The 56,061-nt window shown below is 62.2% G+C and carries 53 protein-coding genes, 2 tRNA genes and 1 pseudogene (2 of these 56 only partly in view); 31 read left to right on the top strand and 25 right to left on the bottom strand.

Translation table 11 applies throughout. From position 1 onward, the window contains the following. From FFM81_RS18280 to FFM81_RS18270, 3 genes are all read right to left on the bottom strand, one after another. A protein-coding gene (locus FFM81_RS18280; protein ID WP_138386269.1) for an MATE family efflux transporter crosses the window boundary here: on the bottom strand, window positions 1-838 show its 5' portion. Its footprint begins 509 nt before the window's first position; 838 of the gene's 1,347 nt are visible here — the first part of the coding sequence; the start codon lies at window positions 836-838; its stop codon lies off the left edge, out of view. A gap of 82 nt (window positions 839-920) precedes the next feature. Further along, entirely contained in the window at window positions 921-1,418 is a 498-nt protein-coding gene (locus FFM81_RS18275) for a CAP domain-containing protein (protein WP_138386270.1), read from the bottom strand. Between the two features lies 1 nt (window position 1,419). Continuing rightward, a complete protein-coding gene (locus FFM81_RS18270) occupies window positions 1,420-1,686 on the bottom strand; it encodes a DUF6460 domain-containing protein (protein ID WP_138386271.1) in 267 nt (88 codons plus the stop codon). A 142-nt stretch (window positions 1,687-1,828) separates the two neighbouring features. Here FFM81_RS18270 and FFM81_RS18265 point away from each other — a divergent pair, with 142 nt between their 5' ends. Beyond that, window positions 1,829-2,761, top strand: a complete 933-nt coding sequence (locus FFM81_RS18265; RefSeq protein WP_138386307.1) for a class I SAM-dependent DNA methyltransferase — start codon at window positions 1,829-1,831, stop codon at window positions 2,759-2,761. Window positions 2,762-2,965: 204 nt separating this feature from the next. Then, window positions 2,966-3,601 (top strand): DUF6198 family protein, encoded by a 636-nt coding sequence (locus FFM81_RS18260; protein ID WP_138386272.1) that lies wholly within the window; start codon window positions 2,966-2,968, stop codon window positions 3,599-3,601. A gap of 328 nt (window positions 3,602-3,929) precedes the next feature. Here the strand turns inward: FFM81_RS18260 and FFM81_RS18255 are convergent, their stop codons facing one another. Both FFM81_RS18255 and FFM81_RS18250 read right to left on the bottom strand, forming a co-directional pair. Beyond that, window positions 3,930-4,391, bottom strand: a complete 462-nt coding sequence (locus FFM81_RS18255; RefSeq protein WP_138386273.1) for a carboxymuconolactone decarboxylase family protein — start codon at window positions 4,389-4,391, stop codon at window positions 3,930-3,932. Between the two features lie 21 nt (window positions 4,392-4,412). Further along, window positions 4,413-4,913, bottom strand: a complete 501-nt coding sequence (locus tag FFM81_RS18250) for an RrF2 family transcriptional regulator (protein ID WP_025415286.1) — start codon at window positions 4,911-4,913, stop codon at window positions 4,413-4,415. 127 nt (window positions 4,914-5,040) lie between these two features. Here FFM81_RS18250 and FFM81_RS18245 point away from each other — a divergent pair. The 3 genes and pseudogenes from FFM81_RS18245 to pdeM all read left to right on the top strand — a co-directional run bounded on the left by FFM81_RS18245 (window position 5,041) and on the right by pdeM (window position 8,999). Beyond that, window positions 5,041-5,674 (top strand): annotated as a pseudogene (locus tag FFM81_RS18245) (YitT family protein). A gap of 48 nt (window positions 5,675-5,722) precedes the next feature. Beyond that, on the top strand, window positions 5,723-8,248 hold the full coding sequence (locus tag FFM81_RS18240; protein ID WP_025415288.1) for a ligase-associated DNA damage response DEXH box helicase: 2,526 nt from the start codon (window positions 5,723-5,725) through the stop codon (window positions 8,246-8,248). A gap of 25 nt (window positions 8,249-8,273) precedes the next feature. Beyond that, window positions 8,274-8,999 (top strand): ligase-associated DNA damage response endonuclease PdeM, encoded by a 726-nt coding sequence (pdeM, locus tag FFM81_RS18235; protein WP_003570515.1) that lies wholly within the window; start codon window positions 8,274-8,276, stop codon window positions 8,997-8,999. A gap of 228 nt (window positions 9,000-9,227) precedes the next feature. Here the strand turns inward: pdeM and FFM81_RS18230 are convergent, their stop codons facing one another. The 8 genes from FFM81_RS18230 to FFM81_RS18195 form a co-directional block, all read right to left on the bottom strand. Continuing rightward, window positions 9,228-9,809 carry a transglycosylase SLT domain-containing protein gene (locus FFM81_RS18230; protein WP_025415290.1) on the bottom strand — a complete coding sequence of 194 codons (582 nt, stop codon included), beginning with the start codon at window positions 9,807-9,809 and terminating at the stop codon, window positions 9,228-9,230. Between the two features lie 127 nt (window positions 9,810-9,936). Next, complete coding sequence (locus FFM81_RS18225; RefSeq protein WP_003570511.1) at window positions 9,937-10,875, bottom strand: alpha/beta hydrolase family protein; 939 nt, start codon at window positions 10,873-10,875, stop codon at window positions 9,937-9,939. A 106-nt stretch (window positions 10,876-10,981) separates the two neighbouring features. Beyond that, complete coding sequence (locus tag FFM81_RS18220) at window positions 10,982-11,539, bottom strand: dihydrofolate reductase family protein (protein ID WP_003570510.1); 558 nt, start codon at window positions 11,537-11,539, stop codon at window positions 10,982-10,984. Between the two features lie 189 nt (window positions 11,540-11,728). Continuing rightward, the gene (locus FFM81_RS18215; protein WP_003570509.1) at window positions 11,729-12,529 is read right to left on the bottom strand and encodes a TIGR02186 family protein; all 801 of its coding nucleotides are present in this window, start codon (window positions 12,527-12,529) and stop codon (window positions 11,729-11,731) included. After that, window positions 12,529-13,452 carry a sulfite exporter TauE/SafE family protein gene (locus tag FFM81_RS18210; RefSeq protein ID WP_003570507.1) on the bottom strand — a complete coding sequence of 308 codons (924 nt, stop codon included), beginning with the start codon at window positions 13,450-13,452 and terminating at the stop codon, window positions 12,529-12,531. Before FFM81_RS18210 ends, FFM81_RS18215 begins: the two co-directional genes overlap by 1 nt. 462 nt (window positions 13,453-13,914) lie before the next feature. Continuing rightward, window positions 13,915-17,688, bottom strand: a complete 3,774-nt coding sequence (locus FFM81_RS18205; RefSeq protein WP_025415291.1) for a peptidoglycan-binding protein — start codon at window positions 17,686-17,688, stop codon at window positions 13,915-13,917. 328 nt (window positions 17,689-18,016) lie between these two features. Further along, complete coding sequence (locus FFM81_RS18200; protein ID WP_003570505.1) at window positions 18,017-18,382, bottom strand: VOC family protein; 366 nt, start codon at window positions 18,380-18,382, stop codon at window positions 18,017-18,019. Window positions 18,383-18,480: 98 nt separating this feature from the next. After that, a complete protein-coding gene (locus tag FFM81_RS18195; RefSeq protein WP_003570504.1) occupies window positions 18,481-19,170 on the bottom strand; it encodes a DNA-3-methyladenine glycosylase I in 690 nt (229 codons plus the stop codon). A 239-nt stretch (window positions 19,171-19,409) separates the two neighbouring features. Here FFM81_RS18195 and FFM81_RS18190 point away from each other — a divergent pair, with 239 nt between their 5' ends. The 5 genes from FFM81_RS18190 (at window position 19,410) to FFM81_RS18170 (ending at window position 25,815) form a co-directional block, all read left to right on the top strand. After that, window positions 19,410-21,206 (top strand): acyl-CoA dehydrogenase C-terminal domain-containing protein, encoded by a 1,797-nt coding sequence (locus tag FFM81_RS18190; RefSeq protein ID WP_138386274.1) that lies wholly within the window; start codon window positions 19,410-19,412, stop codon window positions 21,204-21,206. Between the two features lie 99 nt (window positions 21,207-21,305). Next, a complete protein-coding gene (locus tag FFM81_RS18185; protein ID WP_128398377.1) occupies window positions 21,306-22,514 on the top strand; it encodes an acetyl-CoA C-acetyltransferase in 1,209 nt (402 codons plus the stop codon). A gap of 2 nt (window positions 22,515-22,516) precedes the next feature. Further along, on the top strand, window positions 22,517-22,900 hold the full coding sequence (locus FFM81_RS18180) for a cupin domain-containing protein (protein WP_025415292.1): 384 nt from the start codon (window positions 22,517-22,519) through the stop codon (window positions 22,898-22,900). 14 nt (window positions 22,901-22,914) lie between these two features. Continuing rightward, complete coding sequence (locus FFM81_RS18175; RefSeq protein WP_003570496.1) at window positions 22,915-25,128, top strand: 3-hydroxyacyl-CoA dehydrogenase NAD-binding domain-containing protein; 2,214 nt, start codon at window positions 22,915-22,917, stop codon at window positions 25,126-25,128. A gap of 477 nt (window positions 25,129-25,605) precedes the next feature. Next, window positions 25,606-25,815: a cold-shock protein gene (locus tag FFM81_RS18170; RefSeq protein WP_003545273.1), complete on the top strand. Its 210-nt coding sequence runs from the start codon at window positions 25,606-25,608 to the stop codon at window positions 25,813-25,815. 252 nt (window positions 25,816-26,067) lie between these two features. Here FFM81_RS18170 and FFM81_RS18165 read toward each other — a convergent pair whose 3' ends face one another. Continuing rightward, window positions 26,068-26,511 carry a MarR family winged helix-turn-helix transcriptional regulator gene (locus FFM81_RS18165; protein WP_003570493.1) on the bottom strand — a complete coding sequence of 148 codons (444 nt, stop codon included), beginning with the start codon at window positions 26,509-26,511 and terminating at the stop codon, window positions 26,068-26,070. A 115-nt stretch (window positions 26,512-26,626) separates the two neighbouring features. Here FFM81_RS18165 and FFM81_RS18160 point away from each other — a divergent pair, with 115 nt between their 5' ends. Together FFM81_RS18160 and FFM81_RS18155 are read left to right on the top strand one after the other, a co-directional pair. Further along, entirely contained in the window at window positions 26,627-27,031 is a 405-nt protein-coding gene (locus FFM81_RS18160) for a GFA family protein (RefSeq protein WP_003570491.1), read from the top strand. Between the two features lie 76 nt (window positions 27,032-27,107). Continuing rightward, window positions 27,108-27,563: a YybH family protein gene (locus FFM81_RS18155; RefSeq protein WP_003570489.1), complete on the top strand. Its 456-nt coding sequence runs from the start codon at window positions 27,108-27,110 to the stop codon at window positions 27,561-27,563. On the opposite strand, the gene FFM81_RS18150 is transcribed toward FFM81_RS18155, so the two are convergent. Then, window positions 27,560-28,762 (bottom strand): MFS transporter, encoded by a 1,203-nt coding sequence (locus FFM81_RS18150; RefSeq protein WP_138386276.1) that lies wholly within the window; start codon window positions 28,760-28,762, stop codon window positions 27,560-27,562. The genes FFM81_RS18155 and FFM81_RS18150 overlap by 4 nt on opposite strands. A 130-nt stretch (window positions 28,763-28,892) precedes the next feature. Between FFM81_RS18150 and FFM81_RS18145 the strand changes: the two genes are divergently transcribed. Next, the gene (locus FFM81_RS18145; protein WP_003570487.1) at window positions 28,893-29,450 is read left to right on the top strand and encodes a TetR/AcrR family transcriptional regulator; all 558 of its coding nucleotides are present in this window, start codon (window positions 28,893-28,895) and stop codon (window positions 29,448-29,450) included. Between the two features lie 9 nt (window positions 29,451-29,459). On the opposite strand, the gene FFM81_RS18140 is transcribed toward FFM81_RS18145, so the two are convergent. Beyond that, window positions 29,460-32,984 (bottom strand): PAS domain-containing hybrid sensor histidine kinase/response regulator, encoded by a 3,525-nt coding sequence (locus FFM81_RS18140; protein WP_138386277.1) that lies wholly within the window; start codon window positions 32,982-32,984, stop codon window positions 29,460-29,462. A 220-nt stretch (window positions 32,985-33,204) separates the two neighbouring features. Here FFM81_RS18140 and mscL point away from each other — a divergent pair, with 220 nt between their 5' ends. From mscL to FFM81_RS18115, 5 genes are all read left to right on the top strand, one after another. Beyond that, on the top strand, window positions 33,205-33,642 hold the full coding sequence (gene mscL, locus FFM81_RS18135; protein WP_003570485.1) for a large conductance mechanosensitive channel protein MscL: 438 nt from the start codon (window positions 33,205-33,207) through the stop codon (window positions 33,640-33,642). A 121-nt stretch (window positions 33,643-33,763) separates the two neighbouring features. Continuing rightward, window positions 33,764-34,930 (top strand): pyridoxal phosphate-dependent aminotransferase, encoded by a 1,167-nt coding sequence (locus FFM81_RS18130; protein WP_003570484.1) that lies wholly within the window; start codon window positions 33,764-33,766, stop codon window positions 34,928-34,930. Window positions 34,931-35,123: 193 nt separating this feature from the next. Continuing rightward, on the top strand, window positions 35,124-36,158 hold the full coding sequence (gene galE, locus FFM81_RS18125; RefSeq protein ID WP_003570481.1) for a UDP-glucose 4-epimerase GalE: 1,035 nt from the start codon (window positions 35,124-35,126) through the stop codon (window positions 36,156-36,158). A 138-nt stretch (window positions 36,159-36,296) separates the two neighbouring features. After that, a complete protein-coding gene (locus FFM81_RS18120; RefSeq protein WP_025415294.1) occupies window positions 36,297-38,255 on the top strand; it encodes a putative bifunctional diguanylate cyclase/phosphodiesterase in 1,959 nt (652 codons plus the stop codon). 69 nt (window positions 38,256-38,324) lie between these two features. Beyond that, window positions 38,325-39,377, top strand: a complete 1,053-nt coding sequence (locus tag FFM81_RS18115; RefSeq protein WP_138386278.1) for an enoyl-CoA hydratase/isomerase family protein — start codon at window positions 38,325-38,327, stop codon at window positions 39,375-39,377. 1 nt (window position 39,378) lies between these two features. Here FFM81_RS18115 and FFM81_RS18110 read toward each other — a convergent pair whose 3' ends face one another. Next, window positions 39,379-41,439 carry an ATP-dependent helicase gene (locus FFM81_RS18110; protein ID WP_097535762.1) on the bottom strand — a complete coding sequence of 687 codons (2,061 nt, stop codon included), beginning with the start codon at window positions 41,437-41,439 and terminating at the stop codon, window positions 39,379-39,381. 104 nt (window positions 41,440-41,543) lie between these two features. Beyond that, window positions 41,544-41,825: a hypothetical protein gene (locus FFM81_RS18105; RefSeq protein WP_003570474.1), complete on the bottom strand. Its 282-nt coding sequence runs from the start codon at window positions 41,823-41,825 to the stop codon at window positions 41,544-41,546. Between the two features lie 120 nt (window positions 41,826-41,945). Here FFM81_RS18105 and FFM81_RS18100 point away from each other — a divergent pair, with 120 nt between their 5' ends. Next, entirely contained in the window at window positions 41,946-42,206 is a 261-nt protein-coding gene (locus tag FFM81_RS18100) for a BON domain-containing protein (protein WP_003570473.1), read from the top strand. Window positions 42,207-42,263: 57 nt separating this feature from the next. Next, window positions 42,264-42,527 carry a hypothetical protein gene (locus FFM81_RS18095; protein ID WP_097535778.1) on the top strand — a complete coding sequence of 88 codons (264 nt, stop codon included), beginning with the start codon at window positions 42,264-42,266 and terminating at the stop codon, window positions 42,525-42,527. Between the two features lie 267 nt (window positions 42,528-42,794). On the opposite strand, the gene FFM81_RS18090 is transcribed toward FFM81_RS18095, so the two are convergent. The 4 genes from FFM81_RS18090 to FFM81_RS18075 all read right to left on the bottom strand — a co-directional run bounded on the left by FFM81_RS18090 (window position 42,795) and on the right by FFM81_RS18075 (window position 44,923). Beyond that, on the bottom strand, window positions 42,795-43,037 hold the full coding sequence (locus tag FFM81_RS18090) for a DUF982 domain-containing protein (RefSeq protein WP_003570471.1): 243 nt from the start codon (window positions 43,035-43,037) through the stop codon (window positions 42,795-42,797). Window positions 43,038-43,668: 631 nt separating this feature from the next. Beyond that, on the bottom strand, window positions 43,669-44,412 hold the full coding sequence (locus FFM81_RS18085) for a metallophosphoesterase family protein (RefSeq protein WP_025415300.1): 744 nt from the start codon (window positions 44,410-44,412) through the stop codon (window positions 43,669-43,671). Further along, a complete protein-coding gene (locus FFM81_RS18080; protein WP_003570465.1) occupies window positions 44,409-44,639 on the bottom strand; it encodes a DUF2842 domain-containing protein in 231 nt (76 codons plus the stop codon). The genes FFM81_RS18085 and FFM81_RS18080 overlap by 4 nt, the downstream gene beginning before the upstream one ends. Before the next feature lie 209 nt (window positions 44,640-44,848). Next, window positions 44,849-44,923: transfer RNA gene (locus tag FFM81_RS18075), tRNA-Thr, on the bottom strand. A 155-nt stretch (window positions 44,924-45,078) separates the two neighbouring features. Here FFM81_RS18075 and FFM81_RS18070 point away from each other — a divergent pair. From FFM81_RS18070 to FFM81_RS18020, 11 genes are all read left to right on the top strand, one after another. Beyond that, complete coding sequence (locus FFM81_RS18070; protein WP_173883826.1) at window positions 45,079-45,291, top strand: hypothetical protein; 213 nt, start codon at window positions 45,079-45,081, stop codon at window positions 45,289-45,291. A gap of 70 nt (window positions 45,292-45,361) precedes the next feature. Next, window positions 45,362-46,654 (top strand): UDP-N-acetylglucosamine 1-carboxyvinyltransferase, encoded by a 1,293-nt coding sequence (gene murA, locus FFM81_RS18065; protein WP_097535758.1) that lies wholly within the window; start codon window positions 45,362-45,364, stop codon window positions 46,652-46,654. Between the two features lie 203 nt (window positions 46,655-46,857). Next, entirely contained in the window at window positions 46,858-47,289 is a 432-nt protein-coding gene (locus FFM81_RS18060; protein ID WP_097535756.1) for a DUF2948 family protein, read from the top strand. A 58-nt stretch (window positions 47,290-47,347) separates the two neighbouring features. Next, entirely contained in the window at window positions 47,348-48,646 is a 1,299-nt protein-coding gene (hisD, locus tag FFM81_RS18055) for a histidinol dehydrogenase (protein WP_138386280.1), read from the top strand. Window positions 48,647-48,650: 4 nt separating this feature from the next. Beyond that, on the top strand, window positions 48,651-49,124 hold the full coding sequence (locus tag FFM81_RS18050) for a UPF0262 family protein (RefSeq protein ID WP_003570455.1): 474 nt from the start codon (window positions 48,651-48,653) through the stop codon (window positions 49,122-49,124). A 5-nt stretch (window positions 49,125-49,129) separates the two neighbouring features. Then, on the top strand, window positions 49,130-49,606 hold the full coding sequence (locus FFM81_RS18045) for an arsenate-mycothiol transferase ArsC (RefSeq protein WP_138386281.1): 477 nt from the start codon (window positions 49,130-49,132) through the stop codon (window positions 49,604-49,606). A gap of 123 nt (window positions 49,607-49,729) precedes the next feature. Then, window positions 49,730-49,948 carry a translation initiation factor IF-1 gene (gene infA, locus FFM81_RS18040; protein WP_003545338.1) on the top strand — a complete coding sequence of 73 codons (219 nt, stop codon included), beginning with the start codon at window positions 49,730-49,732 and terminating at the stop codon, window positions 49,946-49,948. 59 nt (window positions 49,949-50,007) lie between these two features. After that, entirely contained in the window at window positions 50,008-50,628 is a 621-nt protein-coding gene (locus FFM81_RS18035) for a Maf-like protein (protein ID WP_003570453.1), read from the top strand. Between the two features lie 136 nt (window positions 50,629-50,764). Then, window positions 50,765-50,977: a DNA gyrase inhibitor YacG gene (gene yacG, locus FFM81_RS18030; RefSeq protein ID WP_003570452.1), complete on the top strand. Its 213-nt coding sequence runs from the start codon at window positions 50,765-50,767 to the stop codon at window positions 50,975-50,977. 180 nt (window positions 50,978-51,157) lie between these two features. After that, window positions 51,158-51,233, top strand: a tRNA-Phe gene (locus tag FFM81_RS18025). 292 nt (window positions 51,234-51,525) lie between these two features. Continuing rightward, complete coding sequence (locus FFM81_RS18020; RefSeq protein ID WP_138386282.1) at window positions 51,526-52,503, top strand: phosphodiester glycosidase family protein; 978 nt, start codon at window positions 51,526-51,528, stop codon at window positions 52,501-52,503. 420 nt (window positions 52,504-52,923) lie between these two features. Here the strand turns inward: FFM81_RS18020 and FFM81_RS18015 are convergent, their stop codons facing one another. The 3 genes from FFM81_RS18015 to FFM81_RS18005 all read right to left on the bottom strand — a co-directional run. Further along, window positions 52,924-54,183, bottom strand: a complete 1,260-nt coding sequence (locus FFM81_RS18015) for an MgtC/SapB family protein (RefSeq protein WP_097535748.1) — start codon at window positions 54,181-54,183, stop codon at window positions 52,924-52,926. A gap of 238 nt (window positions 54,184-54,421) precedes the next feature. Continuing rightward, window positions 54,422-54,700, bottom strand: coding sequence for a transposase (locus FFM81_RS18010; protein ID WP_003570447.1), 279 nt, complete (start codon window positions 54,698-54,700; stop codon window positions 54,422-54,424). A gap of 7 nt (window positions 54,701-54,707) precedes the next feature. Beyond that, window positions 54,708-56,061: the 3' portion of an HlyD family type I secretion periplasmic adaptor subunit gene (locus FFM81_RS18005; RefSeq protein WP_138386283.1), read on the bottom strand. 86 nt of this gene lie beyond the right edge of the window; only the last 1,354 of its 1,440 coding nucleotides appear in the window; its start codon lies beyond the right edge, outside the window; it ends in the stop codon at window positions 54,708-54,710.

The following is a 56,061-nucleotide window of genomic DNA, read 5'->3' as shown; positions in this document are numbered from 1 at the left end:
GCACGGCATTGGCGGCCAGCATCACCGCGCCGAAGCCGGTGCCGATCCGCGTCATGATGGTGAAGGCGCCGATCAGCACGAAGGTGCGGATCAGGATGTCGCGGTTAAGCGCGAAAAGCTCTGCCATCCGATGCCGGGAAAAGACCTCGGCCGATGCCGGCCGCTCGGCCTTGTGAAAGCCTGTGAGTATGATGATAAGTCCGGCGATCGCCCCGATCGCTTCACCGGCCATGGTTGCCCAGGCGACCCCGGCCACGCCCCAGCCGAGCGACAGGCCGAGATAGATGGAAAGCAGGATGTTGACGCCGTTGATCAGTGCCTGCAGCAGCAATCCGACCTTGCCCTGGCCGCGCCCGAGCACGAAACCGAGGATCGCGTAATTCGCCAACGCCGCAGGTGCCGCCAGCATGCGGATCGAAAAATAGGTGCCGGTCGCCTCGGCGATCGCCCCTTCCGCGGCCATCAGCTTCAATCCCGCCGTCATCAACAGCGGCGAAAGAAGGAGCAGCGCCAGCCCGCAGCCGAGCGCCGAAATCAAAGCCCGCCAGAAAACGGCCTGTTGCTCGTGCTGGTCCCGCCGGCCATAGGCCTGCGCCGTTAGTCCTGTCGTCGAGGCGCGCAGGAAGTTGAAACTGCCGAGGATGAGATCGAAGAGCATGGCGCCGATCGCCAGCCCCGCCAGCGCTTCCGCATCGCCCATCCGGCCGACGACGGCGGTGCTCGTCAGCCCGAGCAGCGGCGTCGTCATGAAGCCGAGCGTCATCGGAATGGCGATCGACAGCACCAGCCGATGCGTCACGTCGAAAGCGAGCGTGTTGGAATTGCTACGCGTATCCATCGGGGCCCCGTCGCTACAGCGCCACGCGTCTTTCGGACACAGGGAGGACGCTGTCACACTTCATGCAGCGGGCCGAATCGCCTCAGCTGGAGAGCACCATGGCCCAATAGGGCAGGTTCCTGGAAGATGTATTATGGGCGACGGCGACGCCGAGGCCGTCATAGCGCCCGAGCATGTTTTCCAGGTGATGCGGCGAGTTGACCCAGGCCGTCACCACCGCATCGACGCTCTGCTGGCCGGAGGCGATGTTTTCGGCCGCCGGCAGCTGCACGCCGCTTGCCTTGACGCGGGCGCCGAAACTGTCGGTCATGCCGATCAGATGCGCCATCTTGCCGACGCTCGCCATGCGTTTGGCCTGGAAGAGGGCGGCCGTCTGCGCCGCCGGATCGAGGCGAAGCGGCGGCAGGCCGTTCTTCGCCCGGAGCTGATTGACGAGCGGCAGCACGCTCGCCGTCTCGTCCTCACCGTTCGAAGGTGTGCCGGCAATGTGCGGCGTGGTGGTGCAGCCGGCAATGCCGGCGGCGAGCGCAAATCCGGAAAGGACGAGCAGGCCGCGCCTGGAAAGATCGATCGATGTCATGTTACCGGCGATAGCTGAAAAGACGAAGGATGACGAAGAGCGGGATGACGATCGTCGCCCCGAGCAGGAGATAATCGCCGACGCGCCCGAGCGCCGAAAAGCCCCGGTGCCAGATTTCCAGGATGAAGTCCCGGAACCCGTAGATGATGTTCCACGGCGTCAGGCCGAACACGGTCATGACGAAACCGACGATCAGCGACACCACGATAAGTTTTATCAAAGTGCGGCCGATTGAATCGCCGAGGAACCTGTTCGCCTGATCGGACATACGCCATCTCCTGTTTGCCCCTGGAATAAGGTTGCGGCGTGCCGCTCGCAAGCCCTTTCCGGAATTGGCGGCTTCGCCTGTGAAATAGGACTTGAGTTTTTTTGTGGCCGCCGCCAAATGCGCCCAAAAGAACGGGTGCATGATGCAATCTCACCAGCTTTCCTCAGGCGATGTCATCGCCGACCGCCGCGCAGATTATGCCAGGATGCTTGAAGAAGGCGGCGAGCCGGAGGCCGCGGCCGAGCTGATGGAGCAGGCGCTGGAGCTGGTGCCCACCTGGGCGGCCGGCTGGTATCGCCTCGCCACCTATCTGGAGAAAGCGGGCAGGGGGGAAGGCGCGATCGAGGCCTATCGCCGGACGCTTGCCCTCGATCCCGATGACATTTTCGGCGCCGCCCTGAAGCTCGCCCTGCTCGGCGATGCAGCGACGCCCGACCGGCCGCCGAGCCGCTATGTCGAGCGCCTGTTCGACGATTACGCCGACCGTTTCGAAACGTCGCTCGTCGAAAAACTCGACTACAGCGTGCCGCAGAAGCTCGCCTCCCTTGTCGCCTCCACCAGCCGGCATTACGCATGCGCCGTCGATCTCGGTTGCGGCACCGGCCTGCTTGGCCCCGAAATCCGCGCTTGCGCCGACCGTCTCGAAGGCTTCGACCTCTCGCAGAACATGCTGGCCAAGGCGGCCGAGAAGCAGGTCTACGATCACCTCGCCCAGGCCGATCTCTCGCTCGCACCCGATCTTTCCGGCCTGTTTGCCGCTGCCGCGCGCCATCGCGCCGATCTGGTGACGGCAGCCGACGTGTTGATGTATCTCGGCAATCTCGAAAGCGTCTTTGCGATCATCGAAGAACTGGCCGCGTCGGGCGCCGATATCGCCTTTTCCGTCGAGGATGCGGGCGACAGCGGGGGCTTCCATCTCGCACCGTCGCTGCGATATGCCCATTCGGAAGCCTATGTCAGACTGCTGCTTGCCCGTCACGGCCTCGAAATACTCGAGATCGTCAAAACGGTCATTCGCAAAGATGGCGGCAAACCGGTCGCCGGCATTCTGTTCCTTACGCGCAAGCCGACATGAGCGAACATTTCTTGCGATTTTATAATAGGTCAGCATCACTTACCTATTACGCTTGATCGAAGCCAGAAAAGACTGATATTGCAGCGGTATTGCCAGAGGGCGCAGCGAAACGGCGGGCGCTTCGGCTCACTCACATTGGAAATCTTTCGCGTCCGGCTCTTCCTCCGGCGTTCCCGAACTCGTCTGCGATTGGAGACCGGCAACATGACACAGCTGATCAATGCCCTTGGCGTCTGGAATACCAGCGCGACGCGTCACACCCCGATCGAAGATGTGCAGGGCATATTCTCCGGCAGCCTGGTTGCCGCACTCGGCCTCTATGTGCTCGCAAGTGCCGGCCTTCTCACCGGCAGCACCGCCGGCGTCGCCTTCCTGCTGCATTATGCCTTTGGCGTCAATTTCGGCCTCGCCTTCTTCCTGCTCAACCTGCCGTTCTTCTATCTCTCCTGGAAGCGTCTCGGCAGGGCCTTCACGATCAAAACCTTCATCGCCATCGGCCTGACCTCGGTGCTATCAGATGTGCAGTCGCGCTTCTTCTCCATTTCAAGCATCCATCCGGCCTGGGCCGCCCTTCTCGGCGGCCTGTTACTCGGCTTTGGCGCGCTGGCGCTCTATCGCCACCGTGCCAGCCTCGGCGGCGTCGGCATTCTGGGCATCTACATACAAGAGCGTTTCGGCATCCGCGCCGGCCTCGTCCAGCTCGCCATCGACATGTGCGTACTCGCCGCCGCCGTCTTCGTCACCACCCCGCCCATCGTCTTCTATTCGGTCCTTGGCGCCGTCGTCCTCAACCTCTTCGTCGCCATCAACCACCGCGCTGACCGTTATATCGCGCTGTGACATTACAAATCGGTAACCCATTCTAAACAGATCGTAACTTGCCTCTGATCGACCCTGGCGCGACACTCCCCTCGCGCCGGATTTGATGAGGTGAACTATGTCAGATTTGGAAAAGCTTGTGAGACGCCGCATGCAGGAAGAATACGCCAGGGGCGCTTCCGCAGAGGAAATTGCGAAGGTCGTCCGCGACATATTCAACGGCACCGACCTCTCTGAGGGCCTTGATGCCGTTGCCGTCCGCACAGCGGATCGTAGGTGACGCAATATTCAACCGACCCGAATGTTTCGGGTCGGTCGCCGGGATGAAATCCCAGTCACCAGATACCGATCAGGCTGCCTTCGTGACCTGGTCGATCGGATGCTGCGAGCGGAAGCCGACGGCAAGGCGGTTCCAGATATTGATCGCGCCGATCGCCACGGTGATCTCAGTCATCTCTTTCTCGGAGAAATGCGCCTTCAGCGCCTCGTAGTCGCCGCCCGGCGCGCCCGTCTTGGCGATATTGGTCACGGCGTCGACCCAGCCGAGCAAGGCGCGTTCGCGGGCGTCATAGACCGGCGATTCCCGCCAGACGCACATCAGGTTGATCCATTGTTCACTGAGCCCATCATGGCGGGCTTCCTTCACATGCATGTCGACGCAATAGGCGCAGCCGTTGATCTGCGAGGCGCGCAGCTTGATCAGGTGGATGAAGCGGCGTTCCAGTCCGGAAGACTGGACATATTGTTCGAGCGCAGCGACTGCCTTGTAGGCATCGGGAGCGGCTTTGGCGAAATTGAAACGCGGTTGCATGGTGATTCTCCTTGTTGGGGCTCAGCGAGCCGTCTTGCGTTCATGAATTTCGAGGAAGGCGCAGCCTCGGGCTGCGATCGATCCGTCGTCGAGGGCATTCAGTTCGATGCCGATATCGGCGATGCTGGTCTTGGCGAGTTCGGCCCGGTAGACCCTTTCGGCCCGAAGCATCGCCGCGCTGATGTTGCAGGGCTTGGCGAAGAAGCTGTCGGAGACCGGGTTCGGTCCGCGCTGGCGGATTTCGGCGCAGCGAAAGGCCGGTGTCGCTCCCTCGACCGCAAGCAGGATGTCGAGCAGCGAAATCTCCGCCGGCGCCTTCGCCAGGCGATAGCCGCCCTTCGGCCCCGGCACGGTATCGAGGATGCCGGCGCCCGACAGCGCCTGCAGATGTTTTAAGAGATAGCTCGTCGACACACCGTGGAATTCCGCCAGGGCCGCCGCCGAAAGAACGCCGCCTGCGGAAAGGCCGGACAGCATGGCGACGCTGTGAATGGCCTGCTCGACACCATCGCTCATCTTCATGCCGACATCTCCTTCATTCGTGGATAAAAAATATCCACGATTAGTGCGGTTGTCAAGAGGCACCCTTGCTGCTTGCCTTTATCCCTGCGGGGGATAGAAGACGGAAAAAGCCGACAGGGGAACATTCATGGCATCCAACGCCTTCGCAGGCCTTCTGAATTCCAGCGCCGACCGCCATTCGCTGTTCGACGACGCCCAAGGCATCGTCGCCGGCAGCATGCTCGCCGTGCTCGGCGTCTCGCTTCTGTCAGGCGCGGGACTGCTTGCCGGGGGCACGGCCGGTCTTTGCCTTCCTCGCCCATTATGCGACGGGCTTCAGCTTCGGCCTCTGTTTCTTTGCCGTGAACCTGCCCTTTTATTATCTCGCCTTTCGCCGATTGGGGCCGGCCTTCACCATCAAGACGTTCGCCGCCATCGCGCTGACCTCGATCCTGTCCGAATTCGTGCCGGGCTTTATCGGTATCACGCATGTCAATCCTATCGCCGGGGCGCTGTTCGGCGGCCTCGTCATCGGCGCCGGCATGCTGGCTCTGTTCCGCCATCGCGCCAGTCTCGGCGGCATCGGCATCCTCGCCCTCTATATCCAGGACCGTCTCGGCTGGCGCGCCGGCCTCGTTCAGCTCGGCTTCGACCTTGTCATCCTGGCGCTCTCCTTCTTCGTCGCCAGCCCCTTCATCATCGCCTGCTCCGTGCTCGGCGCGGTCGTGCTCAACCTCGCGATTGCCATCAATCACCGCAAGGACCGCTATATCGCCGTGTGAGGCGATGGCCGCTCTTCTTTTTCCCCAGGCTTTCACTACCTTCAGGATGTGGACCAGATCGATGCCGAAGCCCGCGCCCTGCTGCCTGCCGCCTTTACCCGCTGGTTTGCGGAGAAGGGCTGGCGTCCGCGCGCCCATCAGCTGGAGCTGCTTGCCCGCGCCGAAGCCGGCGAAAGCACGCTGCTGATTGCGCCGACCGGCGCCGGCAAGACGCTCGCCGGTTTCCTGCCGTCGCTCACCGATCTCACCCGCCGCGGCAAGATCCCGCCCGGCTCCGCCTTCACCGGCATTCATACGCTCTATGTCTCGCCGCTGAAGGCGCTGGCGATCGATATCGAGCGCAACCTGATGAAACCGGTCGAGGAGATAGGCCTGCCGGTCACGATAGAAAACCGCACCGGCGATACGCCGAACGCCAAGCGCCAGCGCCAAAAACTCAATCCGCCGGATATTCTGCTGACGACGCCCGAACAGGTCGCCCTGCTGCTGGCCAACCGCGAGGCCGAACGCTTCTTCAAGGATCTGAAATATGTCGTGCTCGACGAGTTGCATTCGCTCGTCACCTCCAAGCGCGGACATATGCTGTCGCTCGGCCTTGCCCGCCTGCGCCGCCTTGCCCCCAACCTTAAGACCATCGGCCTGTCGGCGACCGTCGCCGAGCCGATGGATCTGCAGAAATGGCTGGTTGCCCAACAGGGCGGCGAGGGGCAGGAGGGCAGGGAATATCATGCCGGCCTCGTCGTCGTCGAAGGCGGCGCCAAGCCCGATATTTCGATCCTGTCGACCGAAGAGCGCATCCCCTGGGCCGGCCATGCCGCCCGCTACGCAATTCCCGATGTCTACAAGCAGCTCCTCGAACATAAGACGACGCTGCTCTTCGTCAATACCCGCAGCCAGGCGGAGATGTTGTTCCAGGAACTCTGGACGATCAACGACGACAATCTGCCGATCGCCCTCCACCACGGTTCGCTCGATGTCGCCCAGCGCCGCAAGGTCGAGGCGGCGATGGCCGAAAACCGGCTGCGCGCCGTCGTCGCCACCTCAACCCTCGATCTCGGCATCGACTGGGGCGATGTCGATCTCGTCATCCATGTCGGCGCGCCGAAGGGCGCCTCGCGTCTTGCCCAGCGTATCGGCCGCGCCAACCACCGCATGGACGAGCCCTCGAAGGCAATCCTCGTGCCCGCCAACCGTTTCGAGGTGATGGAGTGCCAGGCCGCCCTCGACGCCAATTATATCGGCGCCCAGGACACCCCGCCGGTCGGCCGCGGCGCGCTCGACGTGCTTGCCCAACACGTGCTCGGCATGGCCTGCGCCGAACCTTTCGACATGCTGGAGCTCTACGATGAAATCATCAGCGCCTCGCCCTATGCCGATCTCACCTGGGAGACCTTCGAGCGCATCGTCGATTTCGTCGCGACCGGCGGTTATGCGCTCCGAACCTATGAGCGTTACGCTCGCATCCGCAAAACCGCCGAGGGCCGCTGGCGCGTCTCCAATCCTGCCGTTGCCCAGCAATACCGCCTCAATCTCGGCACCATCGTCGAAAGTCCGATGCTGAACATCCGGATGGTCAAGCGCGGCGAGGGCGGCAGGATCGGCCGCGGCGGCGCCACGCTGGGCAAGGTCGAGGAATATTTCCTCGAGCAATTGTCGCCGGGTGATACGTTCGTCTTCTCCGGCAAGGTGCTGCGCTTCGAGGGCATCCGCGAAAATGAATGCTTGGCCTCGCAGGCCTTTTCGCTTGATCCGAAGATCCCCTCCTATAACGGCGGCAAGTTTCCGCTGTCGACCTATCTCGCCGAGCAGGTGCGGTCGATGATCGCCGATCCCGACCGCTGGCGCCACCTGCCGGACCAAGTGCGCGACTGGCTGTCATTGCAGCAGGACAAGTCGATGCTGCCGAAGCGCGACGAGCTGCTGATCGAAACCTTCCCGCGCGGCAGCCGCGGCTATATGGTGGCCTATCCCTTCGAAGGCCGTCTTGCCCACCAGACACTCGGCATGCTGCTCACCCGCCGGCTGGAGCGGGCAGGCGCCAAGCCGCTCGGCTTCGTCGCTACCGATTATTCGCTGGCTGTCTGGGGCCTGGAGGATATGGGGCTGCTGATCGGCAATGGCCGGCTCAGCCTCTCCGATCTCTTCGACGCCGACATGCTCGGCGACGATCTCGAAGCCTGGCTCGACGAATCCTTCCTGCTGAAGCGCACCTTCCGCAATTGCGCCGTGATTGCAGGCTTGATCGAGCGCCGCCATCCAGGCAAGGAAAAGAGCGGCCGCCAGATCACCGTCTCCGCCGATCTGATCTATGACGTGCTGCGCAGCCACGAGCCCGATCACATCCTGCTGCAGGCGACGCGGCAGGATGCGGCAACCGGACTTTTGGATATAAGGCGTCTTGGCGATATGCTGATGCGAATCAGGGGTCACATCACCCATCGCCCGCTCGACCATATTTCCCCGCTCGCCGTGCCGGTGATGCTGGAAATTGGACGCGAGGCGGTGCCGGGCGAGGCTCATGATGCGCTGCTCGCCGAAGCGGCCGACGATCTGATCGCCGAGGCGCTGGCCTGAAACTTGTTTGGGAATAACGACTGTGATGAACCGCCTGGCGCTGGCGCGCGACATTTCCGGACTGGCCGCAATACCGGGCATCGAGACATCGGTGAGCGGTATTGCCGCCGTCTGCGATCCGCTCGGCGCCCTCTATCTGCCGGATGCCGGCCTGCTCGTCGTCTCCGACCTGCATCTGGAAAAGGGTGCCGCCTTCGCCCGCCGCGGCATGATGCTGCCGCCCTATGACACGCTGGCGACGCTCACCGTGCTGGCTGCGGTCATCTCGCGTTACGACCCAAAGCTCGTCGTCTCACTTGGCGACAATTTTCACGATCGCATCGGCTCGAAGCATATGCCGGAGAATTTTCGGGCGCTGATCGTGGCGATGGCGCGCGGCCGCGAATGGATCTGGATCAACGGCAATCATGATCCCGATGGCATCGTCGATCTGCCCGGCGCTTGCGCCGACGAGATGCATTATGCCGGCCTGACCTTCCGCCACGAGCCCAAAAACGGCTTGCAGAGTGGCGAAATCGCCGGCCACCTGCACCCCTCGGCGACTGTCCGCCGCCGCGAAAAATCCGTCCGCCGCCCCTGTTTTGCCACCGACGGCGCCCGCCTGCTGATGCCCGCCTTCGGCGTCATGAGCGGCGGCCTCGATCTCGGTCATCAGGCGATGAAGGGCCTGTTCGACAAAGCTTCGCTGGTGGCGCATCTCTTGGGGCGGGATCGGATCTATTCAGTCCGGTATGGGAACTTGCGGGGTTAGCGTTCGTCCTCGATGGGGGGTGCCATGTGTTACCCCCTCTGCCCTGCCGGGCATCTCCCCCACAGGTGGGGAGATAGGCAAGAGGTTGGACCGTCACTCGCTCTTTACCGTCTCGAAAGCAATAGGGCGGCAGTTGTTTGGGGAAGCCCTTGCGTCTAGCCAATCTCCACCCTTGTGGGGGAGATGCCCGGCAGGGCAGAGGGGGTGCGACACGGCACACTTTTGAACTCAATTACACCCCTGCAACTGCTGCTGATACGTCCCTGCCATCCGCGCGAATTTCTGCGCTGTCTGCTGCAATTGCCCGTTCGAGCGCCAGTCGCCGCGCTTGTATCCCGTCGGGCCGGAATAATAAGCGAGATAGAGATTATAGGCATCGTTCAGCGGAATGCCGGTCTCGGCACTGTTTTGGGCGTGATACCAGCCGATGAAATCGATCGCGTCGGCGAAGTTCGCCCGCCGCGCCGTCCAGTTTCCGGTCTGCGACTGATAGTGATCCCACGTCCCGTCCAGCGCCTGCGAATAGCCGTAGGCGGTCGAAGGCCGGGTCCAGGGAATGAAGCCAAACAGCTTGGTGCGTGGCGGCCGCGCATAGGGCTGGAAGCCGGATTCGGTGTACATCGTCGCCATCAGGATCGGCACCGGCACGCCGTATTTCTTCTCGGTCCGCTCGGCAGCACTCTGCCAGCTGGAGAAAATCCCGTCGCGCTCGTCGAAGACGGCGCAAATGTTCCGCGTCTGCTTCGGCGCCGTCGCGCAGCTGGCAAGCAGCGCGAGACCGACGGCGGTCAGAAGGATACGAGTACGCATAACAAAACCTCTCGTTTCCGAGAGATTACTAACTCGTAAATGTTAAGGACCGGTTTTTAGTCGAATACGAACTTGCCCATGGCGGGTCGCATTCAAGCGCGCCGCGCATTTCGGACGACAACCTGCTTTAGATGCTTGCCTGTGCTGGCCAGGGATGGATGCCGTGGCTTAGCCACGCGACGCTATCGCGCCAGAAACCCTCGGCATGGCGTGCGTGGAAGAGGCCGAAATGGCCGATTGCCTTAAATCCGAGATCGGCGGGCTGCAGCAGCACTTGGCTGATCTTGGCATTGCGGTAATAGGCAAGCGTGCGGCGGATTGCTGGCATGGTGCCAAGTTCGTCGTCGGACATGGCAACGGCAAGGACGGGCGCGGTCACGGCGGCGAAACGCGCTAGCACCTCGTCGCGCTCGGCCGCCGGGTGGCTCATCTCCATGCGCGCCTGACGAAAGCTCCATTCATGGGCGACGCCGGCCGGCAGATCTTCGAGCCAGCCAAGCCGTTTGCCAGGAAAGTAGCCGAATAGCGCCGTCAGCACCGGCATGACGACGTGCCATTTCATCAAGAGCCGCATCCGGTGCTCCGGCGCATAATCGCGCCAATAGGCATATTGGGCCCCCATCGTCAGCATGCGGTCGATGCGGCCGGCATGTTTCGACAAGCCCGGGAGAAAACCGCCGATGCTGTGGCCGACGACGTAAATCGGCTGATCCGACCGTCCGTCCATGAAGCACAGCGCCGCGTCGAAATCTTTTTCGCCCCATTCCCGCCAGCGATAGCCGCAGCCCTTGAGCTGCGCCGGCCGTGAACGCCCGATGCCGCGGTAATCATAGGTCAGGACGTCGAAACCGTGAGCGGCAAGGAAGCGGGCGTAATAGTGATAATAACGCGCAAGCACGCCGGTCGCGGGATTGATGATGACGCTGGCGGAAGCTTTTGCCGCGCTCGAGCCCCAGATATGCCCGCCGAGCACGACGCCGTCAGTGCAGCGGATCTCGACCGGCGCGCCTTCGCTCGGACGGCTATTTCGCTCTTCCGCAAGCGGCAGGTCCATACCCTCTGCCATGCACCGCCTCCCTTGGTCGCGGGCTATGATAGAGGCGGGATTTCGGCAGGAAAAGCCGGATGCGGCCACAGAAGCGGCCGCCGCAATCATCACATAGTCTAACGTACTATGCCTTGGCCGGTTCATAGCGCAGGATCACCGCGCCGCTTGCCGTCGTCGCGGTGTCGATGAGCTTCAGCGGCACCTGATCCTGTGCAGGCTTGAAAAGCGGGTTGCCGCCGCCGAGGATGACGGGCACGACGCAGATCCTGATTTCATCGACAAGGCCGGCTTTCAGCAGGCTGTCGGCAAGCGCCGCACTGCCGAAGAGGAAAATCGTCTTGCCGTCCTCCTGCTTCAGCCGCGTCAATTCCGGGACCGGATCGCTGACGACACGGGCATTGTTCCAGCCGGGCTCAGTCATCGTTCTGGACACGGCGATCTTGGCGATGCCGTTCATATAGGCCTTGATTGTGTCTTCGCTCTCGGCGGTCGGCCAATAGGCAGCCATGCCCTCATAGGTCTTGCGGCCGAAGACCAGCAGGTCGCCTTCCTCGCCGAACTGCTCGGCATAACGCTGCAGCTCCGGTCCCCAGGCGAGATTGTGGAAATCGATGTCCCACGGCTTCGTGCCTTCGAAATAACCGTCGAGGGTCATCAGGTTCCAGACGATAAGCTTTCTCATTTCCATCCTCCTTCAGTTCATCTTCGACCGGTTGCTTTCCGCAACTGGTTGAAAGCTAGATTAACCGATATCAAAATGCAAGCGGTTTTTCCGAGGCAGAACGAGTGGAGGCGGCATCTCCGGAGAGAGCGCATCACACTTTTTTGCAATTGCTCTGGAAATTGCCCGAGTACGGCGCCTTGAGGCAGCTCAATCCTTGCGGAAGATCAGGCTGGCGCCCCAGCCGGTGATGACGGCGAGAGCCACGGATGCAAAGCCGTAGAGGATCGGCTGGCCATGCGCCGCATCGGTGATCGTCTGCTCGATGCCGGTTTTGATGACCCGCAGCGGCAGCGATTCCTGGGTCACCAGATTGCCGCTCTTGAAGAGATAGGCGCGCACGGTGTGGACGCCGTTCGGAATGTTGGCCGGCAGGCGCAGGCTCGCCTTGAAAAGGTTGGAGGAAACGAAGCGCACGCCACTCGGGTTGCGGTCGTAGAAGCCGCCGCCCTGCTGCAGCCGCCGGAAGGCATCGCGGAATTCGCCGAGATTGCTGCCATCGCCGACGAAGCCGACCGGCGTCAACGGAATGTGGTCGATGCCGATCCCCTGATCGGTCAGTTCGAGCGGCGTCGTCAGGTCGTCGATCATCCGCGAACTCGACATCGAATAGGAGTGCGGCACGGATTCGAAGGTCATCGAGCGGGTATTCACCCAGATGCCGAAGACGCGCTCCTTCTTGCGCACCGTCGCATCCTGGCGCGGCCCCTCCAGCACCACCACCACGTCATATTGGCCGATGGCGAGCAGCAGCTGGTCGGTATTCGACAGCGCCCCGAAGATCGTCAGATCAGCGCCGTGGAAATCCGAAGTGATGGCGATTTCGCTCGTCGACGTGCCGATTTCCAAGCCTTCGCGCACCGCCTCGGTCGACTGCCCCGGCAGCCATTGCGCTCCGGCCACCGCCGGCAGCAGGCAAAGGAATGCGATGACGGCGGCAAGCAGGCGCATCAATTGCCGGCTCCTATCACCACCGAATAGACGTCGGCCGGCGTTACCACCAGCGCGATCGCCAGACGCAGGCCGACGGCGAGCACCAGCAGGCCGAGCAGGGCGCGCAGCTGCTCGCCGCGCAGCTTCTGGCCGACGCGCACGCCGTATTGCGCGCCGATGACGCCCGCCACCATCAGGATGAAGGCGAGCACGATATCGACCGAAAAGTTCGTCGCTGCCTGCACGATCGTCGTATAGGCGGTGACGAAGATGATCTGGAACAGCGACGTGCCGACGACGACATTGGTCGGGATGCGCAACAGGTAGATCATCGCCGGCACCATGATGAAGCCGCCGCCGACACCCATGATCGAGGTCAGGATGCCGATCGCAAAGCCGAGCGCGACGATCGGAATGACGCTGAGAAAGATCTTTGATTTCTTGAACCGCACCTTCAGCGGCAGCCTGTGCACCCAGTGCTGGTGGCCGGGTTTGCGTGGCGCCGGCGGCTCGTTGCGCGCCGCCCGCCGCATGGCATTGATGCTCTCGAGCAGCATCAGCCCGCCGACGGTGCCGAGGAAAATGACATACATCAGCGAGATGATCAGATCGAGCTGGCCGATGGCGCGCAGCAGCGAGAAGATCCAGATGCCGACCGTCGCACCCGTGAGGCCGCCGATCAACAGCACCGTGCCGAGTTTGACATCGAGCGTGCCGCGCCGGAAATGGGTGATCGCGCCGGAGATTGACGACGCCACGACCTGGTTGGCGCCGGTCGCGACCGCAACGACCGGGGGAATATTGTAGAAAATCAACAGCGGCGTGATCAGAAAGCCGCCACCGACGCCGAACATTCCAGACAGGAATCCGACGGCCGCCCCCATGCCGAGAATGATGAAAATGTTCACCGACAATTCTGCGATTGGCAGATAGATTGTCACAACCGACCCCGAATGATGACCGCGCCTGGCGGGCGGTTTCCGTCACGTCCCCGTTCGAATGCGCACCATACTGTGAAATCGTTGCCAGAGGCTTTCGATCGGCCCCGATTGGTGATGGAGATCGATGGCAGGAGATTCGGCGATGCGCGGATCGATCTCTCCCGCATAATCCGGCTTTTTTCAGGTTTTGTGACGAGCGGTGGAAAAATTGCGGAAAGCCTTGTGGCAGAACGCCGCAAGGCTGGTGATAGCTGCCCCTCAGCCTAACCCTCTTCCCGGAAAAACGCGGCGAGGGGACGTGCCAAAGCAACGTCGAGATGGAGGAAGCCGGTGCGGCATATCCCCATCGCCCCGCAAGCGGGGTCCGAAGGACGGGTCGAGACACGTGGCTCGACCCCGGTCGGTGCCGGCAGGCGGATGAGGGGTTGACCTCGCCGCTCGCCCGCGTCGAAACAACCCGTCTCAGATCGCCTTGCTGCCCGGCTTGTTGCGTTCGAGCAGCGCCTTCACCGTCGCGTCGGTCACCTTGCCATCCGGCTCCTGGCCGATCGACTTCTGGAAGCTCTTGATCGCGGTCACGGTCTTTGTGCCCATTTCGCCATCCGGTGTTCCAGCGTCGAAGCCGTTATTGTTGAGGATCGCCTGGATGTTGCGGATCGCCTTTTTCATGTCGACGCTTGCCGTCTTCAGGCCCGTTCCCGCCCATTCGTCGGGAATGTCGATGGCATTGGTGCGGTGGTCGAGCGGCTCCGGCTTCCAGAGATCGGCCTTGGCGCGGGCGCGTTCGAGCTGATCGGGCTTCATGGCATTGGCCACTTCGTCGCGCTTCTGCGCCGCATCCTTGTCGCCGGCCTTGGCGGCGATCGCAAACCATTTGTAGGATTCTTCGAGATCCGCCGGAACGCCGTTGCCCCGGGCGCAGAGGATCGCCAGGTTGAACTGGCTGTCGGTAATGCCGAGGTTGGCGGCCTTGGTGAACCACGAGGCCGCCGTCGCATAATCCTGCTGGCCGAGCGCGCCGGAGGCGTAGAGTACGGCGAGATTGTGCATGGCGCTGGCATTGCCCTGGTTTGCCGCCTGTTCGTAGAAGCCCTTGGCCTTGGCGATGTCGCGTTCGACGCCGTTGCCCTTCTCGTACATGCTGCCGAGCCGGTACTCTGCCGGCGCAAAACCCTTGTCGGCCGAAAGTTGGTACCAGCTCGCCGCCTGCTTCTGATCGACGGCGATGCCGTTGCGGCCGTCGGAAAAGCGCGCGCCGATCTCGAACAGCGCTAGCGCATCGCCACCCTGCGCCGCATCGGCGAGTGATTTCGGTTGGATGGTGTCGGGAATGGTAATAGTGGCCTGCGGCGCGCTTGCCGCCGGCGTATTCGCAACGAAGCCCGATGTCTCCGGCACGGCACCCGATGGGGCGGCGGGGGCAAGCGTCGCAGCCCCTTCGCCGTCGAGCGGTGTCGCGTCGGTCAGATGATCGCCCGCAACCGGAGGGATTGCTTCGGCCGGAGTCTGCTCGCCGGCGGGTGGCGTTGCCTCTGCTGTGGCGGCGGCGGTTTCTGCCGCATTGCTGTCCGGCTGGGCAGGCGTCCCTTCAGGCAAGGCCGGCGACGGGTTTTCCGCTGCGCCGGTCAGCGCCGAGACCTCGGCCGGAGGCTGCGGCGCGCGTTCGCCGCTCGTCAGCGTCCGAGCGAGCGGAAAGGCCATGATGGCGAGCAGCACGGCGCCGACCGCCAGCAGGATCGGCCGCCGGTAGCGCGAAAAGGCGCTGGTCTTGCCTGTCTTATCCGTCTTGTCGGAAGTCTTGCCGGCCTTGTCGGCACCCTTCTTCTCGGCCTTGACGGCCGCCGGCTTCGGATTGGCGTCCACTTCCATCGCGGCCGCCTGCGCAGCGCGGCGGGCAGCGGCGATGTAATCGGCGCGGTCGGTCTCAGCGGCAGGTTTGCCGCGGGCAGCACTCTGGCTGGCGCGGACACGCTCAAGGATCTTCTTGACGTCAGGCGTGCCCGAGCCCGGCTCAAGCAGCTCGTTTGCCGCATCCGTCGGCACCACGTCGGTTGGATCGATCGACGGCGCGGGGTCGATCATCGGGCGTTCGGTTGCGCGGGCTTCGGCTTTCTTGCCGGGCAGCAGCCGCTTGCCGAGACTGGCGAGCAGGCTGACCTTTGCCGGCGCCGCTGTCGCAGCCTCCGGCGTCCTGGTCGCAGCCTCGATGGCGATCGCGCTGGTTCCGCTCATGGCGGTGGCTTGTGCCGGAGCGGTAGGTTCGGCCGCGACCTCTGCGGCGTGGATGACAGCAGAGGCCTTCTGCGCCGGGGCGGCTGGCGGCGCCTTGTTCATCTCGGCCTCGGCCACCATTAAGGCGTAGGGATCGATATCGAAATCGACGTCGGCCACCGGCATCTGCGCGACAACTGGCCGTCCGCGCTCTTCCATGCCGTCGAGGCGGTCGGCGATATGCACCAGCGTCTCGTGCAGCGCCTTGAAGGTTTTATGCGTACGCTCCTCGCTGTCGCGGCTGATATCCTCGAGGTGGCGCAGATCCTCGGCCAGCGCCGTCAGTGCCGACATGTCGGCAGCGGGCACGCCACCCTGCGGGCCGCCATGGCGCGAATAGGCCTCGACGACGGCTTCCGCTGCCTGGCGTGCCGCCTCGATGATATATTCGTCGCTGGTTGCCATATAGTCTTCGATCGCGCCCATGCGCCGGTCGAGATCGGCGGGCATCACAGCGCTTTCACGCGGCGCGCTCATCAGGGCCGAAAGATTGGCGATCTGGTCTTCGAGGTTCTTCAGCGCGCGCGGATCGGTCGGCGCTGCCGCCGTGCTCTCTTCCAGCCGGGCGGCGATGTCGCTCAGCCGTCCTTCGAGACGCTGGAAGGCGCTGTCGTCGACTGCGGCAGCCGGCGCCGGCGGCTGATAGGCCATATCGTCGATGCGCCGGGCGAGATAGTCGAGCCGCTGCGCCAGCACGTCGTTGACCGCGCCGTTCTCAAGCGCGTCGATCTTGCGGGAAATGTCGGAAAGCGGTCCGGTTAGGTCGGGTTGCGCCGTCTTGTGCGTGTGCTCCAGCAGATAGGACAGATGTTCCAGCCGCTCGTCGAGCCGCGACGTCGCTTCCGCCTTGGTCAGTTCCTCGACGCGGGATGTCAGCGCCTCCAGCCGCATCGCCAGCTCATCGGCCGGGTTTACGCGGTTGGCCGCATCATGGCTCATCAGGTCGATCTGATCGGCAAGCGCTGCAAGCCGGCCTTCCAGCCGCTGCATCAGCGCCGGATCGTTGGTGGCGGCCGCGCGCCCGCTGGCGGCGATCGCTCGGCTGATCTCGTCGAGCCGCGTGTCCATGGCGGCGAACTGTTCGGACATGACTCGGTCGTGCGGCTGGATCATATTGCCGAACTGCTCCATCGCCGTGGCGATGGCAATGAGCTTGTCCTCCAGCGCCCGGACCGCCGGGCTTTCGCCCATGCCGCCGATATGGCGCTTGATGTCGTCGAGCCGGTAGGCGAGCGACACCAGTTCTTCCTGCAGCCCCTCGGTATCGAGTGCGGCAAGCCGGTTCTCGAAGCCGTCCCAGCGGTTTTCCATGTGGCGCAGCGAATCCTCGCGCGCCAGCCCGTCCATCAGCGAGCGCAGCTCCTCGAAATCCTCGCGCAGGCCGGCAGCCTCCGGGCCGGCCGAGCGGCCGGTGAGCTGAGCAATGCTCTGGGCAAGGCGGCCCATATCGGCGCGCATGTCGTCGGCGAAACCGCCGTCGCCGGCATTGATCTTGATCTCGCGAAGTTCGCTCCGCAGCGCGTTCATCTCGCGGGTGACGCCCTCGGAAATGTCGCGCTTCAGGTCCTGGCGCAGGTTGACGAGCGCCTGGGCGATCTCCGTCATCGTATCGTCGCCGGCGCGGAAGGCGGGTGCTGCCTGCGGTGCGGGGCGCGGTACTGGTTCGCGCAATTGCGGGGCCGGCTCGCGTGTGAAGGGCCGCTCACGGCCGGCTTCAAGGGCGCGCTGGCGCTGGCGGATTTCGGCGAGTGGATCCGGCCGCTGCTCGAGCGGCGGCCTCGCGGGGCGCGGGGCGTTGGAGCCCGCATAGGGATCGCGCTCGGGCGTTGCCGTGCGCGGTCGCGGTTCGCGCCCGCTGCCCATCAGCCCCTCGATGCGTGCCTCCAGCCCTTCGATCGTGCGGTTCAGCGCATCGAGCGAGGTCCTGTCGGACTGTCGGGAAGGATTTGATCGCGATCCGTTCATCTTCTTGCTCGCTTCGACTGCTCGACCTCTCGTCAGAGCTCGATCCTTGGCTTATCCCTCTGCGGCCGCGGCAGTGCCGCACACCGGAGCGCACCCTTCATGAGAAGATAGTCAATTAGACTTTCCTCAAGCTGAACGATGTAGCGGCATCCCCAGGAAACGCGAGACTGACAAAAGGAATGCGGATTGCTACTGCTCAATCCGCACCTTTCACGAAACGTGGTAAACAAGCCGTTAATCTCGATGAGAATTTTTTAACGTTTGTGTTTGAAAGGCCAATTTTAACGGCAATTGCCGTTGAATTCGTCACATCGGGCGATCGCCTGGCTCAGGCCGGCCGGGGATATTGCAGCTCGATCTTCACGCCTTCGGGGCCGTAAACGAAGACCTGGCCGAGATCTGTGTCGGGAATATCGAAATATTCGTAGCGGTAGCCGGTCGCCTTGATGCGCTCCAGCGCCGGACCGAATTCGTAAAGGCTGAAGGCGACATGGTTGAAGATCCCCGGCGGAAAATCACTGCTGCGCGATTTCAGGCTGAGATGGATCACTGGCAGTCCGTCGAGATAGAGCCAGTGGCCGGGCGAGGCGAAGGGTGGGCGATAGCCTTCTTTGACGCCGAGCAAGGTTTCCAGGAAGCCGATCATGACAGGTGCATCACGGGTTTCGATCGTAACGTGGTCCAGGCGCGGCATCGGTGTCCTCCCAGCCAGCATTGAAGATGCGAAGCCTATCCTGTTCGCATCGGGCGCGAAAGTTGTTTGACTTCAGGCGTTAACCTCCGGCCGGAATTTCAGTGCGGCTCTCCCGCATCGATCGAATAGGCGCTGATGCGCGAGAGGTGGATGAAGGACAGGCCGGTCTCGTCCGCCCAGTCGTTGAAGGCCTTTTGGATCAGTGGCTGGTCCTTTTTCGCCGTGCCGGAGTCAGACAGCGGCACGCCGGCCGATCTGAGGCAGGCGAGCACATCCATCGTGGCAACGAAGCTGTCGCGGCCGATGCCGCGCAGGAAGTATTGCCCGGTCATGCCGCCGAGTCGGTTGCCGCGTTTGCTCAACAGCTCAAGAAGGCCGATCTGGTCTTCCCGCGGCCAGTCGGCGAAAAAGGCGCCGGCGCTGCCGTGTTCTCTCGACAACTCCCGGATGAAGGCGGCATTGGCGCGAACCGACATGATCTTCGCGCCGTTGCGGATGATCCGTTCGTCCGAGGTCAACTCATGCCAATAGTCGTCGGGTGCAATATTCAGCATTGAAGGATCGAAACCGGAAAACGCCGCTTCGAAGCCCGGCCACTTCGCATCGATCACCTTCTGGACGAAGCCGCTATAGAAGATGCGCCGAGTCATATCGGCGAGGATGCGGTCGTCGGGCGTGGCGCGCAGCCGGTCGTGATCCGGTCGGTGTTTCTCCAGCATTGCCTGAAGTGCGGCTGCTCCGCCTTTCCGCTGCTCCGCCCGCTGCCTTATCGCCTCGAAACTGATCATCCTGAAGTATTCCCGATCTGCGGTTTTAAAAGCCTTCCCGCTTATACGCCGTTCGACGATGGACAAGGAAGGGGAGATGACGTTTCGTCAGCCTTCAGCAGTTGCAGACTCGCGCTCGCAAATTTTTTCGCGAAAGATGGCACAGGTGCAGATTTTGACGTTTACGCAAACGTCAATATTTTGTAAGACAGTGCCCAAGGCCGGCGCGACCCGGCAATCGAATGGGAGGAATTTGAGAGATGCCAGTCTACAAGGCCCCGGTGAACGATACGCTCTTCGTCCTGAACGACGTGCTGGGCCTCGAACGCTATAACAATCTTCCCGGTTTTGCCGACGCGACGCCCGATATGATCGAAGCGATTCTCGGCGAGGCGGCCAAGGTGGCCGAGGAAGTTCTCTTCCCTGTAAATTATTCCGGCGATCAGCAAGGCTGCACGCGCCATGACGATGCCAGCGTCTCGACGCCGACGGGCTTCAAGGAGTCTTATAAGGCCTATCGCGAAGGCGGCTGGATCGGCCTTGCGGTGCCGGAGGAATTCGGCGGCCAGGGGCTTCCCTATACGCTGCATGCCGCCGTCGGCGAATATACCTCGGCCGCCAACATGTCGCTGATGATGTATCCCGGCCTGACGCAGGGCGCGATCGCCGCGATCCTCGTCCACGGCACGCAGGAGCAGAAAGATACCTACCTGCCGAAGATGGTGGGCGGCTCCTGGTCCGGCACCATGAACCTGACCGAGCCGCATTGCGGCACCGATCTCGGCATGCTGCGCACCAAGGCGGTGCCGCAAGCCGACGGCAGCTACAAGATATCCGGCCAGAAGATCTTCATCTCCGCCGGCGAACATGACCTGGCCGACAATATCGTCCACCTGGTGCTTGCCCGCATCGAGGGCGCGCCGGAGGGCACCAAGGGCATCTCACTGTTCATCGTGCCGAAATTCCTGGTCGGCAAGGACGGCGCCCTCGGCGACCGCAATGCGGTCTCCTGCGGCGCGATCGAACACAAGATGGGCATCCACGGCAACGCTACCTGCGTCATGAATTACGACGAGGCGACGGGTTTCCTGATCGGCGCTGAAAACCGCGGCCTCGCCGCCATGTTCGTGATGATGAACGAGGCCCGCCTGATGGTCGGCCTGCAGGGCATCGCCATTTCTGAGATCGCCTATCAGAACGCCGCCGCCTACGCCCGCGACCGCATCCAGGGCCGCTCGCTGTCCGGCGTCAAGGCGCCGGATAAAAAGGCCGATCCGATCATCGTCCATCCCGATATCCGCCGCACGTTGATGACCATCCGCGCCTTCAACGAGGCCGGCCGCGCCTTCCTGCTCTGGACCGCGCTGAAATCCGATATCGCCCACCGCGCCACCGATGAGACGGAGCGCCAGACGGCCGACGACATTCTCGGTCTCGTCACCCCCATCCTCAAGGGCGTGATGACCGACCGGGGCTTCGACCATGCTGTCATGGCCCAGCAGGTCTTCGGCGGCCATGGCTATATCGAAGAGCACGGCATGAGCCAGTATGTGCGCGATGCCCGCATCGCCATGATCTATGAAGGCGCCAACGGCATTCAGGCGCTCGATCTCGTCGGCCGCAAGCTCGCCTTGAACGGCGGCCGCGCCGCCATGGCCCTCTTCAAGGAGATCGGCGATTTCTGCGAGGAGAACCGCAGCGACGAAAAGCTCGCCTTCTATACCAAGCATCTGAAGAAGGGCTTGAACGACGTCCAGGCCGCGACCATGTGGTTCATGCAGAACGCCATGGCCAAGCCCGACAATGCCGGCGCCGGCTCGACCGACTACATGCACCTCTTCGGCCTCGTTGTGCTCGGCTATATGTGGGCGAAGATGGCCAAAGCCGCCGAGGATGGGCTGGCAACGAGCGGTAGAGACCGCGAGGATTACCTGAAGAACAAGCTGATCACGGCGAAATTCTTCATGGAGCGCATCATGCCGGAAACAGCGCTGCGCAAGGCCCGCATCGAGGCCGGCGCCGACACCATGATGGAACTGGCCGCCGAAGCGTTCTGAGCCACTTCTGCCTCCCCCTTGTGGGGAGGGTTGGGGAGGGGTCTTTCTCCTCCTTCCACGATTCGAGGCAAGAGAGATTGCCGCCAGGGAGATGAGGAAATGACCGAAGTTTTCATTTACGATCACGTCCGCACGCCGCGCGGCCGCGGCAAGAAGGACGGCGCTCTGCATGAGGTGCCCTCCGTGCGCCTCGCGGCCAAGACGCTGGCAGCGATTCGCGACCGCAACGGACTCGACACCAACACCGTCGACGACATCATCATGGGCTGCGTCGATCCGGTCATGGATGCCGGCGCCGTCATCCCCAAGGCAGCCGCCTTCGAAGCCGGCTACTCCACCAGGGCGCCCGGCATGCAGATCTCCCGCTTCTGCGCCTCGGGCCTCGACGCCGTCAATTTCGGCGCCGGCAAGATCGCCCAGGGGGCCGACGACATCGTCATCGCGGGCGGGGTGGAAAGCATGTCCCGCGTCGGCTTGGGCATGTCGGGCGGCGCCTGGTTCATGGACCCTTCGGTAAATTTCCCGGCCTATTTCATGCCGCAGGGCGTCTCGGCCGATCTCATCGCCACCAAATACGGCTTCAGCCGGACCGATGTCGACGCCTACGCCGTCGAGAGCCAGAAGCGCGCCGCCCATGCCTGGGAACAGGGCTGGTTCGACAAGTCGGTAGTCCCGGTCAAGGACCAGAATGGCCTGACGATCCTGGCAACCGATGAGCACATGCGCCCCGGCACCGACATGCAGGCGCTCGCCTCGCTCAATCCGTCCTTCCAGATGCCCGGCGAGATGGGCGGCTTCGAGGCCGTCGGCATCCAGGCCCATCCGGAGATCGAGCGCATCAACTATGTCCACCATGCCGGCAACTCCTCCGGCATCGTCGACGGCGCCGGCGCCGTCCTGCTCGGCTCCAAGGCCGGCGGTGAAAGCATGGGGCTCAAGCCGCGCGCCCGCATCAAGGCTTTCGCCAATATCGGCTCCGATCCAGCCCTGATGCTGACCGGGCCGGTCGACGTCACCGAGAAGCTGTTGAAACGGACCGGCATGAGCCTTACGGACATCGACCTCTTCGAACTGAACGAGGCCTTCGCTGCCGTGGTGCTGCGTTACATGCAAGCCTTCGACATCGACCACGACAGGATCAACGTCAATGGCGGCGCCATCGCCATGGGTCATCCGCTCGGCGCCACCGGCGCGATGATCCTCGGCACCGTGCTCGACGAACTCGAACGCCGCGACCTCAACACCGCGCTGGTGACGCTCTGCATCGGTGCCGGCATGGGCACGGCAACGGTTATCGAAAGGGTCTGACGATGGGTTTCAACACCGGCACGATCGAAACCGAATACACCGAGGTTACCGAGCATTGGTCACCCCGCGTCATCGCCGATCTCAACGGCCAGAGCGTCAAACTCGCCAAGGTCCAGGGGCAGCTCACCTGGCATTCCCACCGTGACGAGGATGAACTCTTTCTCATCTGGAAGGGCGCGCTTACCATCGAATATCGCGACCGTCCCCATGTGCACCTGAAGGCCGGCGATTTTCATGTCGTGCCTAGGGGTGTCGAGCACAATCCGGTGGCTGAGGAAGAGTGCTGGATCGTGCTTTTCGAGCCGTCGCAAACCAAGCACACTGGCGATGTCGTCACCGGAAAGACAAAGACCGTGGACGCGCAGCGCAGCCATTTGCCGGCCTGATCGGGAGGAATCCAATGACCTACACCAATTTCACGCTCGAAACCGACGCCGACGGCATCGCTCTCGTCACCTGGGACATGCCCGGCAAGTCGATGAATGTGTTCACCGCGGAGGTGATGGCCGAACTCGACGCTATTATCGACGCCACGACCGCTGACGCCGCCGTCAAGGGTGTCGTCATCACCTCGGGCAAATCCTCCTTCTCCGGCGGCGCCGATCTGTCGATGATCAAGTCGATGTTCAGCTCCTACCACGAGGAGAAGGCAAAGAGCCCGGAAAAGGCGGTGCAGACCCTCTTCGGTCTGGTCGGCCGCATGTCCGGCCTGTTCCGCAAGCTTGAAACCTCGGGCAAGCCCTGGGTGTCGGCGATCAACGGCACCTGCATGGGCGGCGCCTTTGAGCTGTCGCTCGCCTGCCACGGCCGGGTCGCCTCCAATGCCAAGAGCGTCAAGATCGCGCTGCCCGAGGTCAAGGTCGGCATCTTCCCCGGCGCCGGCGGCACCCAGCGTGTGCCGCGGCTGGCGAATGCCCAGGACGCGCTGCAGATGATGACGACGGGCCAGTCGCTGACCGGTTCCCGCGCCAAGGCGATGAACCTCGTGCATCAGGTGGTCGAGCCGGATCAACTCATCCCCGCTGCCAAGCAGATGATCAAGGACGGCCTGAAGCCGATCGCTCCGTGGGACGAGAAGGGTTTTAAGGCGCCGGGCGGCGGCATCTGGACGCCGGCCTCCGCACAGCTCTGGCCGGCGGCGCCGGCGATCTTGCGCCGGGAAACATCGGGCAATTATCCGGCAGCGCTCGCCATCCTGAAATGCGTCTATGAAGGCCTGCAGGTGCCGTTCGACACCGGCCTGAAGATCGAGCAGCGTTACTTCACCGAGGTGCTGCAGAGTCGCGAAGCCTTCTCGATGATCCGCTCGCTGTTCATCTCCATGCAGGAACTCGGCAAGGGCGCCCGCCGCCCGGCCGGTCAGCCGAAGACCGAACTGAAACATGTCGGCGTCGTCGGCGCCGGCTTCATGGGCGCCTCGATCGCCTATGTCACCGCCGCCGCCGGCCTTCCCGTGACGCTGATCGACCGCGACATGGAGGCTGCTGCCAAGGGCAAGGCCGTTTGCGAAGGCCTGGTCAAGGATTCCATCGGTAAGGGACGGTTTACGCAGGACGAGGCGGCAGCACTGCTCTCCCGCATCACGCCCTCGGCGGACTATGCCGCCCTTGCCAATGCCGATCTCGTCATCGAAGCGGTGTTCGAGGATCGCGAGGTGAAGAGATCGGTCATCGAGGCTGTTGAAGCCGTGCTGCCGGAAGGCGCGATCTTCGCCTCCAATACCTCGACCCTGCCGATCACGGGACTGGCGAAAAATTCCAAGCGCCCGGCCGATTTCATCGGCATCCACTTCTTCTCGCCTGTCGAAAAGATGATGCTGACCGAAGTCATCCTCGGCGCGGAGACCGGCGATCGGGCGCTTGCCGTCGCTCTCGATTATGTCGCGGCGATCAAGAAGACACCGATCGTCGTCAACGACACCCGCGGCTTCTTCGTCAATCGCTGCGTGCTGCGTTACATGTCGGAAAGCTACGACATGCTGATCGAGGGCGTGCCGCCGGCGATGATCGAGAATGCCGCCAAAATGGCCGGCATGCCAGTTGGGCCTTTGGCGCTGAACGACGAGGTCGCCATCGACCTGTCGCTGAAAATCCTCAAGGCGACGGTCGCCGACCTCGGTGACAAAGCCATCGACCCCAGGCATATGGAGCTGATCGCCCGCATGGTGGAAAAGGAGGGCCGTTTCGGCCGCAAGAATTCCAAGGGTTTTTACGACTATCCGCCGAAGCCGGCGAAGAAGTCTCTCTGGCCCGATCTCAAGAGCCTCTACCCGCAGAAGAAGGCGGATGAGGTCGACGTCAACGTCCTCAAACAACGATTCCTCGTTACCATCGCGCTCGAAGCCGCCCGCACCGTCGAGGAAGGCATCGTCACCGATCCGCGCGAAGCCGATGTCGGCTCAATCCTCGGCTTCGGTTTCGCGCCCTATACCGGCGGCGCCCTGAGCTATATCGACGGGATGGGCGTAAAGGCTTTCGTGGAGTTGGCTGAAAAGTTAGCAAGAACTTACGGAAGGCACTTCGAACCGACACCGTTGCTGAAGGATATGGCCGCTAGGGGCGAGACGTTTTATGGGCGGTTCGATCCCTATGCGAAGGTCGGGCAGGCGGCTTAGCCGTTTTCGCGGTCTTGGTTTAACGGGACCATCTTTGCCGCCGCCGTGCCGTGGGCACCCCCCTCTGCCCTACCGGGCATCTCCCCCACAGGTGGGGAGATCGGCTGGAAGCACCGGCTTCCCCAAATAACTACCGTCTGGCGATCCGCACAGCGATAGAGGGGGACCGAGCGTTGACCTCTTGCCGATCTCCCTCCTTGTGGAGGAGATGCCCGGTAGGGCAGAGGGGGGTGCCAACGGCACAAGACCAAAGAAACCTTCGATTTCCTCAATCCGCACGAATTCTAATTTTCCTTGCCGACGCCTTGTCACGGACACAATTTCCGATTAAACGTTCACGCATCGATCTTGCTAGATGAACTTTGAAACGGCGCTCGCGTCGTTCCTGGCGAACTTCCTCCAAAATCGGTTTTCATCGCCGCTTGGGCATTTGTCCGGGCTGCAATCTTCTATGAACGATTCGAAAAGGATATCGTCATGAGCACTGGTACCGTAAAGTGGTTCAACGCAACCAAGGGCTTCGGCTTCATTCAGCCGGATGACGGCGCAGCCGACGTTTTCGTCCACATCTCCGCCGTTGAACGCGCTGGCATGCGCGATCTCAAGGATGGCCAGAAGCTGTCTTACGAGCTCGTCCGCGACAACAAGTCCGGCAAGATGTCGGCAGACCGCCTCCAGGCGGCCTGAGCCTTAGCGCATAACCCCGAAATCGGAATCGATTTTCGGAAAGGATTATGCGCCGGCTTAAAGCGATAGCGCGTCCGATTGGACGCGCAGCTTTGAATATCATCTCCGGATCGTGACCACGGATGTACTGGCACGGTCCGTTGAGATGGAAGGGAAGGTCGGGTTAGCCCGGCCTTTTTTCGTTTCTGGGTGGCTGCTGTGCCCATTTCGCAAGAAATCGCCCGCGGCACCTCCTCAAGCATCCTTCGCACCTTAATCTCCAGCCGCCCCGTCACTCTCCAGCATCGCCATCACCCGCGCCATCACCGCCCGTGCGGCATCGAGTTCCGCCGTCGTGAAGGCGGAGCCCAGACCGTCCGCCCACCCCGCCTGAGCCACCTCGATCACCCCCAGCCGCGCCGCCCCCTCCGCCGTCAGCCGCACCAGCTTCGCCCGCTGGTGCTGCGGATTGTCGGCATAGGCAATCAGCTTTTCAGCCGCGAGCACATCGGCAAGCCGCTGCACGCCCTGGCGGGCGAGGCCGAGCGCCCGGGCGATCTGCGCCACCGACATGTCGCCGCGCCGTGCCGCGGCCAGCACCTGCCAGCGGGCGCTTGTCTGTCCTGCGGGCTTTGCCAGCTGGTCGCCGGCCGCCGTCAGATGGCCGGCGAGGCGTAGGGCTGTGATCGCGAAAGCGGAAAAGGCATTCCCTTCCATCGTCCGCTCCGGTCGATTTTGTTTGACAACATGTTGTCTATTTTGTATCTCATCCATAGTGACAACATATTGTCATATACAGTTGATGAAGGCAATGCCGAAGGAGGAGGCCGCCATGAAGAAGACCTACAAGGGAAGCTGCCATTGCGGCAAAGTACACTACGAGGTGGACATGGACGTCGAAGAGGGCACCGGCCGCTGCAATTGTTCGATCTGCGCCAAGCGGCGTTACTGGGGCGCCAACGTCAAGCCGGAGGATTTCCGGCTGATGTGCGACGCGGCAGAGACATCCGACTACCAGTTCAACACGATGAGCGGCCATCACCGCTTCTGCCGCACCTGCGGCGTGCCGGCCTTCGGCGACGGTTATGTCGAGGCGATCGGCGGCGCCTATGTCTCGATCAACATTGCCTGTCTCGACGATATCACCCCTGAGGAACTGGCGGCCCTGCCAGTCCGTTATTACGACGGCAGGCATGACGCCTGGTGGAACGAACCTGAAGTGACGAGTTATCTCTGAAGCAAAATAAATGCATCCTTGTCGGATCGTCATCCTCCCGTTCGTCCTCGGTCCATAGCGGATAAGGAGAACTGATGTGAAAGACGAAGCGAATGCCAGGCACGAGGAAGAGGCGGTCATTGCCATGCTGATGATGCGGGCCAAGGCGCTGGGAGAAAAGAATGCCGAGGAGGCGCTTTCCTATGAGGCCGAAGATTCCGTTGAGTTTTCGCTGGCGCCGCCGCTGGTCATCAACGGCAAGGACGAGACGGGCCTGCGGGCCTGGTTCGACACCTGGCAAGGCCCGATCGGCGGTGAAGTGCGCGATGCCAAGCTGACGCTCGGCGGGGATGTCGCTTTCTGGAGCGGTCTCACCCGCATGACCGGGACGAAGACCGACGGCACCGAGGTCGATCTCTGGTTCCGCCAGACCCTCGGCCTCGTCAAGCGGGATGGCCGCTGGCTGGTCGCCCACCAGCACGCTTCGGTGCCTTTCGCCATGGATGGCAGCGGCCGCGCGCTGCTGGATCTCCAGCCGCAAACTGCGCCTTAGACGGCACTCTCCGCCGCCTTCCGGCGGCCGGCGCGAATGCCGATCAGTCCGGCGCCCATCAACAGCAGGATTGCCGTCGCATAGATATCCGTCGTCAGCGCATAACCGGCCGATTTCGCCAGGAAGCCGGCGAGGATCGCCGGCAGGCTGAAGGCGAGATAACTCTGAACGTAGAAGGCTGACAGCAGCCCGGCCCGCTCATCCGCCTTGGCAAGCGGCATGATGGTGCCGATCGAACCGAGGAAATTGGTGCCGAAACCGGCGCCGGTAAAGACGGTGCCGACGAGAAGCAGCGGCACATTGGCAAGATGCACGCCGGCAACGACCGTCAGAATGCCGAGCGTCTTGGCCGACACGCCGAAACCGAGATTGGCCGATGCCGCCTTGCCCCGCCTGAGATAGACGGCGATCGCTCCGCTGACCATCAGCGCCGTCACCACGGCCCCGCCGGTCAGCGGCGCGCCGCTGCCGGTCGTGCTGGCGACCAGCGACGGGACCAGCGAGAGATAGAAACCGGCAAGCGTCCAGTTGGCGATGTTGATCGGCGTCACCAGCGACAGCGGCTGCTTCACCTGCGCGGGAATGGCGATCCGCGGCATCAGCGAGGCGAGCGCCCCCGGTCGCCTGCCACCGGTCTCGTGCGTCAGCCAGATGGCGACTGCCAGCATCGTGAAGGCAAGAAGCAGCAGCGCGTAAATGAGATGCATTGGGAAAGGGCCGTATTGGATCAGGGCGCTGGTGCCGACCGCGCCCACCGCCATGCCGCAAAGCGGCGCGATCGAATTGACGATCTGCCCCTTTACCCGGTCGACATCGACGAGCGCGGCGCCGAGCGAGGCGCCGGCAATCCCGGTCGCAATACCTTGCACGATCCGCGCCGCAATCAGCCAACCCGGGCCGCTGGCTGCGACGAAGAGGCCCATGGCGATGATTTCGAGCACCAGGGCGAAAAAGATCACCGGCTTGCGGCCGAGATGGTCCGAGAGCGAGCCGACGGTCAAAAGCGCCGCCAGCAGCGCGAAGGCGTAGACGGCGAAGACCACGGTGATCAGCACCGGCGAGAGCGAGAAGTTCTGCTGATAGATCCGATAGAGCGGCGTCGGCGCGGCGGAAGCACCGAAGAAGGTGGCGAGCGTCAGCGCATGAAAGCCGATCGAGGGGTGCTGCGCATTCTTTGTGGATTTGGCTGCGGCGACCATATATAAGCCCCTTAAAGCTAAGCCGTTGCGTTAGCTCCATGTAGGGCGGACGTATCGCAAAGGCAAATTATTTGCGTTTATGGTTCTGTCAAAGATTTTGAACCATGGGGCGTCAAGGGATGAAAAGTGCATGTCGGTAAAAGAGAATCTCCGGCCAGGCGGCAGAAGCGCCCGGGTTCAGGCATCGGTCCACAAGGCGGTCCGCGAACTGCTGGCCGAAATGAACCGTGCCGAGGTGACGATACCGCTAATCGCCGCCCGGGCGGGTGTGACGCCGTCGACCATCTATCGCCGCTGGGGGGATCTGCAGGAGCTTCTCGCCGATGTTGCCGTCGAGCGGCTTCGGCCGGATATGCAGCCGGTCGATGCCGGCAGCGGCAAGGCCGATCTTCAAGCCTGGGCAGAGCAATATGCCGAGGAAATGTCCTCCGGGCCGGGCCGCGAGATGATCCGCGACGTGCTGGCGGCGCAGGCAGCGGTTAATGCCTGCAAATGCTGCGAATATACCCGCCAGCAGATCGTCCTCATCGCCGAGAGGGCAAAGACCCGCGGCGAGGTCTTTCCGGATGTGGATCTCGTCATGGATCAGGTTGTCGCGCCGATCATGTACCGCATCCTGTTCGGCGACATGCCGGATACAGCGCGGGTGCGCGATCTCGTCTCGCGCCTTATGTCCACGACGGATTGAGCTTGCCTCTTACTCCGCGGCCGCGCGCTTGAGGCCGGAGATCTGGGTAATATAGGCGCGCAGTGCTGCCGGCCGCACCGGCTTGTGCTGGACGGCGATGCCGTATCGCTCGGCTTCACTGCGCACTTCAGGCGTGCGGTCGGCGGTCACAAGCAAAGCGGGGATATCGGCGCCGAACTGCCGGCGCAGATGCAGGATCGCGGCAATGCCGGTGCCGTCGTCGAGATGATAATCGGCGATGGCGAGATCCGGCGGCCCGTCACGACCGTCGCCTGATATCACGTCGGCGAGGCCGTCGAGCGCCCTGACCTCGCAGCCCCAGCCGCTGAGCAGCAGCCGCATGCCTTCGAGGATCTTCGGTTCGTTATCGATGCAGAGGATTTTCAGCCCCTTGAGTGGCTGCCCCGGCCGGTCGGCGGGCGTGACGGCCGTCGCCGCCTCGGCCGGGCGGGACATGTCGAGCGGCATGGCGATGCGGAATTCCGTGCCCCTCCCATGTGTCGACTGCAGCTCGACCGGATGGTTGAGCACCCGGGCAATGCGGTCGACGATCGACAGCCCGAGCCCGAGGCCGGAGGCGGTTTTTGCGCCTTCGTCGAGCCGAGCGAATTCCTTGAACACCGTGCGGAATTTCGACGGCGGAATGCCGATGCCGGAATCGATCACCTGGATGATCACCTGGCTGCCGCGCCGCCGCGCGCCGACCAGCACCTTGCCGGTGATCGTGTATTTGATGGCGTTGGAAACCAGGTTCTGCACCAGGCGGCGCAGCAGGTTGGGGTCGGAGCGGACCCTGAGCGAGGTCGGCATGACCACCAGCTTCAGCTGTTTTTCACGGGCGATCGGCGCGAAATCGGTCTCGATCCGCTCCAGCAGCTCGGAGAGCTTGACGGCGGCAAGCCGCGGCCGCATGGCGCCGGTATCGAGCCTGGATATATCGAGCACCGCGCCGAGAATGGTCTCGACCGATTCCAGCGCCGAATCGATGTTGCGCACGATCGGGCTGTTGTCGGATTGCGCCATGCGCTCGACCAGTGCCGAGGAATAGAGCCGGGCGGCATTCAGCGGTTGCAGGATGTCGTGACCGGCGGCGGCGAAAAAGCGGGTCTTGCCAATATTCGCCTCGTCGGCGGCGGCGCGTGCCTCGCCGAGTTCATGGTTGACGCGGGTAAGCTCCGCCGTGCGTTCGGCGACGCGCTGCTCCAGCGTCTCGTTCGCCTGTTTCAGCGCCTGGTCGGCGCTGACGCGCTGGGTAATATCGGTAAAGGTGGCGACGATACCCTTGTCGGGCATGGCGTTGGAGCGCACCTCGATGATCCGCTCGCCGCCGCCGAGCACCAGCGAAAAGGGTTTGTCGAGCGTCAGGAAATGCCGCACCGTTTGAGTGAGATCGCCGGGGGCGATGTCGCCGCGCTGGCTGAGCGTGGTGACAATGTCGGCCAGGGGGAAACCGACCTGGCCGGCACTTTCCGGCAGATCCAGCAATTGCCGGAAGCGCCGGTTCCAGATCGTCAGCCGGTTGGAACTGTCGAAGACGGCAATGCCCTGATCCATCTGCGAAAGTGCGGTCTGCAGCATGTCCTGGTTATATTGCAGCGCCTCGCTCGCCTGGTCGAGCAGCCAGGCGGTGTCGGAAGAGGCATCCTCGATCTTCTGCAGGATCAGTGACAGCACCAGCCTTGCCGAGGACGAGCCGATGGCGCTGCCGAGCAGTTGTTCGCTGAAATGGATCAGCGCCATATCGGCCGGCTGTTCGTCCTCCAGCTTGCGGCCGGAGCTTTGTTCGTAGGTCGTCAACGAGCGCTGCATGCGCTCTTCGCCGAGATAACGCGAGATCGCTGCTTTGAGATCGCCGACGCTGATGCGGGTCTTCCAGCCGCGCGTCGCAAATTGCGAGCGCGAATGCCGCTTGACGAAGATGCCGGCCTGGATGCGTTCCAGCGGCCTGGCATTGCGGGTGAGCGAGCCGACGATAAAGAAGGCGGTGTTGACGAGCAGGCTCATGACTGTCGCATTGACCAGCGGATCGGCATCGGCCGCGGTAAACAGCGTCGTGCCGGGGAAGATGAAGCCGAGCACGGCACTGGCCACATAGGAATAGTCGGGGCCGCCGAGCGAGGGCAGGAACAGCAGGTAGATCCAGATGACGAAGCCGGAGGAAAGCCCGAGGATCGCACCGCGTGCATTCGCCCGCCGCCAGATCAGCCCGCCGAACAGCGCCGGCGCGATCTGCGCGATGGCGGCAAAGGAGAGCAGGCCGATCGAGGCAAGGCCGGCGGTGCTGTCGGTCGAGCGGTAGTAGGCGTAGCCGAACAGCAGCACCGCAAAAATGGCGCTGCGGCGGATATTGAGCAGCGTCTTGGCGAAATTGTCGCGCTGGCTGGCGCGACCGGCGAGTTTGCGCCTGAGGAAAATCGGCATGATGATGTCGTTCGACACCATGATCGACAGCGCCACGGAATCGACGATGACCATCGCGGTGGCGGCGGAAAAGCCGCCGATGAAGGTGATCAGCGACACCACCGGCATCTCACCGGCAAGCGGCAGCGACAGCATATAGAAATCGGCATTGCCGGCGCCGCCGAAGGTCAGCAGCCCGCCGATCGCCACCGGCAGCACGAAGAGATTGATGGCGATAAGGTAGGTGGGAAACAGGAAGCCTGCGAGTTTCAGCTGTTTCGGCGTCCGGTTTTCGACGACGGTCACATGGAATTGCCGCGGCAGCAGGATGATCGCGAAGGCCGACAGGAGGATCAGCGTCATCCAGCGGCTGATCGGCGTATGGTAGTTGAGCGCCGACATGACCAGTTCGTTATCGACGGTCTTTTGCCAGAGGTCGGCCGGACCGTCGAAAAGAAACCAGATGACGCAGATGCCGGCCGTCAGGAAAGCGACGAGCTTGACGACGGATTCCATCGAGACGGCGAGGATGAGGCCATCCTGGTGTTCCGTCGCATCCGTATGCCGGGTGCCGAACATGACGGCGAAACAGGCAAGCACCAGCGTCGCGAGCAGTGGCAGGTCGAGGAAATAGAGATTGCCGCTGCCGATGCCGTAGTCGGACGGATTGACCATGGCGCTGACGGTGCTGGAGATCGCTTTCAGCTGCAGCGCGATATAGGGAATGGTGCCGATCAGCGAGATCAGCGCCACGATCGTCGCGACCGTCGGGTTCTTGCCGTAGCGCGCGGCGACGAAATCGGCCACCGAGGTGAGCTTCTCCGCCTTGGCGAGCTCGATGATGCGGCGAAGCAGCGGCATGCCGAGCGTGAAGACCAGGATTGGGCCGATATAGATGCCGGCAAATTCCAATCCGCGCTGCGCGGCAAGCCCGACGCTGCCGAAATAGGTCCAGGAAGTGCAGTAGATCGCCAGGCTCAGCGCATAGACGACCGGCCATTCGCCTTCCAACGCGCCCGGGCCGCGATCGAGCGTGCCCTGGCCGCGGTTCTTGCGGTCGCCATAGCTTGCCACGGCGAAAAGCAGGAGCAGATAGCCGAAGGCAGACGCGAATATGACCCAGCCTGGAAGCATTGACCCTCCGCCGGCGGGAACCCGCCGGGACCTCCCGCAACAGGATCAGCTTAAGTTATTTCAGGTGCTTTGAAAATTCCCGACCGTCTAGGCCTTAAGTCAAAGAACCCACCGGGGTATGGCGAAATAATTGCGATTGCCGATTGATTAATTGCGGTGAAGATGGTGCTAATAAAAACAATTGCATATCGTTGAACTGCATCAGAGGGAGACGGATCCGATGCTCAATGAGTTCAAGGCCTTTATCGCCCGCGGCAATGTCATGGATCTTGCCGTCGGCGTCATCATCGGCGGCGCCTTCGGCGGCATCGTCAAGTCTTTGGTCGACGACCTGATCATGCCGATCGTCGGCGCCATTTTCGGCGGCTTCGATTTTTCGAATTACTTCCTGCCGCTATCGTCAGCGGTCAACGCCCCGACGCTTGCCGCCGCCCGCGCGCAAGGGGCGGTGTTTGCCTATGGCAGCTTCCTCACCGTTCTCATCAACTTCCTCATTCTCGCCTGGATCATCTTCCTGATGGTCAAGGGCGTGAATACGTTGCGCGCACAGGTCGAGCGCCAGGAAAAGAAAGCGCCGGAAGAGTTGCCGCCGCCGCCCGCCGATGTCCAGCTCCTGACTGAGATCCGTGATCTCTTGGCAAGACGCCCGACCGTCTGACGAGCGTTCGGCCTTGCCATCAGGGCAACGCCCATTCATCACCAAAATCGATAGGCCATCACTTGTTGTCATGGGATTTGCCGGCATAAATCCTTTATGAAGGCGGAAACCGGAGAGATGCATGTCGATCGTGAAGAGCCTCAGCCCGCGCGCCATGGCGGCGCCAGAAAGCGGGATCGTTGAAGTCGTCAATTATGCCCGCGGCCGCGAAGGCCTGTTGCCGCTCTGGGTGGGTGAAGGCGATCTGCCGACGCCCGATTTCATCAGCAGGGCGGCGATGGATGCGCTTGCTTCAGGCGAGACCTTCTACACCTGGCAGCGCGGCATTCCCGAACTTCGCCAGGCGCTTGCGGATTATTACGCCAGACATTTCGACGTCCGGCTTCCCGTCGAACATTTTTACGTCACCGGTTCCGGCATGCAGGCGATCCAGATCGCCGTGCAGACCCTGACCTCGCCGGGTGACGAATTCGTTTATCTCAGCCCCGCCTGGCCGAATATCGCCGCCGCCCTCGAGATCGCGGGTGCCCGCTCCGTCGGCGTCGAGCTGCAGTTCGAAGGCGGTAAATGGACTGTCGATCTTAACCGCTTGGCAGCCGCCATCACCCCGAAGACCAGGGGCATTTTCGTCAACACGCCGTCAAACCCGACGGGCTGGACGGCGACGAAGAAGGATCTTGGCGACATCCTGGCGCTGGCCCGTAAACACGATCTCTGGATCATGGCCGATGAGATCTACGCCCTCTATTATTATCCGGGCGGTCGCGCTCCCTCTTTCCTCGACGTCATGCAGCCGGACGATAAGATCATCTTCGTCAATTCCTTCTCGAAGAACTGGTCGATGACCGGCTGGCGGGTCGGCTGGATCGTCGCCCCGCCCGAAATCGGCCAGGTGCTCGAAAACCTCGTGCAATATTCGACGTCGGGCGTGGCGCAGTTCATGCAGAAGGGCGCTGTCGCAGCCCTCGATCAGGGCGACGATTTCGTCGCTGCCAATATCGCTAAGGCAGCCCGCTCCCGCGATATTCTCTGCGATGCGCTTGTCGCCACCAACCGCGTCGAGACGCTGAAGCCGGACGGGGCGCTTTACGCCTTCCTGAAGATCGACGGCATCACCGATAGCCGCCACGCTGCCATCGATATCGTCGACAAGACGGGCGTCGGTCTTGCCCCCGGAGCCGCCTTCGGCGCCGGCGGCGAACTCTTCCTGCGCGCCTGTTTCCTGCGCGATCCCGCCCAGATAGCGATCGCCGCCGAGCGCCTCTGCGACTATATCCTCAAGCGCTGAGAAGCCGTCCGACTGGGCGATTTTGTGCCGGAATCGCCGGATCGATAAAACTTGAACAAAGCCCGAAATCGACCCCTAACCACGACTGCAAACATACCGGTTCAAAGGGCCTCGAACGGCCATTCGATAAGAAAATTGGAAAGAAAAACCGGGCCTGATGCCCCTGCTATAAAACAAAGCAGGGATGCGGGACATGGCGGTTTTGGTGACGGGCGGCGCCGGATATATCGGCAGTCACATGGTTTGGGCGCTGCTCGATGCGGGCGAGGATGTGGTCGTGCTCGACCGGCTTTCCACCGGCTTTCGCTGGGCCGTGGCCCCGGCGGCGCGTTTCTACCTCGGCGACGTCGCCGATCCCGACATATTGAAAAAGATCTTCATCGAAAACGACATCGAGGCGATCATCCATTTCGCCGGCTCCGCCGTCGTCCCGGTTTCGGTCGCCGATCCGCTCTCCTATTACGACAACAACTCGGGCAAGACCCGGGCGCTGCTTTCGGCTGCGGTCAAGGCCGGCATCCGAAACTTCGTCTTCTCCTCGACGGCGGCCGTCTACGGTCAGCAAAAGAGCGACCTGCCGGTGAAGGAAACGGCCTCTCTCAATCCGGAAAATCCTTACGGCCAGTCGAAGCTGATGACCGAATTCATGCTGCGCGACGCCGCCGCCGCCTATGATTTCAACTATGTCGCGCTTCGCTACTTCAACGTCGCCGGCGCCGATCCCGATCACCGCGCCGGCCAGTCGACCTCAGGCGCCACCCATCTGATCAAGGTTGCCTGCGAGGCCGCTCTCGGCAGGCGCGACAGCGTCAGTGTCTATGGCATCGATTATCCCACCCATGACGGCACTGGCGTGCGCGACTACATCCATGTCAGCGATCTTGTCGACGCGCATGTGAAAGCGCTGCAGCACCTGCGCAGGGACAAAGGCTCGCTCGTTGCCAATTGCGGGTATGGCAGCGGCTATTCCGTGCTTGACGTGTTGAACATGGTCACCCGCCTGCACGGCCATTCCTTCAAGATCCACATGGCGCCGCGCCGCGCCGGCGATTCGGCCAGCGTCGTCGCCGACGCTTCGCTCGCCCGCCAGGTGCTCGACTGGAAACCGAAGCACGATTCGCTCGAAACCATCGTCCAGAGTTCGCTCGATTGGGAACTGTTCCTGTCGAACAGAAATGTCGACGACCTGCACAGCATTCACCGGGCACTCGCCGCCGCGTCTTTCTGAAGCGCTTCCGGCAAGAGTGCGCGGCGGCTTTGCCTCGGTCGCCTGTTGATCATCCCCGTGCCTGCGGGACCTGCATGACATGACGTGAATAGGGAAAAATCGAGCATTCTTCTGGCTCCGGCCACGGAAAAAGAGAAGATGAGGAACTTTCTAGCCTCCTTGCGGCTGCAAAAAGACAATCCGACCTTTCTGACGGCGCAGTTCCAGGCCCTGTCGTCGCAGATCCCCATTCTCTATGTCCTCCTGATCATCAATGCCCTTGCGGTGGCAGTCACCCATCTCCAATCCGCGCCCCTCTGGCTCTCGTGTTATATTCCGGTCGGCTTGAGTGTCGTCTGTGTCTTCCGGCTCTGCTGGTGGGAAACCAGGGGCAAGCATGTCACCGCCGAACGGGCCTACAGGCTGATGAAGGTCACGATCTCAGGCGCCTGCATCCTGTGCGTTGCTTTCGGCGGCTGGGCGATCGCGCTTTACCAGTATGGCGATGCTTACCAGCAGGGCCAAATCGCCTATTTCCTGGTGGTGACCGGGATTTCCTGCATCTTCTGCCTGATGCATCTGCCGCTGGCGGCGGTGCTCACCACAATCATCACCTTCTCGGCCATGGTCGCGACCTTCATGTTCTCGGGCAATCCGGTTTTCGTCGCCACCGCCGTCAGCGGCCTGTTCCTGATCCTCCCTTTTCTCCGGGTGATCGACAGCTATTTCCAGAATTTCGTCGGCCTCGTGCAATTGACCGAGGAGCTGAAGCAGAAGCGGGCGGAAGCCGAGGAGCTGAACCTCGTCAACAGCCGCAACGCACTGCATGACCAGCTGACCGGCCTTGCCAACCGCCGCAGCTTCTTCCTCTCGCTGGAACAGCGGCTGCAGAAGCACCCGTCCCGGCCGCCCATCATCGGCATTCTCGATCTCGACGGCTTCAAGCCGGTCAACGATGTCTTCGGCCATGCCGCCGGCGATCTCGTGCTCAAGGAGACGGCCCGCCGGTTCACCGCGCTGGTCGGCGAAGAGGGCATTGTCTCGCGTCTCGGCGGCGACGAATTCGGCATCATTTTCCCCTGTTCGATGACACGCCAGGCGATCGCCGATCTCGGTCAGGCGCTCTGCGCCGCCGTCCGCGATCCCTATGAAATCCCCGACGGCTCGGTTCGCGTTTTCGGTTCCTGCGGCATCGTTTATCCCGACGCCGGCGAATACACCGCCGAAGATCTCTACGAGAAAGCCGATTTCGCCCTCTACCAGGTCAAGAGCAAGCGCAGCAGCGGCGTCGAATTCTTCTCGGCCGAACACGAAAAGATCCTGACGCAGCGCTACCTGATCGAACTCGAGCTGCAGGCGGGCGATTTCGTCAGGGAATTGAAACTCGACTATCAGCCGATCGTCGAATTGAAGAGCGGCCGCGTCGTCGGTTACGAGGCGCTTGCCCGCTGGGACAGCGCCCGTTTCGGCCGCATCAGTCCGGAAGCCTTTATTCCCGCTGCCGAACGCACCGCCGTCATCGGCCGGATGACGCGCATCCTGTTCGCCAAGGCGCTCGAAGCGCTGGCGATCATTCCACGCCATCTCAAGCTCTCCTTCAATCTCTCGGCGCGCGATATTTGCGACCACGAAACCTCGATGGCGCTGCTCGCCATGATCACCCGCTCCGGCATCGATCCCAGGCGCATCGAGTTCGAGATCACCGAGACGGCGCTGCTCTCCGATTTCGACACCGCCGACCGGGTCATCACAATGCTGCGCGCCGCCGGCATATCGATTGCGCTCGACGATTTCGGCACCGGCTTTTCGAGCCTCAGCCATATCCACCGTCTTGCCTTCGACAAGCTGAAGATCGACAAGGCCTTCGTGATGAATTTCGATCGCGATGCCCGCTGCATGAACATCACCCGCTCGGTCGCCAATCTCTGCCAGAATCTCGGCATTGCCTCCGTCGCCGAAGGGGTCGAAAGCGAAACGATCGCTGAAGGGTTGAAGGCGATGGGCGTTCGCCTGGCACAGGGCTATCATTTCTCCCGGCCGCTGCCGCTGGAACTTGCCATCGATTATGCTGCAAAGTGCGAGAGCGCCGCTTCCGCCCGCAAATCGCTGTCTGCCTGAACCAAGCTTGAATCGACTGGAGCCACGCCTCGTCCTCGGCTATTCCTATCGCAAAGGATGAGGTGAACCATGCAGGACGGCGAAATCATCATTGAACGGCGGGGAATTGCCGGCCTCGTCCGGCTCAACCGGCCGCGGGCGCTGAACAGCCTGACGCTGCCGATGATCCGGACGATCGCCGAGGCGCTTCATGGTTTTGCCGGGGATGACCAGGTGGCGGCCGTCGTGATAACGGGGGAGGGCGAACGCGGCCTCTGCGCCGGCGGCGATATCCGCGCCCTGCATGAGAGCGCCCGGGCCGGCGACGGCCTGGCGGCAAGCTTCTGGCGCGAGGAATTCCGCCTCAACCACCAGATCGCCTCCTACCCCAAACCCTATGTCGCGCTGATGGACGGCATCACCATGGGCGGCGGCGTCGGCTTGTCGTCGCACGGCCGCCACCGCATCGTCACCGAGCGCACGCGGTTGGCCATGCCGGAAACCGGCATCGGCTATGTTCCCGATGTCGGCGCCACCTGGCTGCTGCCGCAGGCATCAGGCGAGGCTGGAACATGGCTCGGCCTGACCGGGCTCGATATTGGTGCGGCCGACGCGATCCATGCGGGTCTTGCCGACGTTCAGATCGCTTCGTCGCGGCTTGGCGAGGTGATCGATGTTTTGTCAGCCCTGCCGCGCGGCAGCGCCTCCGGCGATGTCGATGCAGTGCTTCAGGCGCTTTCCGAGCCTGCCGGAGAAAGCCGGCTCAGCCAGAATGCGGCGACGATCGATCGCGCTTTCCGTTTCGACACTGTCGAGGAGATCCTGGCAGCGTTGGCAGGCGAGGAGGGTGACTTCGCCGCCGAGACGCGCCGGGTGATGCTGACCCGCTCACCGACCAGCCTGAAGCTGGCCTTGACGTTGCTGAGAGCCGGTCGCCGCAGCGCCTCACTTGCCGAGTGCCTCGGCCGCGAACTCGGCGCCTGCCTGCAGATGCTGGATAATCCCGACTTTTTCGAAGGCATCCGCGCCGCCGTCATCGACAAGGACCGCAATCCGCAATGGTCACCCGCCTCAGTCGAGGCCGTCGGGGCCGCGACCGTCGAGCGCTTCCTGAAACCGGCCGAACCGCCGCTTGAGCTCTAAGCTATCGCCACATGCCGCGCATGCGGGCGCCGACATCGATACGCACCTGCCGCGCCTGGGCTTGCGCGGCGGACTGCGATTTCACCTGCGGCCAGCTGCAGGCTTCGAAGAACTGCAGCAGCGTCGCCGGAATGAAGCGGCTGCGCGAGGCGTAAACGTGCCGGTCGCCCTGCGCGTTCTGCCCGTAGGTGAAAAAGCGTTGCGGCACGACCAGATCGAGACCGTCCCGCGCACGTGTCATCGCCACATAGAGCAGCCGGCGTTCCTCTTCGATTTCGGCGGTGGCGCCGACGGCGAGATCGCTCGGAATGCAGCCATCGACGACATTCAGCATGAAGACCCTTGTCCATTCCTGGCCCTTGGCGGAATGGATGGTGGACAGGATCAGATAGTCCTCATCGAGCAGCGGCACGCCGGCCTGGTCGCTGGTCGCATCCGGCGGATCGAGGGTGAGCTCGGTGAGAAAACGTTCGCGCGAGGCATAACCGCCGGCAATCTGCTCGAGCTGTAAGAGATCGGCCTGGCGTGTCGCGGCGTCTTCATGCAGCCGTTCCAGATGCGGCGCGTACCATTGCCGCGCCAGTTCGATTTCCGCCGGCCAGCCGGCCTTGCCGGATTTCAGCTCCTGCAGCATCGAAACGAATGCAGTCCAGTCCTCGCCGGAGCGTGGCGGCGTCGGCATTTCGGCCAGCGCCGATAGCGGGCTGGCATCCTCGGCCATCAGGTCGAGCGCCTTCTGCGCCGTCGACGGCCCGACGCCGGGCAGGATCTGCATCAGCCGGAAACCCGCCACCCGGTCGCGCGGGTTCTGCGCGAAGCGCAGCGTAGCCAGCATGTCCTTGACATGCGCACTGTCGAGAAACTTTAAGCCGCCGAACTTGACGAAGGGAATGTTGCGCCGGGTCAACTCGACCTCCAGCGGCCCGCTGTGATGCGAGGCGCGGAACAGCACGGCCTGCTGCTTGAGCGTCAGGCCCTCCTCGCGATTGTCGAGCACCATGTCGGCGACATAACGCGCCTGGTCGGCCTCGTCGCGCACCGTGACGAGCCGCGGCCGCTCGGCCGATTGCCGCTCGGTCCACAGGTTCTTGGTGAAACGCTCCGAAGCGAGATCGATGACGGCGTTGGCCGCCGCCAGGATCGGCTGCGTCGAGCGGTAATTGCGGTCGAGCGTGACGATATCGGCAGCCGGGCTGAAGGCGCCGGGAAAATCGAGAATATTGCGCACCGTCGCTGCACGGAACGAATAGATCGATTGGGCATCGTCGCCGACGACGGTCAGCCCCTGGCCACCAGGCTTCAGCGCCATCAGGATCGAGGCCTGCAGCCGGTTTGTGTCCTGATATTCGTCGACCAGCACATGGTCGAAGCGGCTGCCGATATCCTCGGCAATCACGCTCTCGCCGACCATCTGCGCCCAGTAGAGCAGCAGATCGTCGTAATCGAGCACGTTCTGGGCCTGCTTTGACTCGACATAACAGGCGAAAAGCTCGCGCAGCTGTTTCTCCCAGGCCGCGCACCAGGGAAAGGCGTCGCGCAGGACCTGCTCGAGCGCGGTTTCCGAATTCACCGCCCTGCTATAGATGGCAAGGCAGGTGCCCTTGGCCGGAAACCGGCTTTCGGTTTTGGAGAAACCGAGATCGTGCCGGATGAGGTTGATCAGATCGGCGCTGTCTTCGCGGTCATGGATGGTGAATTCAGGATCGAGGCCGATCTGCTGGGCGTAGTCGCGCAACAGCCGCGCGCCGATGCCGTGGAAGGTGCCGGACCAATTGAGCGCGTCGGCCATGATGCCGGCATTCGCACCCAACACATCGCGGCAGATGCGCTCGACGCGCCGCGCCATCTCGGCCGCGGCCCGGCGCGAGAAGGTCATCAGCAGAATGCGGCGGGGATCGGCGCCCTTGACGATCAGATGGGCGACCCGGTGCGCCAGCGTGTTCGTCTTGCCCGAGCCGGCGCCGGCAATGACCAGCAGCGGCCCGGCAATATGGCTGCCGTCAGTGAGCGTGCCGTGTTCGACGGCCATGCGCTGCTGGGGATTGAGCTTTTCGAGATACATCCAGCCGTCCGGTCGGGCTTCCGCAGAATCACTGGGGAAAGATTAGATGTTCCTTGAATGTTCGCGATTTCCGCCGCTGTCAAGCGTTGTGGTGTGCGAGTGCCTCAATCGGGGAAATCCGGGCCGACCACCCGTCGCACCAGTTTCAGGCTGCGATCCGGCTGAAGAATATAGGTTTCCTCCACCCGCTGGCCGGTCCCGTTGTAGAATTGGTGATGGACGGCGCTGCCGATCGGCGATTTGGTCAGCTTCGTTCGCGGCTGGCCGCCATAGGTGATGCTGCCGGGGATCGGTTCCAGTGCCGGCCCCTCGGCCGAAGAGCAGCCGGTCAGCAAGACCCCGGTTAACAATGCCCCGGAGAATAGGGTGGGCAGAACCGCGTTCATCGTCGTCATCCCTCTTTCGACTGCATCCAAATATGGAAATCGCAGCCCCTTTCGCCAAGGGTCGCAACGAAATGCCTCGCTGCGGCGTTAAACCAGATCAACCAGCAGGAGACGGTGAAGGTGCTTGGGGTTCCGGCATTCATGGTGCATGAAAATTCCGGTGGCGAAGGGCACGGCGACGCGGCGACCCGCGCCTCGGTCGAGGGCGCCCTTCATGCGGACGCCGATCTCGACGCCGAGGAAATCACCGTCACCACATCGGGCTCCTATGTCATTCTCGAAGGTTTCGTGCACCAGCGCGGCGATGTCGAGCGCGCCATCGAGATCGCCGAAAGCATCGTCGGCCGCGGTTATGTGCGCAGCCGCCTGTTGCGGCGCTGAGGGAACCAAGTGTCTTCCCGGGTGTTGAAATGCCGGATCGAAACGCTGGAGACCATCATGCAGTTGCTTCCTCGCCTCTGGGCAACGACCTTGATCATGGGGTGTGGTGTCTTTGCCGGCTCCGCCTACGCCTCGCTTGAAACCGGTACAAACTATTCCGCCCTGCCGAAAGACCAGATCGCCCTCAACGAATATACCGGGACGAGCGCCTGCACGCCCGCAGAGCCGCTCTACCTGCCATCCTTCATCCGCGCGACGGACGGCACGATCATCGGCGTCGGTTATCTCGAGGTGGAGGATGAGGCCGGCGCGGCCTGCTGAGCCATCCGGCTTGCCCAAACGAGGCTCGCCCGCGTTGCCGCAGAGGTAACGAGCCTCTGACCATCATCATGATGGCTGGGCATCTTCTATGAATACAGCGATATCAGGCGCAACGCCCGTTGCACCAAAACCCGGCACGGCTTCGATGCAGGGTTAAAGAAATTAAAGCATTGCACCGTTCTGGCACGCTCCATTTACGGAAATGCCGACCGAAGGACCAGTTCAACGTGGGACGCGTGCTTTCACGTCTTGTCGACGCGTAGCGCCCTAATGCAGCTTCAGCTTTGCCTCTTCGGCCGCCGCCAGGAATTCGGCTCTCGCCTCTTCCACGCTCTTGCGTCCATCGAGTGCCGCCCGGCAGGTGCTGCGGGCCTTGATATAGTGCAGCCCGCGGGCGTTCGGCCAGAAATCCGCCAGGCATTTCAGCGCATCGAACGGCCCGCTGACCGTTCGCGCGACGGCATCTTCGAAACCGACCTTGACCGGGCTGTTCCATTTTTCAGTTGCCATCAATGCTCCTCCACGATTGTCGACAGAAACAAAGCATGCAGCGCCTCCCTATTCCTCGGTGGAGACGCCGCAATAACAGCTATTCTAGCGTGATTTTCGCGGCCAACAATGGTGAATCGTTTGTTGCTGATAAGGCGAAAAGTCAGCCTGCATGGGGAAGGATCGCGGGTGCGCGTGCCAATCGGAATTTTTCCGTAATCGCAAATAAGTTGTATAGCGCGGACGCGATACTGCCGTTACCGTGCTGGGAAAGCTAAGGGCTCGACATGAGTTTAAATCGAAATTGATCCGGGCCGCTTTTCTTTGCGAGGCGCTGGTTATGCCGGCTCTCGCCCATGGCGCAGAAATATCGGCTGAAGACGCTCTCCTCGTGCGCCTCTCCAAACCGATCCAAAGAATGCAGTGAGAATATTTGCGGGCCAACCTTGGGAGGCTGGGGAAGGGGGGACGATAGATATCGCCGCCTATATCCCATCAGAGAAGACTTCATCGATAGTATGTCGAGGGCATATTCGATTGTGTTAACTCGCTGCCCCGCTTCCAGGGCCTGCATATTCGCATGGATCTTCAGCTTGAGGTCCTTTGCGGCCGCAATATCCCGCACTTTGCCCCGACGGCCATGCCAGATCCGTCAAACGCCGACCCAACCGCTTGCGAGCGCATTGGCCCATTCGTTACGGCCGCGTTCGCGGGCAAGGTTCGACATCGTCATGTGATCGTAGGAGACGCGCCGGAAGGTCACGTTCCAGCAGCCGTTCACCTTTTCCAGGATGGCATAGGATGCGTCGGGCGAGCCGGTTTCAACCATGTGAAACACCGGTTCGTCATCGTCATAACCGGGGCAGCCGACGCTGCCGGGATTGACGACAAGCCGGCCGTCGGCCAGCCGCACAGAGCGCGGAATGTGGGTATGGCCGCAGAGGATGACGGGAAAATCGATCCCCTCGGCGAAGCTTTCGATCCGCTTTCGCCCGGACATATGCACCAGGCCATCAGCCGTCAGGTCTTCCAGCCAGTAGGTGAGATCGTCCTGCGGCGTGGCATGGCAGAGAAACAGCTCCTGCCGGTGGACGAGCGTCGCGGGCTGGGTGCGCAGCCAGTCGAGATGGTGCGGCCGCAGCTCGGCATGCGCCATGCTGTCGGAGCTACCCATCTCAGCCGGTTCCAGAGAGACCAGCCAGCGATCGTGATTGCCGCGGATCGAGGGGAAATTGCGCGCCATCAGGATGTCGGCCGTTCGGGCTGCGTTCATCGGACCGCTGAGATGATCGCCGAGATTGACGACGTCGCTGATGCCCAGTGCTGCGATATCGGCAAGCACGCCTTCAAGGGCGAGGTCATTGCCGTGGATATCGGCGATCACTGCGATTTTCATGGTATCGTCTTTCGGCTCAACGCGGTTTTTGCGGGCTTTTCCGTCCACTTGATAAGCATGGCGGGTCGAATCCACAACAGGCCGGTGAAAAACAAATAGGCCATATGCACCCACCAGGGTGACGTGCCGAGGAGAAGCGAGGCAAACGTGGTGGCCGCCCGCGCGTAGACGATGACGAGGATGATGACCAGGCCGGTGCCGATCAGTTTTCTCAAGCGTAGGGGCATTCAGGTCTTTTGGTTGGCAGGTTTCGCGGGCTTCTTCCGTTACTTTCGACCAACTGCTAAAGCTTCGACATCGAGGAGCGAGAACGTCGAGGGAACAAGCTGCACGGATTGTCTTCGCAATTCGCGTTATGTTCTGGGTGATTGCGTTGCTCTGTGCAGCCGTGGTGGCTTCTAGTCTGCAGTTTTCTCTTTGAAATCGTTGGAGAAACTGGTGCTGCCGAGTGGGATTGAACCACCGACCTCACCCTTACCAAGGGTGTGCTCTACCACTGAGCTACGGCAGCAGGACCAGGACCCGTGGAGCCAAGCGGCTCAATTGCGGGAACGGGGCGGCTATTGCCACAGCTTGACGGCAAGCGCAAGCAGCAAATTCCAACTTCGCGTGGATTGGCGCGCAGGGGCCTTTTGGATCGGCGCGAATTCGGCTAATCCTGTTTGCATGAACGACAAGACCGAAACCGGCCAGCAGAGCCGCAAAGAGGCCATCGAGGCACAGGCGAAACTGCGCCGCGAGCGCGCCGCCGACAAGCTCAGAGAAAATCTTTCAAGACGCAAACAGGTGCGCGCCCGCCGTTCCGGCCAGGCCGACGAAACAAATGGCCTGCCCGCCGCAAAAATGGACGATCGTAATGTTCCGTCCCTCGCCAATTGAAGCGTTTTGATAAATCCCCTAAACACCCCACTCCTTCTTTCAAGGCAGAACTTTCAGGAAGTAAGCCCACATGGATCGTATCAGAATCGTCGGCGGTAATGAGCTGAATGGCATCATTCCGATTTCCGGCGCCAAGAATGCCGCACTGCCGCTGATGATCGCCTCGCTTCTGACCAGCGATACGCTGACGCTGGAAAACGTGCCGCATCTGGCCGATGTCGAGCTCTTGATGCGCATCCTCGGCAATCACGGCGTCGATGTCGCCGTCAACGGTCGCCGCGAGCGCCAGGAAGATTCCTACGCCCGCACGATCCATTTCACCTGCCGCACCATCGTCGATACCACCGCTTCCTATGAGCTGGTCTCGAAGATGCGCGCCTCTTTCTGGGTCATCGGCCCGCTGCTTGCGCGCGAAGGCTATTGCCGCGTGTCGCTGCCGGGCGGCTGCGCCATCGGCACGCGCCCCGTCGATCTCTTCATCGAGGGCCTGACGGCGCTCGGCGCGACCATGGAAATCGATGCCGGTTATATCAATGCCAAGGCGCCGAATGGCGGCCTGATCGGGGCGCGCTACACCTTCCCGAAGGTTTCGGTCGGCGCCACCCATGTGATGATGATGGCGGCAACGCTTGCCCGCGGCACGACTGTCATCGGCAATGCCGCACGCGAGCCCGAGGTCGTCGATCTCGCCAACTGCCTGAACGCCATGGGCGCCAAGATCTCCGGCGCCGGCACGGCCACCATTACCATCGAAGGCGTCACCTCGCTCTCCGGCGCCCGCCACCGCGTCCTGCCGGATCGCATCGAGACCGGCACCTATGCCATGGCGGTTGCCATGGCCGGCGGTGACGTCGTGCTCGAAAATACCGATGTGGCGCTGCTCGACACCGCGCTGGAAACCCTGCGCCGCGCCGGCGCTGACATCTCGTCGACCAACAACGGCATGCGCGTCAGGCGCAACGGCGCCGGCATCAAGCCGGTCGATATCGTCACCGATCCCTTCCCGGGCTTCCCCACCGATCTGCAGGCGCAGTTCATGGCGCTGATGACCCGCTCTACGGGCATCTCGCATGTCACCGAAACCATCTTCGAAAACCGCTTCATGCATGTGCAGGAGCTTGCCCGCCTCGGCGCCAGGATCACGCTGTCGGGCCAGACGGCGAAGATCGAGGGTGTCCAGCGCCTGCGCGGCGCCCCCGTCATGGCGACCGATCTGCGCGCCTCCGTCTCGCTCGTCATCGCCGGCCTTGCCGCCGAGGGCGAAACCACCGTCTCCCGCGTCTATCACCTCGACCGTGGTTTCGAGCGGCTCGAAGAGAAGCTGACCCGCTGCGGCGCCGTCGTCGAGCGCATCAGCGAGTAAGCGCTCTTCATCGCGGTTGCGTAATTGATCGCGGCATCTTATTTCCCTTGTCTGACGCATCGCCATTCCGGCGATGCCAGAACAGGATGTTTCCAGGCTAGGCGGCCTGGAATCCGAATCCTGTTCTGAATATTGGTAAGAGCATGATGTTGTCCGAAAACCGCTCACACTTTTCGGCATCATGCTCTGGGGATTGAGGCTGAATGACCGATCTGAAGCTTGTCGCGCTCGATGACGAAGACCTTGCGGTCATTTCCGCGCATATGCAGGACAGCGTCTTCAAGGTCGGTGATATCGACTGGTCGCCGCGCGAGGCGCAGTTCGCGCTTGCCGTCAATCGTTTCGTCTGGGAAGGTGCCGAGCGCAAGCGCAAGGGTTTCGAGCGCCGCCGGGCGGCCCTGGTCTTCAAGCGGGTGCTGGCGGTCCGCTCGCTCGGCATCGATCGCGGCAAACGGGACGAGGTGTTGTCGCTGCTGGCGCTGCGTTTCGACAAGAAGGACGATGGACCGGAGGGCACGATCGAGCTGTCGCTGTCCGGCACTGCCTCGATTGCGCTCGATGTCGAATGCATCGAGGTCCAGATGGCCGATATAGGCGGTGCCTGGCAGGCCTCCTCCAAGCCTCGCCACCTCTGACGCGGCTGACGCCGGACGTTTGAACATTGTGGTTTCGAGTTGAGAAGGAATATCGGCCTTGGCAATCTGGCTGGATCAGGCATCGGAAGGTTTCGAGCAGCATTTCGCCGCCTTCCTGACGACGAAGCGCGAAGTATCCGAGGATGTGAACGCCGTCGTTCGCGCCATCATCGACGACGTGCGTGCACGTGGCGATGTGGCGCTTGCCGAATATTCGCTGAAGTTCGACGGCATCGATTACGCCACCGTGCCGATGCGCGTCACGCCTGAGGAGATCGATGCTGCCATCGAGGCCGTGCCTGCCGAAGTGCTGGGGGCGCTGAAGCTCGCGGCACTGCGCATCGAATCCCATCATCGCCGGCAGCTGCCGAAGGACGATATCTATGAGGACGATCTCGGCGTCGGTCTCGGCTCGCGCTGGACGGCGATCGAGGCCGTCGGCCTCTATGTTCCGGGCGGCACGGCGAGTTATCCGAGCTCGGTGCTGATGAATGCCGTGCCGGCCAAGGTCGCCGGCGTCGATCGCATCGTCATCGCCGTTCCCGCCACCGGCGGCGCCGTCAATCCGGCGGTGCTTGCCGCCGCCAAGCTCGTTGGTGTCACCGAGATTTATCGTGTCGGCGGCGCCCAGGCGATCGCGGCTCTTGCCTATGGCACCGAAACGATCGCCCCGGTCGCCAAGATCACCGGCCCCGGCAATGCCTATGTCGCCGCCGCCAAGCGCCATGTCTTCGGCACGGTCGGCATCGATATGATCGCCGGCCCCTCCGAGGTGCTTGTCATTGCCGACAAGGATAACAATCCCGATTGGATCGCCGCCGACCTCCTGGCGCAGGCCGAGCACGATGCCGGCGCCCAGGCGATCCTGATCACCGATAATGGCGAATTCGGCAAGGCGGTGGAGCAGGCGGTCGAACGCCAGCTGAAGACCTTGAACCGCGCCGAGACGGCGGCGGCAAGCTGGCGCGATTTCGGCGCCGTTATCCTGGTTGCCGATCTGAAGCAGGCCATTCCGCTCGCCAACCGCATCGCTGCCGAGCATCTGGAGCTTGCCGTCGCCGATCCGGACCCGCTGCTCGACGGCATCCGCAATGCCGGCGCAATCTTCATCGGCGCTCATACGCCCGAGGTGATCGGCGATTATGTCGGCGGGTCGAACCACGTGCTGCCGACGGCGCGTTCGGCGCGTTTCTCCTCCGGCCTTTCGGTGCTCGATTTCGTCAAGCGCACCTCGATCCTGCGGCTCGGCCCGCAGCAATTGCGCACCCTCGGTCCGGCGGCGATCGCCCTTGCCGTCTCCGAAGGCCTCGATGCCCATGCGCGATCGGTTGCGATCCGCCTCAACCTCGAAAGGTGAGGGGATGGCGGCGGGCGATTTCCGGCTTTGCGACGTCGTCCTGGACGATACGATCGGCCGTTCGACGCCCGATGTCGAGCATGAACGCGCCGTCGCCATCTTCGATCTGATCGAGGAGAACAGTTTTGCGCCGCTCGGCCATGCCGGCGGGCCTTACCGGCTGAACATCTCGCTGGTCGACTCCAAGCTGGTCTTTGCCATCACCACGGAAGAGGGCGGCAATGTCGCCACCCATATCCTGTCGCTGACCCCCTTCCGGCGGATCGTCAAGGATTACTTCATGATCTGCGAGAGCTATTATGAAGCGATCCGGTCGGCGACGCCAAGCCGCATCGAGGCGATCGACATGGGCCGGCGCGGCATCCACAACGAAGGCTCGCAGACGCTGAAGGACAGGCTGGCCGGCAAGATAGAGGTCGATTTCGACACCGCCCGGCGGCTGTTCACCCTGGTCTGCGTGCTCTACTGGCGCGGGTGACGGCCATGGATCTCGGCGCCGACATCGAGGAGGGAAAGAGGCCGGGCGCCATCCTCTTCATGTGCGGGATGAATGCCATCCGCTCGCCGATGGCCGAAGCGATCGCCCGTAGTCTTCTGCCTGCCAATACCTACATCAGGTCGGCCGGCGTGCGCGCCGGCGAGCGCGATCCCTTTGTCGATGTCGTGCTCGATGAGATCGGCCTGTCCCTCGGGCGCCGCTTCCCGCAGACGCTGGAAGAACTCGAGGACGATTATTTCGATCTGATCATCACGCTGTCGCCGCCGGCCCACCACGCCGCACTCGAGCTGACGCGGTCGAGCGCGGTCGATGTCGTCTACTGGCCGACGATGGATCCGACCGTCGTCAGCGGCACGCGCGAGCAGATTTTGGAAAGCTACCGTGAGGTCCGCGATCACCTGTCCGGCCTCATCGAAAGCCGGCTCCTCAAACGAAATGGCATTGCCGCGCAATCGGCATAAAAACAAATAAAGGAAAGCCTGATCAACAAGGTTCACAAACCCTCGTTGATTGTGTAGTTTCCGCCCAAATTTTAAGGGCGCGCGCTGCGCTGCCTATTCAACCCACAGGAAGAAAACCACTATATGCCTAAAGAAGAAGTCCTCGAATTCCCCGGTATCGTCACCGAACTTCTGCCGAATGCGACGTTCCGGGTGAAGCTCGAAAACGAACACGAGATCATCGCCCATACCGCCGGCCGCATGCGCAAGAACCGCATCCGCGTTCTCGCCGGCGACAAGGTGCTGGTGGAAATGACGCCCTATGACCTGACCAAGGGCCGCATTACCTACCGTTTCAAGTAAGCTTGCCCCGAAGGCCCTGCTAAGGGTTTTCGCTCCCGTCTGCCGATGGTCGAGGTTCCATGGCGCTGAAATACAAGCTCATTCTCGCCTCGGGCTCGCCCCGTCGCGTCGACCTGCTCAACCAGGCAGGCATCGAGCCTTCGCGCCTGATGCCGATGGATATCGACGAGACGCCGAAGAAGTCGGAGCATCCGCGCTCGCTCGCGCGCCGGCTTTCGGCTGAGAAGGCGGAAGCAGCGCTTGCCGCCATCAAGAGTGATATCACCTGGAAGGGCAGCTATATCCTGTCTGCCGATACAGTGGTCGCCGTCGGCCGGCGCATTCTCGGCAAGGCCGAGTTCGCCGACGAGGCGTTGAGCTCGCTGCATCTGCTGTCGGGACGCAACCATCTCGTCTACACCGGCGTTTGCCTGGTGACGCCGGATCGCAAGATCCGCCAGAAGATCGTCGAGACCAAGGTGCGCTTCAAGCGCCTCTCCGGCTTCGAGATCGAAAACTACCTGGCCTCCGGCCAGTGGCGCGGCAAGGCAGGCGCCTATGGCATTCAGGGCCTTGCCGGCACCTTCGTGCAGAAGATGGTCGGCTCCTACACCAATGTCGTCGGCCTGCCGCTTTATGAAACCATCGTGCTTTTGACCGGCGAAGGCTTCGACGTGCATAGCCGGTGGCCAGAGGGCTGAGTCCCGAAGGCCCATGCTTAAAGCGCGTCACGATTTTTAGATCAGCGCGTCGCGCTTTAAGGCTCTATTTTCTCGCATGTCGTTATCGCGAAACCGCTGCACAATTTTGCGCGACGTGCTTTAGGACGGACCGATCATGCCCGAAGAAAAGAAAGCTGCCGCCAAGGTCGAACCGCTGCGCAAGGCGCGCCCTTGCCCTGAATGCGGCAAACCTTCGCACCGCGAACATTATCCCTTCTGCTCCAACCGCTGCCGCGAGGTCGACCTCTCCCGCTGGCTGACCGGCGCCTATGCCATTCCGGTTGCCGACGACGAGACGAAGGCCGAATATCCCGATGAGGAAATCTAGAGAATTCGACCCACGAAGCTCTTATTTTTCCTCATGAATCCGCAAAACCGGCAAGACCGTCAAAAAAGAGTCATTTGACGCTTGCCATGGCCGAACAAGATGCTATAACCCCGCTCGCTTCCGGGGCGAACCAAGGCCCCGCGGTTCTTTTTCTGAAAGGGAACCATCGGAAGCAGGTTAGCCCAGGTAGCTCAGTTGGTAGAGCAGCGGATTGAAAATCCGCGTGTCACTGGTTCGATTCCGGTCCTGGGCACCACAATCTCAAGAGCAGCCATACCGCAAGGATGATCCAACGGATCGCCCGGAATCATTTGCGGAAGCCCCATGCGCGGATACCAGGAGGCTGCAGGTCCTGCGGCGATCCCGTCTTCGATCACTGAGCATGTCCAAAAAAAGACTACGGATACGGATCCCTAACTAGGGCGCCGCACTTACCGTTCCGGCATTTTCGGACGTCGTAGAAAAGCCTCACTTAAAATTGCATCTGCGCAGGGCGAACGCATCGCGCCGCATACCGAACCTAACTATTTTCATACAGAGAATTTTTGATGTCAGTAATTCGCAAGCTTCTCTTCGGGCTGACTGCAGCTTTGGCCGTGATAATTGTTGTCGGCGCCGGTTGGCTCCGGCAGGTCGCGGGCACCTATGGGTTCAATACTATCTTGCGCCGTGGCGGAACCTACTGGATCACCGTGAAGCCCGAGGATGAGCGGCTGTCGGCTTCGATGCAATTGGCGTTGAAGAACCCAGTCCCGGCCGTGCAGCCGGGGTCGCTGGTCTGGCAAGAACCTGAGATTGGCTTCGAGGTGGCAGAGCTGCCGGTGCTTGCCGATGGCCGCGAAGTCGATCGCATTTTCCTCAGCAGAATTGATCCTACGCGCTTCCGCTTCGTCGTCCACAATGCGCCAAAGGGTGATACGGGCATTGACGAATGGGAGCATGCCTTGCCCAAGGCCGTGCTGATCGTCAACGGCAGCTACTACGACATGCATGGCCGGCCCGGCACGCCCTTCATCAGTGAGGGTGTAGCGATGGGTCCCAGGCAGTATGATGCGAAGGCCGGCGCCTTCATCGCGGATGCTGCCTCCTCTGACATCCGTGACCTGACCCACCAAGATTGGGGAAGTGCCTTTGCCGGCGCGACGAATGCGATGGTTTCTTATCCGCTCCTCATCGGCGACGATGGGCAAACCCATGTGAACGTGAAAAGCCGCTGGCTGGCCAACCGTACCTTTGTCGCCAAGGATGGCTCAGGCCGCATCGTGATCGGCACGACGAAGGAAGCATTCTTCTCGCTTGACCGCTTGGCGGAATTTCTCAAGGCGTCGCCGCTGGATCTCAAGGTAGCCCTCAACCTCGACGGCGGACCCATCGCTTGCCGCAGCGTCCGGCTGAACGGCTATAGCCAGAAATTTTATGCGCGATGGGAAGCGCAGGTCGAGGATGACAATGTCAAACTGCTGCGTTGGCCGATTCTTCAGGCCGCTTGGGCTATGCCGATGGTTTTGACGGTCGAGCGGAGATAGTTTGAGGTCGAAGCCGCAAGTCCGATACTTCTCGTCTCCGCCGGCCGCTTGGATCTCTAGCGACCCGTCGGGGCGGCAGCTGACCAAATGCTCAGCAGGAGGACAGCACCGGTGGTCTGCGCCGCCGACTCGGACTTTAGAATCTTTATGCACCGATCCGCTGTATCTGCATGTCGGCGGAAGGCTCGGCATGACGGCCTGATTTCGGCCCGGCTGCTTGGCGCGATAAAGCGCGCGATCGGCTTCCAGTCGGCGCATCGAGACATTGCTCGATGGATTGCAGCGATTAAGTGAAGTCCACACGTTAACAAAGAATGCTTTCGCTGGAGCGCCGCCGATCTTGCCTGCGCAATTTGGATAGAATGTGAAAAACCGATCAACGGTTGTTCCGTCGGCCGTGCGGCTTTGGCGGCAAGCCGTTCACGTCAGCAACAAGCCGGCCGCGCCGACAAGGATCGCTATGCCGGTTGTGATCGCCAGCCGCACCGAATAGCCGAGGCTTCCAGCACTTGCCGCAAGACCGGCTTTGGCAAGGAGATTGGCGCAGGCGGCAACCGCGATCGCGTGGGCGGCCGCATCCGCAGGCACGGCTGGCGACGACAGCTTGGTGATCGAGAGGGTGATCGCATCGAGATCGCCCAGTCCCGTGATGAAGGCGACGGCAAGCAGCGACTGAGTTCCAAAGGCGGCCAATGTCGCCCGTGTCACGATCGTCACGGCGGCAAGCAGAAGTGCAAAGCGGAAAACGACCATCACCTCCAGCGGATTTTTCGGTGAAAAATCGGAACCGCCCTCGGAGCGCCGCCACAATCCGGCAAGGCCACCGCCCGCGGCAAGGATCGCAGCAGCCGGGCCGAGCGATGCGGCGAGTTCCATCAGCACATCGGGCGCGATGACGCCGCAGATCAACAGCACGCGGGTGAGCGATACGGCTCCAGCCAGCATCGCTCCTGCCGAAAGCAGCGGTGAGAGGGCGGGCATCTCGACCGACTGGCGGGCAAAGGAAAGGGTCAGCGCCGTTGAGGACACGATGCCGCCGCAGGCGCCTGTCAGCAGTATTCCGGCCGTGGCGTCGCTGAGCCTGATCATCACGTAACCGGCAAATGAGACGGCTGCCACCAGGACGGTCAGCATCCACAGTTCGAAGGGATTGATCATGTCCCAGGGGTCGACCGTCTCATTGGGAAGAATGGGAAGAATGACAACCGTCATGGTCAGCAGGATCAGCGCGGCCCGCAACTCGAGCCAGGTCAGTTTCCGGAGAAATCCATGCAGCGGCTCCCGCGCCGCCAGAAGCGCCGTCACCGCCACGGCACTCGCCGCCGTCGCCGTCATGTCGGCAACCACGGCGCCGAAGCCGAGCGCGAACACCGTGATCGCGGCGATAGCGCCGGTTGCGCTGTAGTCTTTCTCCTGCTCGGCCTGCATGCGGCTGAAGCTGAGGATGGTGATGCAGAAAAACGCAAAGATCGCCGTCGGCAGGATCGGGCCGGTGATCGGCTGCAGAAAACCGCAAATGCCGCCGAGGAAGCTCGACAGGCCATAGGTGCGGATGCCCGCCACTCTCTTGCCCGGCGCGGCCTCGCGTTCCTGCCATCCACGTTCGATGCCGACGAGGATGCCGATCGCGAGCGCGAGGCTGAGACGTTGAAATGCGTCCGTCATAACCAATGAAGTCATCGTCGACTCTTCGCAACATCCGGCGCGAGCGCTTAAATCCCTGACTCTCGAGCTGCCGGGCGCCGTTGCCTTCCCAGGATGAGTGCATCGGCATCCGGCACGGCAGTTCCGGTGCAGTATAGTCGATGATCCGCCCGGGCCAAATCGACCAGGACGCGAGGTCAGTGGCGCACTGATAGCAGCGCGAAGCGTGGTGGCGCGGACCAGAAGGCGGCCGACTGACCGCTCTGTTCAGCGGTCAGTTTCGCCCCTTCGATGTCTTCGCCAGCATCTCGCTCAGTGTTGCCGCCGAGAGCATGGATTCGGCCAAAAGCTTCTTGAGCTTCTGGTTCTCCTCCTCCAGGGCTCTCACCCTTCTGGCATGGAGGCCGACATTTCCGAACTGCAGCGATTGCCACCGATAGAAGGTCGGCTCGCTGATGCCGTATCTGTGGCAAACATCGGCCACCGTCACTCCGGCCTGATGCTCCTTCAGAATGCCCGTAATCTGGTCGTCGTCAAATTTTCGTTTGCCCATCACCGCTTCAGTCCTCACGAAATGCTCTGTTAAAACTGTCGAGAAGCGGTCTGACAGCATAGAGCGCTACGCTGCTTTTGCCGGTTTCGATCAGTGTCTGTGCGGGCATGCCCGCGACCAGTTCGACATCACGCATTTTCGCCAGCCGCTCGTCCGTTACGCGGATTGTCGCGGCAAAGTAGGGCTGGCCGCTCTGCGTATCGGTGAGGCGGTCGGCTGACACATACTCGACCCGACCTTTAAGCAGTGGAACGCGCCGCTGATTGTATGGAAGGAGGTGAACCTGTGCCTCCAGCCCCGCATGGACAAGATTGATGTCCTCCGGTCTGACATGGGCAGAGACGATCAGGCGATCGGAGCGTGGCAGTAGATCGACGAGCGGTTCGCCCGCGCCGACCACCCCGCCTGATGTGTGGATACGCAGGTTCATGATTGTTCCATCTTCGGGAGCCCTGATATCGGTCCTTGAAAGCTGGTCGTCGATCGCCCGCAAGTGCTCGCGCAATTGCATGATCCGACTTTCCGTATCGCGCATGCCCTGGGCGACTTCGCTCAACCGGTCGCTTTCAAGCTTTGCGAGATCGGCCTGTGCCTCGCTGATCACCTGGTAGGCGCGAGCGATCTGTGCCTCGACTTGGCCCTGCTGGCCGTCAAGGTCTGCTTTTTCGCGCTGCAGGTTGAGAAGCCTGCTCCTTCGTTCCAGTCCTTTGGCAGTGAGGACAGTAACCTGATCCAGTTCTTCCTGCGAGATTGCGGCTCTGTCGGCCAGCGCTGCCTTCTGCGCGCCAAGTCCGACGATTTCCTGCCGCACCTGCGCGATTTTTTCATTGGCGATCTGAATTTCCGCCTGCATGACCCGGCGGCGGGCTTCGAAGATTTTCTGTTGCCCGATCAGAATCGCATTGACCGATGGATATTTGTCCATGGCGGCCCTGAGATCCTCGGGATAGGCGACATGGTCGCCGCCCGTTTGCTCCGCAAGCAGGCGGGCGCGGCTGCCTTCGGCGTCCCAAAGCTGGCCTTGAATGCTGTCGCGCTCCGAGCGGGACTTCGTGTCGTCGAGTTCTATCACGATTTGCCCGGCCATCACCGTATCGCCGTTTCTGACAAGAATTCGTCGCACAATTCCGCCTTCCAGGTGCTGAATGGTCTTGCGGCTGGTCTCCGGTTCGATCACGCCCGACGCGACCGCAGCGCTATGCAGCGGCGCCAGAGCCGACCAGATTCCCAATCCGATGACAAAAACGAGAATCAGCAGGTTGCCCGTCCAGACAACGCCTCTAAGCACCGGCATGGGCGAAGGGGCGGCGGGTCCGCGCTGTTTTTGTTCGATCACCGGCAGATAGGCCGTCTGTTGCCTG

The sequence above is a fragment of the Rhizobium hidalgonense genome, assembly GCF_005862185.2.
Lineage (GTDB): Bacteria > Pseudomonadota > Alphaproteobacteria > Rhizobiales > Rhizobiaceae > Rhizobium > Rhizobium hidalgonense.
This window is presented reverse-complemented; position numbering and strand designations above follow the sequence as displayed.

What these genes read in the sequence shown, in the direction of transcription:
- FFM81_RS18275 (WP_138386270.1), bottom strand. Translation starts at nt 1,418, where the DNA reads ATGACATCGATCGATCTTTCCAGGCGCGGCCTGCTCGTCCTTTCCGGA.
- FFM81_RS18270 (WP_138386271.1), bottom strand. Translation starts at nt 1,686, where the DNA reads ATGTCCGATCAGGCGAACAGGTTCCTCGGCGATTCAATCGGCCGCACT.
- FFM81_RS18265 (WP_138386307.1), top strand. Translation starts at nt 1,829, where the DNA reads ATGCAATCTCACCAGCTTTCCTCAGGCGATGTCATCGCCGACCGCCGC.
- FFM81_RS18260 (WP_138386272.1), top strand. Translation starts at nt 2,966, where the DNA reads ATGACACAGCTGATCAATGCCCTTGGCGTCTGGAATACCAGCGCGACG.
- FFM81_RS18255 (WP_138386273.1), bottom strand. Translation starts at nt 4,391, where the DNA reads ATGCAACCGCGTTTCAATTTCGCCAAAGCCGCTCCCGATGCCTACAAG.
- FFM81_RS18250 (WP_025415286.1), bottom strand. Translation starts at nt 4,913, where the DNA reads ATGAAGATGAGCGATGGTGTCGAGCAGGCCATTCACAGCGTCGCCATG.
- pdeM (WP_003570515.1), top strand. Translation starts at nt 8,274, where the DNA reads ATGAACCGCCTGGCGCTGGCGCGCGACATTTCCGGACTGGCCGCAATA.
- FFM81_RS18230 (WP_025415290.1), bottom strand. Translation starts at nt 9,809, where the DNA reads ATGCGTACTCGTATCCTTCTGACCGCCGTCGGTCTCGCGCTGCTTGCC.
- FFM81_RS18225 (WP_003570511.1), bottom strand. Translation starts at nt 10,875, where the DNA reads ATGGCAGAGGGTATGGACCTGCCGCTTGCGGAAGAGCGAAATAGCCGT.
- FFM81_RS18220 (WP_003570510.1), bottom strand. Translation starts at nt 11,539, where the DNA reads ATGAGAAAGCTTATCGTCTGGAACCTGATGACCCTCGACGGTTATTTC.
- FFM81_RS18215 (WP_003570509.1), bottom strand. Translation starts at nt 12,529, where the DNA reads ATGCGCCTGCTTGCCGCCGTCATCGCATTCCTTTGCCTGCTGCCGGCG.
- FFM81_RS18205 (WP_025415291.1), bottom strand. Translation starts at nt 17,688, where the DNA reads ATGAACGGATCGCGATCAAATCCTTCCCGACAGTCCGACAGGACCTCG.
- FFM81_RS18200 (WP_003570505.1), bottom strand. Translation starts at nt 18,382, where the DNA reads ATGCCGCGCCTGGACCACGTTACGATCGAAACCCGTGATGCACCTGTC.
- FFM81_RS18195 (WP_003570504.1), bottom strand. Translation starts at nt 19,170, where the DNA reads ATGATCAGTTTCGAGGCGATAAGGCAGCGGGCGGAGCAGCGGAAAGGC.
- FFM81_RS18190 (WP_138386274.1), top strand. Translation starts at nt 19,410, where the DNA reads ATGCCAGTCTACAAGGCCCCGGTGAACGATACGCTCTTCGTCCTGAAC.
- FFM81_RS18185 (WP_128398377.1), top strand. Translation starts at nt 21,306, where the DNA reads ATGACCGAAGTTTTCATTTACGATCACGTCCGCACGCCGCGCGGCCGC.
- FFM81_RS18180 (WP_025415292.1), top strand. Translation starts at nt 22,517, where the DNA reads ATGGGTTTCAACACCGGCACGATCGAAACCGAATACACCGAGGTTACC.
- FFM81_RS18175 (WP_003570496.1), top strand. Translation starts at nt 22,915, where the DNA reads ATGACCTACACCAATTTCACGCTCGAAACCGACGCCGACGGCATCGCT.
- FFM81_RS18170 (WP_003545273.1), top strand. Translation starts at nt 25,606, where the DNA reads ATGAGCACTGGTACCGTAAAGTGGTTCAACGCAACCAAGGGCTTCGGC.
- FFM81_RS18165 (WP_003570493.1), bottom strand. Translation starts at nt 26,511, where the DNA reads ATGGAAGGGAATGCCTTTTCCGCTTTCGCGATCACAGCCCTACGCCTC.
- FFM81_RS18160 (WP_003570491.1), top strand. Translation starts at nt 26,627, where the DNA reads ATGAAGAAGACCTACAAGGGAAGCTGCCATTGCGGCAAAGTACACTAC.
- FFM81_RS18150 (WP_138386276.1), bottom strand. Translation starts at nt 28,762, where the DNA reads ATGGTCGCCGCAGCCAAATCCACAAAGAATGCGCAGCACCCCTCGATC.
- FFM81_RS18145 (WP_003570487.1), top strand. Translation starts at nt 28,893, where the DNA reads ATGTCGGTAAAAGAGAATCTCCGGCCAGGCGGCAGAAGCGCCCGGGTT.
- FFM81_RS18140 (WP_138386277.1), bottom strand. Translation starts at nt 32,984, where the DNA reads ATGCTTCCAGGCTGGGTCATATTCGCGTCTGCCTTCGGCTATCTGCTC.
- mscL (WP_003570485.1), top strand. Translation starts at nt 33,205, where the DNA reads ATGCTCAATGAGTTCAAGGCCTTTATCGCCCGCGGCAATGTCATGGAT.
- FFM81_RS18130 (WP_003570484.1), top strand. Translation starts at nt 33,764, where the DNA reads ATGTCGATCGTGAAGAGCCTCAGCCCGCGCGCCATGGCGGCGCCAGAA.
- galE (WP_003570481.1), top strand. Translation starts at nt 35,124, where the DNA reads ATGGCGGTTTTGGTGACGGGCGGCGCCGGATATATCGGCAGTCACATG.
- FFM81_RS18120 (WP_025415294.1), top strand. Translation starts at nt 36,297, where the DNA reads ATGAGGAACTTTCTAGCCTCCTTGCGGCTGCAAAAAGACAATCCGACC.
- FFM81_RS18115 (WP_138386278.1), top strand. Translation starts at nt 38,325, where the DNA reads ATGCAGGACGGCGAAATCATCATTGAACGGCGGGGAATTGCCGGCCTC.
- FFM81_RS18110 (WP_097535762.1), bottom strand. Translation starts at nt 41,439, where the DNA reads ATGTATCTCGAAAAGCTCAATCCCCAGCAGCGCATGGCCGTCGAACAC.
- FFM81_RS18105 (WP_003570474.1), bottom strand. Translation starts at nt 41,825, where the DNA reads ATGAACGCGGTTCTGCCCACCCTATTCTCCGGGGCATTGTTAACCGGG.
- FFM81_RS18095 (WP_097535778.1), top strand. Translation starts at nt 42,264, where the DNA reads ATGCAGTTGCTTCCTCGCCTCTGGGCAACGACCTTGATCATGGGGTGT.
- FFM81_RS18090 (WP_003570471.1), bottom strand. Translation starts at nt 43,037, where the DNA reads ATGGCAACTGAAAAATGGAACAGCCCGGTCAAGGTCGGTTTCGAAGAT.
- FFM81_RS18085 (WP_025415300.1), bottom strand. Translation starts at nt 44,412, where the DNA reads ATGAAAATCGCAGTGATCGCCGATATCCACGGCAATGACCTCGCCCTT.
- FFM81_RS18080 (WP_003570465.1), bottom strand. Translation starts at nt 44,639, where the DNA reads ATGCCCCTACGCTTGAGAAAACTGATCGGCACCGGCCTGGTCATCATC.
- FFM81_RS18070 (WP_173883826.1), top strand. Translation starts at nt 45,079, where the DNA reads ATGAACGACAAGACCGAAACCGGCCAGCAGAGCCGCAAAGAGGCCATC.
- murA (WP_097535758.1), top strand. Translation starts at nt 45,362, where the DNA reads ATGGATCGTATCAGAATCGTCGGCGGTAATGAGCTGAATGGCATCATT.
- FFM81_RS18060 (WP_097535756.1), top strand. Translation starts at nt 46,858, where the DNA reads ATGACCGATCTGAAGCTTGTCGCGCTCGATGACGAAGACCTTGCGGTC.
- FFM81_RS18050 (WP_003570455.1), top strand. Translation starts at nt 48,651, where the DNA reads ATGGCGGCGGGCGATTTCCGGCTTTGCGACGTCGTCCTGGACGATACG.
- FFM81_RS18045 (WP_138386281.1), top strand. Translation starts at nt 49,130, where the DNA reads ATGGATCTCGGCGCCGACATCGAGGAGGGAAAGAGGCCGGGCGCCATC.
- infA (WP_003545338.1), top strand. Translation starts at nt 49,730, where the DNA reads ATGCCTAAAGAAGAAGTCCTCGAATTCCCCGGTATCGTCACCGAACTT.
- FFM81_RS18035 (WP_003570453.1), top strand. Translation starts at nt 50,008, where the DNA reads ATGGCGCTGAAATACAAGCTCATTCTCGCCTCGGGCTCGCCCCGTCGC.
- yacG (WP_003570452.1), top strand. Translation starts at nt 50,765, where the DNA reads ATGCCCGAAGAAAAGAAAGCTGCCGCCAAGGTCGAACCGCTGCGCAAG.
- FFM81_RS18020 (WP_138386282.1), top strand. Translation starts at nt 51,526, where the DNA reads ATGTCAGTAATTCGCAAGCTTCTCTTCGGGCTGACTGCAGCTTTGGCC.
- FFM81_RS18015 (WP_097535748.1), bottom strand. Translation starts at nt 54,183, where the DNA reads ATGACTTCATTGGTTATGACGGACGCATTTCAACGTCTCAGCCTCGCG.
- FFM81_RS18010 (WP_003570447.1), bottom strand. Translation starts at nt 54,700, where the DNA reads ATGGGCAAACGAAAATTTGACGACGACCAGATTACGGGCATTCTGAAG.